We start from the raw sequence: 54,500 nt of genomic DNA, 5'->3' as shown, positions 1-54,500 counted from the left end.
ATGAACAAGACATCGTCGGTTATCGCCGACAGGAACCGCATGCCCGGAAATCGGGTTTTTCTACACCGTCGTTAGGCGCATCGTCTCCACTTCGTTCTTGGTGGACACATGGACACTTTCATCAAGCCTACCGCGGCGGCATAGTGCAGAGTCAAGGCGCAGATCGCGACTGCGTGGCGTAAGCGTTTGGGCAACCCATCTGTAAGTAGGGCAACTTACTGTCGGATCAGACCGATCATGATCCCTTCGATAGCTATTGATTGGCGGCGAATGTCCACCACGATAGGCTCGAAATCCGGATTTGCCGGGAGCAACTCAACAAAGTTGTCTTTACGCTGCAGGATCTTGACGGTGACTTCATCCTCAATGCGGGCTACCACGATCTGGCCATTTCGGGCATCGTTCGCTCGGTGTACCGCGATCAGGTCACCGTCGAGAATGCCAGCGTCGCGCATGCTCATGCCGTGCACCCGCAGCAGGTAGTCGGCATGAGACGAGAACAGCGACGGATCGAGCTGGAATCGTTTTTCGACATGCTCGGCGGCTAGAATCGGGCTACCGGCAGCGACCCGGCCAATGAGAGGTAGGCCAAGCGGTTCGGCAAGGCGGATGCCACGCGCACGACCTTCCTCAAGCATAATTGCACCCTTGGCCGCGAGTGACCGTAGGTGGGTTTCTGCGGCATTGGGTGAGCGGAAACCGAATGCGGTGCACACCTCTGCACGGGTGGGCGGACGGCCTTCGGTTTCCAGTGTTTGGCGAATGAAGTCGAGAATTTCCTGCTGGCGGGCAGTCAGATGTGCGCTGCGGGTGTTCATGACCCTCTCCTGATTTTGCTGTAATTTTAAACAGTTAATCTGTTGAGGCAAGCTCTATCAGCAAATGGTGAATGATGCGCTGCGTCTTGAGCCCGACGCTTGACTGGGCTATTGATGATAAAGGTGCATGTTCTCTCCACCGTGCCGTGCCGAAAATCATAAAGGAGCGCCCCATGTTCGTTGAGCCCCGACCACAGTCAGGTAGAGTTCGCGCCGCCTCTCCGTTAGAATCCGCCTCACGTCAGCGAGAATCCATGTTGCAGAGCGGAGACATCGCCCCCGCTTTTTCGTTGCCGGACGCGGATATGGAGAACTTCGATCTTCTTTCCACGCGCGGCAGGCAGCATGTAGTTCTCTATTTTTATCCGCGCGACAACACTCCAGGATGTACGCGGCAGGCAGCCGACTTCAGCGATCATGAGGACGAGTTTGCGCGCTGCGACTGCATCATCGTGGGTGTGAGTCCCGATGACTGTCTGACCCATGCCGACTTTCGCGATGAGCATGGCTTGTCTATCCGGCTACTGTCCGATACCGACACAGAGGTTGCCCGCCTCTACGACGTGTGGCTGGAAAGAGAAGTTGACGGGGTAAAAAAGATGGGCGTGGCGCGGACAACCTTCATCATCGACAAGCAGGGTGTCATTCGTCACGTGCTTCGTGATGTTACGCCCCGCGGCCATGCGGCCGCGGTTTTCAAACTGGTCAAGGAACTGGATACATAGCATGCAAACGGAAATTGCGAAGAACAGCGTCGTCACCCTGAAGTACACCGTGACGGACCCCGACGGTGCGGTGATCGACGATGGTCAGCATCCGCTGGTTTATCTTCACGGTGGCTACGATGGCATCTTCCCGATGCTGGAGGAGGCTCTCCATGGGAAGCAGCTTGGTGACACCTTCCAACTCAAGCTGCAGCCTGAAGACGCCTTCGGCGACTACGATGAGGAACTGGTGCTGGTCGAGGATGCAAAGCTGTTCCCGGACAATATCGAGGTCGGGATGTCGTTCGAGCGTGTCAGCGAGGACGGCGAAGAAGAGATCATTTACCGCATCACCGACATCGCCGAAGGCAAGGTGGTGGTCGACGGCAATCACCCGCTGGCCGGCGTAGCGCTCATTTTCGATGTGACAGTGGCAGAAGTGCGCGCTGCGACCACCGAGGAGATCACCCACGGGCACGTCCATGGCGAAGGCGGACATCATCATTGATCGCTGTACGGGCCGCGCAAGCGGCCTTTTTTTAGTCTGTTTCCCGACGGTGAGTGACGCATGGCCGGTTTAACCCGCGTGGAAGGGCTGCCGGACGGCAGTGAGCCGTTGCTTGACGTGAATACACTGAAAGTGGTGATCCGCGGCGCCGGATCAGAAGTGCGCCCGGTGGACGGCGTGAGCTTCTCGATCGCGGCGGGCGAAACCTTCGCGCTGCTGGGCGAGTCCGGTTGCGGGAAGTCGATGACTGCGCTTGCCCTCAACCGCCTTCTGCCTGATACGGCTCGTATCGAGGGGGGTGAGATCCGCTTGGGCGGTGAGGACCTGCTGCGATTACCCGAGTCCCGAATGCGCACAGTGCGTGGCGGGCGCATCGGAATGATCTTCCAGGAGCCTGCTACCAGCCTCAACCCGGTAATGACCGTCGGCGCACAGATTGGCGAAGCCCTGATGCTGCATCGTAACCTGCGTGGTGGAGCGGCACGCGGGGAAGCCCAACGTCTGCTGGAGGCGGTGGGAATTCCGGGCGCGGCACAGCGGCTCGACGATTACCCCTTCCAGTTTTCGGGCGGCATGAAGCAGAGGGTCATGATCGCGATGGCGTTGGCCGGTGGCCCCGAACTGCTGATCGCCGACGAGCCGACCACCGCACTCGATGTCACCATTCAGGCTCAGGTGCTCGATCTGCTGGTCCGCCTGCAGGCTGAGCGCAGCATGGCCATGCTACTGATTACGCACGATCTGGGCGTAGTCGCGCGCATGGCGCACCGGGTGGGGGTGATGTATGCCGGCGAGCTGGTCGAGACCGGGCCGCGACAGGCGTTCTTCCGCGCGCCCTTACACCCCTATGCACGCAAACTGTTTGCCGCACTGCCCGATGGCGCGCGTCGGGGAAGCCGGCTCGATGCCCCTGCCGGCAGCGTTCCCGCGCTGGATCAGACGTTTTCCGGTTGTCGTTTTGCCGACCGTTGTCCGCATGCCTTCGATCGGTGCGATGATGAGGCCCCGGGCTGGCATGGCATTGGCCCCCAGGCGGTGCGCTGCCATCTTTACGAAGGTGTGAGCGTGCCGCGTGCGCTCGAGCGCGCCGAGTTCGGCGAAGCCCCTGCCGATACCCGCCGAGCCGTGGCGTCGCTGCTCGAGGTTCACGATCTGGCGGTGCATTTCCCGGTGCGCAAGGGCTTGTTCCGCCGTGTGGTGGGACAGGTGCGTGCAGTCGATGGCGTGAGTCTGGCGCTGGTTCCCGGGCATACCCTGGCTTTGGTTGGCGAGTCCGGGTGCGGCAAGACCACGGTCGGAAAAGCTATCCTGCAATTGGTCGAGCCGACCGACGGTGTGATCCTGCTCGATGGAGAGGATCAGGCCGGCCTGTCGCACGGAGCCTTGCTCCCGCTGCGGCGAGCGGTGCAGATGGTATTCCAGGATCCATTCGCCTCACTCAATCCGCGGCTTCGGGTCGGCGAGATCATTGAGGAGGGAATGATCAGCCTCGGGCTGGACGGAGATGCAGCATCTCGTCGACGGACCGTGGATGCGCTGCTCGAGCGGATCGGGTTGTCGTCCGCGATGCGCTGGCGATATCCGCACGAATTCTCCGGTGGTCAGCGCCAGCGCATCGCGATCGCGCGTGCGCTCGCGGTGTCGCCGAAAGTGATAGTCTGCGATGAGCCGACCAGTGCGCTCGACGTGTCGGTGCAGGCTCAGTTGCTCAATCTGATGCGCGAGTTGCAGGATGAGCGCGGACTTGCCTACCTCTTCATCACCCACAATCTTGGCGTGGTCGAATATCTCGCCGATGAAGTGGCGGTGATGTATCTGGGGCGTATCGTCGAGCGGGGACCGGCGGAGCGGGTTCTCCGTGCCCCCGCGCATCCTTACACCCGTGCGTTGCTCGCGGCGGTGCCCAAGGTGACGGCGGGTTCGGATGAAGCCTTGCCGTCGATCTCTGCAGCAGTCGATTTGCCGTCGCCGCTCGACCCGCCTGCCGGCTGCCATTTCCATCCGCGTTGTGCTCAGGCGAGCGATATCTGTCGTGCCAGTTATCCGGTGGAACAGAGTATGGGCGGTGGGCAGACGGTGCGCTGCCATTGGGCGGGGGTGTCGGCCGCCGTGGCGGACCGCCGGGTTCGTTGAACGAGGTTTTCGAGCGTGCTCAGCGCTTGGGCTGTTCCGATTTCTTCGGCGGCTTCGCCGAGGGGGCGCTCGGCTTCGCGCTTGCCGCCGTAGTCGATGGGGCCTTCTTTGCTGCTGGCTTGCTCGGTACTTTCGCGGCAGATGCCTTGCTGATGTTTTTCTTCGACGGAGTTCTCTTCGCCGCCAGTTTGGCCGACACTTTTGCTTTTCCCTTCGCCGTCTTTTTTCCCTTCGCCGTCTTGATACCCGCCGTGTTGAGCTTGACCGTCCGACCACCGACGAGGCGATTGCCGCCCGGCAGCAGCTTGCTGACCAGCAGCGCACTGCTGGGGTCGATACCGTCGGGTACCAACAGCGTATAGCCCGGGCTGAGTCTGCTGCCGGCGGCGAGCCCATTGAGTTGCATCAGCTGCGCCAAGGTGAGTCCATGGCGACTGGCGACGGTTTCCAGTTTTTCGCCCGGGTCGAGTTCGTGCGTGCGCCAGCCTTTGCCCGAGAGCTGAAATTCGTTGAGTCGGGTCTCGAATCGCGTTGCGCGGTCGGCCGGCACCACCAGCGTCTGTCCCACGTTGGTGATCGCGGGTCGATTGAAGCCAGGGTTAAGGGCGAGGAACTCCTCGATGGTCATGTCGGCGAATTGTGCGGCCGTGCCCAGATCGATGCCAGTCGGTGCAGCGAGCGTCACGAAGTGCTGTTCGTTGGCGACATGAGGCAGTTCAAAGCGAAACAGTTCGGGTTCGGCGATGATGTTCTTGATCGCCTGCAGCTTGGGCACGTAGTAGCGGGTTTCGGTGGGCATTCTGAGATGGCTGTACTCGGCCGGCAGACCGGCTTCGCGGTTGCGTTGGAGTGCGCGACCGACCGAGCCTTCGCCCCAGTTGTACGAGGCCAGCGCAAGATGCCAGTCGCCGTGCATCTCGTAGATGGTTTGCAGGTAGTCGAGGGCGGCATTGGTGGAGGCGATGACGTCGCGCCGCTCGTCTACCCACGTGTCCTGGGTCAGGTTGTACTGGCGTCCGGTCGACGGGATGAACTGCCATAGCCCGGAGGCATGGGCACGCGAGTAGGCGAGGGGGTTGTAACTGCTTTCCACCATCGGCAGCAGGGCCAGCTCGGTGGGCATGCCGCGCCGCTCGAGTTCGTCGACGATGTAATAGAGGTAACGCCCACCGCGGGAAAAAACCTGCTTCAGGAAACCCGGGCGGTTCAGATAGAAGAGTTGCTGTTCGGCAACCAGCTCGCTGTCGAGGTCGGGCATGCCGTAGCCGCGCCGGATGCGGTCCCAGATGTCGCTGGCGTCGCGGGTCAGGTCCAGTGTCAGCACGCGCGCGGGAGGCGTGTCCGTCACGGCCGGAGCCGAGGTGTACAGTGACGATTCCGTGCCGGTGTCGTCCGCTCCCCATGCGTTCGGGAGGGGTAGGAGCAGGGCGAAGAAGAAAACGAGCGAGCGATGCTTCGCCATCGCGATCCGACCGACGAAAAGCCTAGGAGTCTAGCGACCGGTCACCGGTGCGTCAAATAAGCGTCACCTATGTCGAAAGGAGCAACAGACCGGGTTTCCCTTGGTACGATGGCGCCATTGGGCTCTCCCGCAAGCTTATCCGGGCACTATGAAAGTACTGGTCATCGAGGATACCGTCACCAGCGCCACGCTGGTGTGCCATCAGCTTACCAAGATGGGGCTCGCTGCAATGCATGCCCGTGACGGTGAGTGCGGGATCGACATGTTCAAGCGTGAACGTCCCGATCTCGTGCTGCTGGACATCATCATGCCGGGCATGGACGGCTTCGAGGTTGCACACCGGATTCGCCAGCTGGAGCAGGATGGTGACTGGACGCCGATCATCTTCCTGACTGCGCGTGCGAGTGAGAACGATCTGCAGCGCGCGATCGAAGTTGGGGGGGACGACTATCTGATCAAGCCCGCGTCGGAGGTGGTGCTGAAGGCCAAGGTGAGCGCAATGCAGCGCATTGCACAGATGCGGTCCGCACTGCTGGTGCTGACGCGCAAGCTCGATGACGCCAATCGCGAACTTACGCGGCTGTCTTCGGTTGACGGACTGACCGGTATCGCCAACCGTCGCCGCTTTGATGAAAGCCTGTTGCGTGAGTGGCGGCGGGCGTCGCGAACCGGTTCGCCGGTGTCTCTGCTGGTAGCTGACGTCGATTCATTCAAGCCGTTCAACGACAATTATGGACATCAGGTAGGTGACGAATGCCTGAAGGCGGTGGCGCGTACGCTGGAGCTGAAGCTGCGACGACCCACCGATCTGGTGGCGCGCTATGGGGGTGAGGAATTTGCCGCGGTGCTGCCGGAAACGGACCTCGACGGCGCGCTTGCGGTGGCCGGGGCGATGCGTGACGGAATCGAGTCGCTTGCGATCACGCACCGGTTTTCGGCGGCCGCCCCGGTGGTGACGATCAGTGTCGGCGTTGCGAGCGTGAGGCCTGAGCGCGGAGACGAAACCGGTTTTGTCGGCCTGATCAAGGCGGCGGACGATGCGCTTTTTCGTGCCAAGAGGCTCGGACGCAACCGGGTTGCCGCAGGGCTGACGAGCATCGAAGCCGAAGTCGGATAGTCGAAATGGCATCACACAAGAAGGTTCTCATCGTCGATGACAATGAGGCGATCCGGATTGCGCTGCGGGCAATACTTCGTCAGGCCGGCTTCAATGTCGTGGGCGAGGCCAGGGATGGCTTGAATGCGCTGGAGATGGTCGAGAGGCTGAGACCGGATCTGGTCTGCCTCGACGTGATGATGCCCGGGCGCAGCGGACTCGAGGTGCTCGTTGATCTGCGCGCACGATTCCCACGCGTGAAGGTATTGATGATCACGGGAAGGAACGACCGTGAGACCGTCAGTGAAATCGTGGACCACGGGGCGGCTGGCATGGTGCTGAAACCATTCAACGCAGCCAAGGTGATCGAGACCGTTTCACGGGCGTTGGGTCTGGGTTCCGCGGCCTGAGCACCGCTCCGGTTGGCGCGGTATCAGAAGGCGTCTTTCCAGGACCGCAGGGCGGTCAGGCAGTCCAGTGCTGTTGCCGGGCGCGCGCCGGTTCGGGTGGTGACACCGGCAATCACCCCCGGAGCCTCGGTGCGAAGGAAGGGGTTGATCCGTTTTTCCTGCGCGATCGTGGTCGGCAAGGTCGGCTTGCCTGCTGCGCGCAGTGCCTCACAGTGGGCGAGATAGCGATCGCGCTCGGGATTGTCCGGCTCGGCCACACGGGCAAAAGCAAGGTTCGAGAGCGTGTATTCGTGGGTGCAATAGACGCGGGTATCGCCACCGAGTGCCGCAAGACGCGTCAGCGCTACCTGAAGTTGCGCTGCCGTGCCTTCGAACAGCCGTCCACAGCCAGCGGAAAACAGCGTATCGCCGCAAAACAGCACGCCTGGCGCGAAATAGGCGATATGTCCTGCCGTGTGTGCCGGTACTTCGAGAACCTGAAAACTGAGCTCGAGTCCGGGGAGCGTGATCGTGTCGCCCTCGCCAACCGGATGACTGACGCCCACGATGGTTTCATGGATCGGCCCGAAAACAGGAACCTGACGGCGTTCGAGCAAGGATTGCAGGCCGCCCACGTGGTCGGGGTGGTGGTGAGTGACGAGTATGGCGCAGAGATCGAGCCCATGCCGTGCAAGGTGATCAAGCACCGGTCCGGCGTCGCCGGGATCGACGACAACCGCTTGCTGGCCGTCATGCACGAGCCAGATGTAGTTATCGCGAAAGGCTGGAAGAGGGATAATGTTCATCTTGCCAATTTTGAAGCGCTGACGGCCCGTGTCAATCCTCAGTTTGTCTGACTGGCTCGAAACTCCTCAGGGGCGCTATCTGCTCCAATGGGAGCAGGCCCGGATGGATGCGGTGGTCGCTGATATTTTCGGCTACAACGCACTTCAACTCGGCGTGCCCGAGGTGGCCTTGCTGCGCGCCAACCGCATGCCGTTCCGCTTTCATTGCAGCCGGCTTGGCGACGCCGCAGTGCTTGCGTGTGACGATGCATTGCCTTTTGCGACCGCGAGTCTGGACCTGGTGGTGCTGCCCCATGTGCTCGAGTTTGCCCGCCGCCCGCATCACGTGTTGCGTGAAGTGGAGCGGGTTCTGGTCCCGGAAGGAAGCGTGGTCATCAGCGGTTTCAATCCGTACAGCCTCTGGGGCATTCGTCGACTCATGGCGCGCAAGGCCGGTGCATTCCCATGGCGTGGGCAGTACCTCTCGGCGCCGCGGGTCCGGGATTGGCTGACGCTGCTCGGATTCGAGACTCAGGCCGGCGGTTTTGGCTGCTACGTGCCCGCAGTGAACACGCCCGGCTGGCTCGATCGTTGGCGCTTCATGGACAAGGCGGGCGCACGCTGGTGGCCGGTGTGCGGCGCGGCGTATGTGGTGCAGGGCATCAAGCGGGTACAGGGAACGCGCCTGATCATGCCCAACTGGCGTGAACAGCGCGCCAGTGCGAAGCGTCTGTCGGCAGTTGCCCAGCGCGATATTCATCCCGGAAACGCAAGGAAGACTTGAAAGACATGGAAGAAGTCGATATTTACACCGATGGTGCATGTAGCGGTAACCCCGGACCAGGCGGTTGGGGGGCGATCCTGCGCAGCGGCGGGCACGAGAAGGAAATCTGGGGCGGCGAGCCGCAGACTACCAACAACCGGATGGAGATGATGGCCGTGATCCGTGCGTTCGGCCTGCTCAAACGGCCGGTAACGGTGCGGGTTCATACCGACAGTCAGTACGTGCAGAAGGGAATCTCGGAGTGGATTCACGGCTGGAAGGCGCGTGGCTGGAAAACCGCGTCGAAGGAACCGGTCAAGAATGCCGACTTGTGGCGCGAACTGGACGAGGCCACCTCACGTCACCAAGTGAAATGGTTGTGGGTGAAGGGTCATGCCGGTCATCCGGAGAACGAGCGTGCCGACGAGCTGGCACGACGCGGGGTGGAACAGTGCCGCAAGGCGGGAACCGTGGTGCAGGGGTGAACAGGGGGAATTGCAGCGAATGAGACAAATTGTTCTGGATACCGAAACCACGGGCCTCGACTGGCGCAACGGCGATCGCGTGATCGAGATCGGCTGTGTCGAACTGGTCAATCGCAGTCTGACCGGGCGTCATTTCCACGTTTTCATCAACCCCGGGCGCGGCATCGATGCCGAAGCGGAAGCGGTGCATGGAATCTCCGTGGAGTTCCTCGCGGACAAGCCGAAGTTCGCTGCAATCGTCGAAGATTTCGAAGATTTCGTTCGCGATGCCGAACTGGTGATACACAACGCCAGTTTCGACGTCGGCTTTCTCAACTGCGAACTTGCACTGCTCGGCCGGACGTCGCTCGATGCGCTGTGTTGCGGCGTCGTCGATACCCTGAAGATGGCGAAGGAGCAGAACCCGGGCAAGAAGGCGTCGCTCGACGCGCTGTGTGACCGGTACGAGATCGATAACGGTCATCGTGCCCTGCATGGCGCACTGCTGGATGCCGAACTGCTCGCCGAAGTCTATCTGGCAATGACGCGCGGGCAGGAGAGCCTGATCATGACGCTCGAGGAGGCGCCGGCGTCGGCTCAGTACGATAGTGCGGGGGGCGTTTTCGAGCGTCCTCCGTTGTGCGTGCAGCACGCGTCGGTGAGCGAAGTCGAGGCCCACGACCGCGTGCTCGCCGAGATCGCCAAAGCGAACAAGGGTGCGTGCCTCTGGTTGCCGCCGGAGCCGGCCCCGGCCTGAACCTCGTGCCGGTCACCCTCGGGCGGGTTGCCGGCATGGAGGACTCATCCCCGGATGCGCGTTGTCTTGTGGCTTGTCCTCAATTTCTCGAGACCCATCAGGATCTCGCGGCGCGAAATCTGCCCGATCAGACGGTCGCCCTCAACCACAGGAAGGCACCGGTAAGTTCGGGTCAGAAACAGCTCGATCACGTCGATCAGGTTGCTGTCCGTGGTTACGGACGTCACATCCTTGATCATGTACTCGCGTACCAGTCCTGCCTGCTGCTCGAAGTAGGAGGCGTTGAGCGCCACCTTCAGGCAGTCCTTTTCCGACAGGAAGCCGATCAGGCGACCCGTATCGTCGGCTACCGGTGCCCCACTCAATCCGTGTTTGATAAGTGTATGAATGGCGTGGAGCACCTCGTCGTCGGGGTGAAAGGCAAGGTGGTCACCAATCATGTAGTCCTTCACGAACAGGGATTTCAGCATGGCTTCTCCGGGCGAGTGATCAGGATTGTTGTTCGGCTTGTGCCTTCATTTTTGCAAGCCGCTTGGGGCAGGGTTTTTCGCAGCCACCTTCGCACTCCAGACCGACCGCACCCAAGCCGCCGCAGCTTCCGGCGATCGGCTTGCGGCCGAAGATGACGCCAACGGCCATGGCCGCGATCACCACGGCGAATACGATCAAGGCTAGTAGAAAGGTACTCATGTCGGATCCTGTTTCAGTTATATCCAAGATGTCAGGTAGACAATACCGTGACCGGCTTGGTTGTTAAAGAATCAACGTCCCGCCGGGCAGATTTCCGGCCTGTTCCACGCGGGTGATGGTCGGTAGCAGATCGAGCCCGGTTTCGGTTTTCAGCGTCAGTGCGCGTGCGCGCAACTCGGACGCAGGTCGGGTCACGGTGTCGCCGGCCGCACCGAAAGCCACCACGTTGCCACTGTCGCAGGACGGGAACGCGATCGCGCGATCGTCGAAAGCGGTGAAGATGCGTTCGACGCTGGCCCGGTAGCCCTTCGACCGACCGAAGAGGTTGACGGCCATCAGCCCCTGGTCGGAGAGGCGCGAGCGCACTGTCTGATAAAAGGGGAGGGTGTCGAGTACCCCGGCGCGGGCGTTGCGATCATAGCCGTCGACCAGGATGTAGTCGAAGCGGGCATCCTTTTCCATCACGAAACTGGCGCCGCAGCCGAGCTGGATCGAGAACCGGGTGCCTTCGTCCGGAAGGCGGAAGAACTGACGTGCGGCGGCAACCACCGAGGGGGAGATTTCTACCACCTGGATCCGGCTCTGGGGGCAGTGGTGGTAGATGAACTTGGCCAGTGAGGCGGCACCGAGACCGATCAGCAGCACCTTGCGTGGCCAGTTGCCGGTATCGTCGGCCAATCCGTCGCGCAACAGCAGACCTGCCATCATCTCGCGGGTGTAGGCCAGCTCGAGGGCATTGGGCTTGCGGATGCGCATCGCGCCCTGCACCCATTCGGAACCGAAGTGCAGGTAGCGGACGCCCGCCTCTTCCGAAATATCGATCGGTGTGCTCATGTGCTCATCCGTTTCAGGGCATACAGCTGTTCGAGTGCTTCGCGCGGGCTGAGGTTGTCGGGTTCGATGTCCGCCAGCGCGGTGAGGACCGGATGCGACAGCGGTGCCGACGCCGGCTCGGGCAGGTCGGCGAACAGGTCCGCCTGCGGGCCGTTGCCGATCTCGCGATTCTCCAGTGTGCGCAAACGGCGCTTGGCCTCGCGAATCACGGTGCCGGGAATGCCGGCGAGTGCGGCCACCTCGATTCCGTAACTCTGACTCGCCGGGCCTTCTTCCAGTGCATGGAGGAAGACGATGCGATGGCCGTGCTCGACCGCATCGAGGTGCACGTTGGCGCACTCCGGATACTCGGTGTTGAGGCGGGTGAGCTCGAAGTAGTGAGTGGCGAACAGGGTCAGGCTGCGGTTCTTTTCCAGCAGGTGGCGGGCGATCGCAAAGGCCAGCGCGAGCCCGTCGAAGGTCGAGGTGCCACGTCCGATCTCGTCCATCAGCACCAGGCTGTGTTCTGTTGCGCCGTGCAGGATGGCCGAGGCCTCGGTCATCTCCACCATGAAGGTGGAGCGGCCTGACGCCAGGTCGTCAGAGGCGCCGATGCGGGTGAAGATTGCGTCCAGCGGACCCAGGGTGGCGGCCTGCGCGGGGACGAAACTGCCGACGTGCGCGAGCAGGCAGATCAGTGCGACCTGGCGCATGAAGGTCGATTTGCCGCCCATGTTGGGACCGGTGATCATCAGCATGCGTCGGGTCGGGGCGAGGCGGGCGTCGTTCTGGATGAAGTCCTCGACCTGACGTTCGACCACCGGATGACGGCCGCCGCCGATGGCGATGCCGGGCTGCTCGTTGAACACCGGGGCGACGTAGCCATGGCGCGCGGCGGCCTCGGCGAAGGCGGCGAGCCCGTCCAGCGTGGCGAGCGCGCGGGCGATGGTCTGCAGCGCGGGAATGTTGGGCGCGAGCGCGTCGAGGATTTCCTCGTACAGCAGCTTCTCGCGCGCCAGGGCACGCTCCTGCGCCGACAGGGCCTTGTCCTCGAAGGCCTTGAGCTCCGGGGTGATGTAGCGCTCGGCATTCTTCAGCGTCTGCCGGCGGCGATAGTCGTCGGGCACTTTCTCCGCATTGGCGCGGCTGACTTCGATGTAGAACCCGTGCACCTTGTTGAACTCGACCTTCAGGCCGGCGATGCCGCTGCGCTCGCGCTCGCGAGCTTCGAGCGCCATCAGGAACTCGCCGCAGTTGGTCTGGATATTACGCAACTCGTCCAGTTCGGCGTCGAAGCCGGGCGCGATCACGCCGCCGTCGCGCACCATGGCTGCGGGTTCACTCGCAATCGCGCAGTTCAGCAGTTCGAGCGCAGCGGGGGAGATGGCCAGCCCGGTGGCGATACCGGACAGCAAGTCGCTGCTGGCCGGCGCAAGCGCACTCGCCAGCGCGGGCAGGCGCGCCAGACTTTCGCGCAGCGCGGACAGGTCGCGTGGACGGGCACTGCGCAAGGCGATCCGGGCAGTGATCCGGTCAACGTCGGCGACGCCGCGCAGGGCCTCGCGCACCGTGCCGGATATCCGGCCGTCGCCTTCGCCGAGCAACTCGGCGACCGCCTGGTGACGGGCTGCAGGAATGGTGCGATCGCGCAAGGGATGGTGCAGCGCATGACGCAGCCAGCGCGAGCCCATGCTGGTGACGCAGGTGTCGAGCAGCGACAGCAGCGTGGGAGACGACTCACCGCGCAGGGTTTCGGTGAGCTCCAGGTTGCGCCGGGTGGCGGCGTCGAGGCGCAGGTACTCGGACTCGCGTTCGACGGTGAGGCCGGTGATATGGCTCAGGGTCTGGCGCTGAGTGGATTTTGCATAGTCGTATAGCGCCGCTGCCGCACCGAGCGCGACCGCCTGCTCTTCGACCCCGAAACCGGACAGGTCACGGGTGCCGAAATGGCCGGTGAGCAGGCGCACGCCGGTCTCGGTGTCGAACTGCCAGTCGGCCAGTCGGCGCAGCGTCGGCGCGAGGTTCTCGATCAGCGGCAGGGCGAGTCCGTCGGGAATCAGGACCTCGGCCGGGCGCAGACGCTCGAACTGAGCCTGCAGCGACTCGGCCGGACTCTGCATCAGGCGCAGGTCGCCGTTGGCGAGGTTGAGCCAGGCCAGGCCAAGCACTCCGCGATGCAGATTGGCCGCCAGCAGCAGCGCGTCGCGGCGGTCGTCGAGCAGCGCGGCGTCGGTCAGGGTGCCGGGGGTGACGATACGGCTCACCGCACGTTCCATTGGCCCCTTGGTCGCGCCGGGTTCGCCGACCTGCTCGGCGATCACCACCGATTCACCGAGCTTGACCAGCCGGGTGAGGTATTGCTCCACCGCATGGAAGGGGACGCCAGCCATCCTGATCGGCTGTCCGGCAGACTGTCCGCGGGTGGTCAGGGTGATGTCGAGCAGACGCGCGGCTTTCTCGGCATCCTCGAAAAACAGCTCGTAGAAATCTCCCATGCGATAGAACAGCAGCGTGTCGGGATGCTGCGCCTTGATCCGCAGGTACTGCTGCATCATCGGCGTGTGACCGGGAAAGTCGGCCGGTGGGGGTGGGATGTCTTGCCGGGTTTTCAAGTTGGAGTTCTTCCGCTAACGGGCCGGCCAGGACCGGAGGGTGACAGGCGCGGCATTTTACCGTATCGGTGACGGCAAGCCGGGTTGTGAACTCGGTGTCGATCCCGAAGTGCATTGCCCCGATACCTCGCGGCCGCTCGGCGTATAATGCCAAAGGCATTATTTGCGGTCCGGCCATGGAACTCGAGCCCTTGTTTCTCCCACTCGACGCGACGCAGCCCTGCGGTGTCGACATGTCGTTCTCGCCCGAATTCGACCGCATCCAGGAGGCCCGGCGCGCTGACGATCCGTTACTGAGCCAGGGCGAATGGGTCACCGAATTGAAGGAGGCGGATTGGCCCGCGGTGGTGTCCGGCTGTTCGATACTGCTTGCGACGCGTACCAAGGATTTGCGGGTGGCGGTGTGGCTGGCCGAAGGGCTGGCCAAAACCCGCGGTCTTGCCGGTCTTGCCGACGGCTATATCCTGATTGCCCGGCTGTGCGAGCAGTACTGGGAACATATCCATCCGCTGCCCGACGATGGCGATCTGTCGTTGCGGGCCGGCTGCCTCGGTTGGCTGCTTGCGCAGTCGCCACGAATCATTCGTGAATTGCCCCTGACCGATTCGGCGGAAGGCGTGCACTCGAGCATCGACCTCGATGCCGCGCGGGCACAGGCGCAGGCCGTCGACCGCAACCCCACCGAGACCGATGCCTTGTCGCGCGCTGGACGGGTGAGTCTGGGACGGTTCGACACCGCCCGGGCACAGACGCCGGACGCCTTCTATCACGACAGCCTGCAAGCGGCGAACGCCGTATTCGAGGCGTTGAATGTGCTCGAGCCGGTGGTCGACTCGCGCCTCGGCGATGAAGGGCCGAGGTTTGGTCCCGCCCGTACGGCGCTTGCAGCGATGATCGACCATCTGCGCCGACTTGCCGGCGCGGCAGCGGGGGACATTCCGCCTGTTTACCATGCTCAACCGAATCCGGTGACGGTGTCGTCCGCACCCGCCGCCACGATGGGCCAGTGCCATGCGCGGACCCTCCACAGTCGCCAGCAGGCGCTGGATCAATTGCGGCAGGTTGCCGAATTCTTCAGGCACACGGAGCCACACAGTCCGGTGGCCTATCTCGCCGACAAAGCGGCACATTGGGGCGAAATGCCACTACACGAGTGGTTGCGTGCCGTGGTCAGCGACGATGCAACGCTGTCCCGCGTCGAAGAACTGCTCGGCGTTGATCTCAACCGCTGATCCTGAATTCGATCCGGCGGTTTCTCGCTCGACCCTCCGCCGAGTCGTTCTCAGCGACCGGTCGATCGGGCCCGGCGCCGAGGGCGGTCATGCGTTGTGCGGGGATCCCCCGGGTCTGCAGATGGTCACGTACCGCGTTGGCCCGTTCAAGACTCAGGCCGATGTTGGCCAGTCGACTGCCGTGGCTGTCGGTATGGCCCACGATCTGGATCCGGCGGATGTCCAGACTGCCAATGCTTGCGGCCATCTCATCGAGAATGCGCACGCCATCGGCGGTCAGGGTGGCGGAGCCGCTCTCGAACTCTACGACGCGGTCGGCAAGGGTCTGGTCGAGCACGGCCTGGGCATCGTTGCTCACGGTCAGTGCATTGGTCACGATGTAGGCTGGGGTCAGTGCGTTCGCCGCAGTGCTCGCGATCTGCTGGCGCTGGGCCTCGTTGGCGACCTTGCCGTGGTAGCTGACCCGGGTTCCGGTAATCTGAAGCTGTCCTCGATGGATCTGCCGAATGCCGGGCTCGAGCAGGCGGGTGACAAGGGCCGTCCAGTTTGGCGGCGGAACCACGCCGCCGACCTCGAGGGCGTCGACAACCGGGGTGTCGCCATACACGGATTTCAGCTTGCCGAGGATGGCGGCGCGGGAGGCTTCGTCGGGCACGGTGCCGCTGATCACCACGGCCGCGCCGGTGTCCGAAGGTGGCGGGCTGGACCGGGCCGGTACCGGCAGGATGAAACCCCCAAGCGCCAGGGCAAGGACGGTGGTCAGTCGCGCGCGCATCTTCATTCTCCGAGGAAGACTTCACAGAAGGTGGTCAGGGCCGCCTGAACCGTGATCGCAGGTTGTGCGAGGTAGCTCGACAGTCGGGCCACGCCACGATCTGTCACGAGGTCCGGATGATGCTCGATCCATTCGGGATCATCGAGCACAATGACGCTTTCCTTCAGGGACATGGGTGCAAGCAATCCGAGCAGGGCGCGGGGCGAGGCGCCGTTGAAGCCGACGACCAGGCGCTCGTTGCCGTCGACTCTGCCGAGCAGCAGTTGCAGCTCGCAGCGCGTGTCGCGCAACAGTGCGGCGATCAGATAGAGCCAAAGCGCCGCTACCGTGCTGCGGTGACCAGCGTCTGTCGGCAGCGGCAGGCACAGACCCTTTTCGATCGACAGCTCGCCGCCGCCGAGCAATGGTCTCATCAGCAGTCCGATCGCCAGGATCTGGCGTCGAACGGAATGTATCGAGGTGGTCGGGCCGAGGGCAGCAGCCAGTTCGCCGAGGGTGGTCGTGCGCGCAAACTGGCCCAGCGGATCGCCGGCCAGGCGGTGTTCCACGGCGGCCTTGCAGTCGAGGGCGGCGAGTTCGCAGAGCACGATGTTTGGCATGTCGGTAGCGCAGGCCTGCCCCACGATGCGACGAAAGATATCCCACAGCGTGGAGAAGCCGATCGGGCCGCAGCGGAGTGGCAGCGGGGCGGGGAACTCGATCGATGCGGCGGCAAGAAAGGGAAAGCGGCGCCCGGAAGCGTCACGACTTGGTTTGAGATGGCCAATCACCGTCAGGTGGCTCTGCGCAGCCACGAATGCGAAGTCCAGTGCCGGCGCGCTGTCGAACAGGAGCTTCCAGCGCGGATTGTCGGCGAGTGCTTCCATGCAGCCGGACGTCCACTGGTCGAGCAGGCCAATGAGGCGGACCTGATGCCCACCCCTGACGAAATCGCCACGCGAGGGGAGTTTGCCGAAATAGCTGGCACCGGATGAGGTGGCCGGATTCATTGTGCTGCCACGGACGCGATTGCCGGACGCGCTGCGCGCGAATCTTCCGGGGCAGCTGCCTCGGCCCCCCCGGCAACCATTTGTGGCAGGCCGCTCCCGATGCCTTGGCGCGGCTCGCCGTCCTGTGAGGCCTGCGCCTGACTGCTGCTGATGATGCGTAGGCCGACGCTGACCGGGAGCCCGTCTGCATGCCAGGTGAGCACAAAGGAGCCGTCGGCGTTGCGGATGCGCTCGGCGGTGTTGATCAGCTTTTCCAGCCCGAACCGACCGGCAAAGTCCGCGATCTCGACCGTATTGCCATCGAAGCGGGTGGCGACGATGCGCGCACCTGCCGTCGCGCCCGGGTTGGGCCACACGAAGGTTGCCCATTGCGCTGCGCCGTTGCGGTACTGCAGACGCTGCCCGTCGATCTCGATCGTGTATTCGGTGGTGCCGGGAGCCGGATGCGGCATCAGCATGAAAGTGGTCTGCGGCGTTTCCTGTGCAGCCGACACCGCGGCGGCGCCCTCAAGCGGGCCCACCCAGCGGGCGAACCCGGCGATGAAGGCGGGCTGCAGGCGAAGCCCGAGATCGCCCCAGGTGCGTGGCGACAGCGTGTTGCCGCGGCGGACAACGAGGGTCCCCATGGAGGTGTCGACATAGTGCGCAATAGCTCCGTCCGGGCCGAAGATGTGGGCAATCTCCGCGGGCGTTGCCTCGATCCCCGCCTCTGGCGAAAAGGGATACTTGACGCCCAGCCTGCGGCTGAACGGCTCATAGACCTGAGCCAGCCAGATCCGGTTGAGTTCATGCTCGGCGGGCCGGACGATTGCCGCAAAGGTCTGTTGCAGGGGGCCGAGCAGCAACGGGCGGAGCATGCCGCGCTGCGCGTCGGGCATGCCGGCGAGCATCTGTTCATCGACAAACCGTAGCGTGTCGGCGAGTTCGGACTCGCCTCCGTCCATCGTCGCCTGCATCAGCCTGACCGCGCCGGGCCCGGGGTCTCCCTGGTTGGCGAGTTGGTTCAGACGTGAGCGGATGCCTGCAAGTTGCTGGAGGTAGCGCTCGCCGAGCGGGGCTCCATCGTCACGCGCAAGCAGAAGCTGGGCGATGCCCGAGAACACCTCGTCCACCGGGCCTGACTCCGGCTCCTGGATCGTGTGGTCGACAGGAGTACTGGCGTTCGCGCGCGCTGGTGCCACGCGCAGGACGGTGTGCCTGAACCAGGCGACGAAGCCCGTTGCGGCTTGATCTGCGTCTGCATTGCCGGCCATCGGGCGGTCCCAGGAGGCTTGGGCGTCGAGGGTGCGTAGCAGCATGCCGATCGGTGAGCGCTGCGGGTCGCCGAGACGGTCCATCGCCGCGACCGCTGCGGGAAAACTGTGGAAGGCGGTGACCACAAGGCCCTGCAGAAACCGCCGCCAGGCGTCGGCATAATCCTTCTGGTACATGGCGGTCAGCGCTTTCCGGATCTGCTCCGGGCTTCCCTGGAGGGTGAGGTCGTCCCGGGTCGCCTGCTTCAGCACCCAGTCGGTGGTTTGCAGTTCGCCGGTCGCCGCCTCGCGGATCGCATGTCGAACATAGGTGTGCCAGGCCTCAACCGTAAATGCGCCGGAGACCATATGGCTGCCGGCAATGAGTCTGTCGTTGTCCGGGCCGACCAGTGCAGCCACGGTGATCGGGGCAAATCGGGTCGATGCGCGGGCCTTGATCTCGCCGTACACGCGTTCGACAGCCGGTGTGCCGCGAGCGACCTCGCGCAATGTTTCGCGCGTCCGGTCGACCAGCGCCGGGTTGTTCTCGATCAGGGGCCAGTCGGGTCTGTCCGCATGGGCGATGTGGAACGAGAGGATTCGCCCGGCACGCTTGATCATTTCGTCGCGAGACATGGTGCCGCGATTGGCCTCCAGCCACGCGCGCCACATGCGGGCGAGCTGATCGGACAGATGCCCCGCCTCGAGATGCTCGCGGGTGGCCAGCATCAGGTAGGTCTTGAGGGCGTTGTAGGCGTCCTCCATCCTGGCGGGGCTGGCTGGCGCATAGAGCCGGCGGGCGCCCTGGTCCGTGGCAGCGGGTTTACGATCAGGCTGACCGAGTGTGCCGCCCTGGCTATTCACTTCGGCCAGAAAGGCTTCCAGATGCCGGCGTACCGGCTCGAGCATGACGTTGCGAATCCCGGTCTGGTATTCGTCGACCAGCTTGTTCATGAGGGCCTCACCCTGGTAGAGGCCGAGGCCGACCGACAGCGGCCGATCGGCTTCGAAGCGCTCCAGCTCCAGGATGCGATCCTGGAGTATCTCAAGGGCGGCAAGGCGCGACTGCAGATCCTCCCCGTTTTCCTGCAGACGGACGACATGTTCGAGGTCGGCGCGGACGTTTTCAGCCAGCGCACGGTTGTTCGCATGCGACCAGCTCCATCCGCCGAGCATCACGCCGAGCACGGCGACGGCGCCAACGACGGCGGTGCGGCGCAGACGGGTGCGGCCCTGGTGCGCGTACTGCCTGACGAGGTGCTTGTCGGCGAAGATCACTTTCGAGAACAGGTCGCGGAGGAAAAAGCCGTTCCGTGCGCCAACACGCGCGGCCATGGGCCCGTCACCAGTGAGCGCAAAGCGTTCTTCGATGCGCTCATTGGACGTGCTGCAGGCCTCGCCACACTGCATTGCGGAGGTGAAGTAGAACCCGCGGAAAATCGGCTCGAACTGAAACGGGTTGTCTTCAAACAGGGTGGCAATGAAGGTCCGCAGCGTGGGTTTGAGGGCGGCGAACTCGAGCGGAAATGCGAGCAGCCCGGGGCGCAGGCGGGCATCACCCTGGGCGCGGGACATATGCGCCACACCGAGCTCACGCAGCCCCTCATAAAGCTCGTCGAAATGACGGTCGAACAGCGCAGTGGCATCGGTACGCGTTCCGGTCGCGCAGGGCAGGGTGGCCCCCCAGGCCCGGTCGCGCTCGTTCCAGTCGATGTCCTCGAAGAACTCGTTGAAGCCCGCAACCAGATCGGTCTTGGTAAACATCACGTAGGCAGGCGCAAACACGCCCAGATGCTCGGTCAGTTCCTGGACCCGTTGGCGCAGATTCCTGGCCAGCGAGATCGCAAACTCGGGCGGACTGGCGGTCAGCTCGGCAAGGTTGGCGGTGACGATGATGCCGTTGATCGGCGCCAACGGGCGGTGCTTCTTGAGCTGCGACAGGAAAAACAGCCATTCGGAGCGGTCTTCCGCATGGATTGAGTAGCGCCCCGCGGTATCGAGCAGGATGCCCTCGGTGGTGAAGAACCAGTCGCAGTTGCGGGTCCCTCCGACCCCCTTGACGACGCTCCCTGCACCGTCCTCGAAAGGAAACTTGAGGCCTGAGCTGATGATTGCCGAGCTCTTGCCGGCCGCGGGGTTGCCGATGGTGATGTACCAGGGCAGTTCGTACAGCGCCGTCCGCCCGGAAACGTGGCCAAGCCGCGACGTTCTGATTGTGGTGACGGCTTCGTGCATGCGCCGGCGCAGGGCTTCGTTGTCGGCGTTCGACGCATCGCGTCTGGCGCATTGTTCGGCTGTTGTCGCTTGGTCGAGCATGCCGTTGAGGGCGTCGGCCGCCTGCTGCGCCTTGTGCCGCCGCCAGAGCAGGGTCAGGAGCCAGATCAGCAGGACGCTGGCGCTCGCGTATGCGGCCCAGCGCAGTGCGATCCCGAGGCTGTCCGCACCAAGGAGGAGGATGGCACTTACAGTGGCGACGCCGATCAAGGACAGGACGCGGGCGTCGCTGAGGCGGTGGAGGAAGCGTGGCATGGATCTCAGGTCCGGGGTTGTGCGCGAGTGGCGATCGTTGCAACTCGGTTTTGCGGCTGAATCGACGGGGGGTTCATCGGGTCTCCATCGACCGGCGGGTGGGCGAGATGCGGTCGTCGGTGATGAGGGCGGTTCATGACTGCGGTGGTCCCGGCTTGCCCGCGTGGCGCAACTCGACATGGCCGAAATCCCTCAGCGTCCATCGCCCGCCCCAGTGCAGGCCGGACGTTTCGGCGATCTGGCCGAGAAGTTCGTAACCCCGCATTGCCCATGGATCCTGCTCCGAGATCACCAGCCTGCCCTCGAGCAGGAAGGCGCAGTCGGCGGCAAGTCCGAACTGGTGGTAGCTCGTGTTTGCGGTTGCACGGGTCAGCCGAGTGCCCGGCGATGCCAGCATCGTTTGCCGTTCCGGACTCCGATAGCCTTCGATCAGCACCGTTTCGTATCCGTGCCGCTCGCGCATCAGCTCGAATACCGCGAGCAGGCGCTGGCGAAAATCGACGTCCAGCAGATCCCAATCGCGGTTGGCGCGCAGGATCGCTGGACGAATCGACTCGAGCTCGCGCGTGGCAAAGATGTCGGGTGGCAAGGTCGGCGGTGGCGCCAGCCATTCACCGACCAGTAAATCGGCAATCCGCTGGTCGGATGCCGGTTCGTTGTGGCCCACGTCGAACAGCGGTTGGCGGTGAAGGGTGTGTACGAGGAGCGGCGGAAGGCAGAGCAGGTCGAGGGCGAGCATCGCCAGCCCCGCATTCATGCGGAACCCGCCGAGCAACCTGAGCCGTAGGCCGGCCGCGCCGGTGAGCCTTGATCGGCCGACGACGCCCAGTCTTCTTGTGCGCTCGAATGCGCCGGCGTCTGTTTGCCCTTCGCGGCGGATCCGTGTCGGCCGGGGTGCCGTGCGTTCGAGGCGCCAGATCACACAGGCCAGACTGGCGAAGTAGATGAGTACGGTCAACGTGATCACGATCGGGCAAGGGCAATGAGACGAGGGAGGAAATTTTGCAGGGCCCGGAAAAACATTCCGCAGGGGGCTTACGGATCCGCATTTTAGGACATTAGAATGCCTGTATGGCATAAACAAGAGAAAAAAATGACATGCGAGTTGGGCGCGGAGCGAAGACCAAGCCTGTTTCGTGGCGATGCGAGGAGCCTTGATGGTGACCAGTTCAGCATTCTTGGCGGACTGTGCGCTCGACCTCGTGTCGACGAACCGCGTGCGCGCAGGCGGCGCGCCGCGCGGATTGCGTTGCCGGGCTTGGTGGTCGCGGTCGCGGCAGTGGTCGTGCTGATACACGGTATCGAACGCGAGACCGCAAGGCCGGGGCAGTCGGTCATGCGCACCGCGACCGGTCTGAACGCTGGGACCAGGTTGGACGACGACCGGCGCGAGGATGTTCAGGGTGCGAAAACGGTTGCGACGATCGTCAGCGCCTTGCCCGAGCCAGGTCAGGTTTCCGGACAAGTTGCCGCGGAGGGCGCCGGGCCTACATCCGCGGAAGGCATCCCGAGCGCGCAGTCGATGGTCGGTGCCGACCGGAAACAGGTGCGCAAGGACGCAGGCCGGAAGGCCGGTGGCGCCAGTTCGGCCGCCGGCATATCGGCAGAGCGGCGCAAGGCCGCGCGCGATCCGGACGTGGACATCATCACCGTCATCGTGGAAAACGCCAGGCCGGCACAGCCAAGGCGATAAAGCAGATGTCCCCGGGGCGCGTGAGCAGAGGCGGAGCACGACGAATCGGCGCCGATGCGGTGGTGTCCTCGATGTACTTCATGGCTGTCGGCCGGCCGCGCGGCCAGTGTCCGGTCGCACCGGGAACAGGCCTCAACCCGCCGCGATGTTACGCGCAAGCACCGCGCGCAGCCAGGTCTCGATGTCCTGCAACTCCTCGGCGCAGACCGAGTGCCCGGTCGCATATCCATGCCAGTCGACCCTGAAGCCCTGGCGCTGGAGAAATTCGTAGGACAGCCGGCCAAAATCGTAGGGAATCACCGGGTCCTCATGCCCATGAGCCATGAAGATGGGCACGTTCCGGCCGGCCTCATGTCCTTCATCGGCCAGTGTGTCGGCCAGGGGCAGATAGGACGACAGGGCAAGGATGCCGGCGAGCGGCCGGGGATGGCGGAGACCGGTATGCAGGGCGATGGCGCCGCCCTGGGAGAAGCCGGCGAGGACAATCTTGTCGTCGGCGATGCCGCGAACATTCTCTCGCGCAATGAGGGCCTCGATCTGCAGCGCCGACTCGAGTACGCCTTGCGGATCCTCCCGGCGTTGCGCAAAGTCGGACGACAGGATGTCGTACCACGAACGCATCACGTAGCCTCCGTTGATCGTCACTGCCCGCATTGGAGCGTGCGGGAAGACGAAGCGGATTGCGGGCAGGCCGTCGAGATCGAGGGCGCCGACCACGGGTTCGAAGTCATGCCCGTCCGCCCCCAGACCATGCAGCCAGATGACCGCAAATGCGGGCCCTGGTCCGGTTTCGATTTCGACCGCGGGCAGCAGTGCTGCGGGTGACTGTTTCGGGTCCATGTGATATCTCCGTTCGGGAAGAGGCGCTCGCCTCGGAGCCGGGTGACAGGATGCCGTGGCGGGAACACGGCCGGATGCGCGGCTAAATCCTCTGGCCAGTTCCACCGTGCCCACCGTGCTGCAGGCGCGAACCGCTGTCCACTCAGGCCGGGTCAGGGTTTGTGCGATTTCTTTCCAATGGCCGCGATTTTCTCCAGATGCAAACGTGCCTGTTTGCCCGCCCGCTCGGCGTGTTTCGCCACGGCCTTGTCGACAAGTATGGAAAAAGCGACCAGATCTTGCCGAGGATAGTGTTCCGCGACGCCACTATCCTGAAAGAACTCGGCGATCCAGCGCGCATCCAGTTCGAATTTGCCGGTTTCCTGTATGTACTCGGCTGCGGCGATTTCGACGTAGTCCGTTAGCTTGGGCACTTTGCTCATTGTCGATCCATTTACAGCGTCAGGGCAGGGCCCGCAAGGGTGACCGGCCGCTAGACCGTTTCGAATCCTGCATCCTCGACGGCCTGACGGATGTCACTTTCGGACACGAAGTTTCCGTGTTCCACGCTTGCGGCGCCGCTTTCCAGCGAGATCTCCAGCCAGCCGATACCCGGCAGGTCCTGAATCGCATTCATCACCAGGCGCAAGCAGTGTTCGTCCCGCATGCCCCGGATCCCGAATTCGCAGACATTCATAAGTTTGTTCCCGGAAGTTGCCGGTAAAGTTCCCGGATAGTGGCAAGATAGCAGGCCTGCGGAACCTGATCGAGATCACTGATTGACCAAGCACCTCCTGCCCGATCCGCGCCTGCCTGCCGCTTTCGCCGATGCAGAGACCATTGCCTGCTGGGAGGCCTGGTTCGATGGTGCGGCGCTGCCCAATCCGGGGAAGCTTGGTCTGGGCGTCGTACTGCAGTCTCCCGACGGGCAACGGGTCGAATATTCGACCCGCGGCGTGGGGACGGGATGCAGCAATGAGGCCGAATTGCAGGCGCTATGCGCTGCGCTGTCCTTTGCCCATGACGCCGGGGCGCGACGACTGGTCCTGAGCGGCGATAGCGACTTCGCGGTGCGTCATGGCACCGGGCGCGCGACGACCGAAATCGCGCGACTGGTCGTGCTGATCGAGCAGGTACGCGCCTGGGCGCTGCGGTTCGATCTGCTCGAACTGCGCTGGTTGCCAAGACATCGCAACGGTGATGCCGATCGGCTCTCCCGTCAGGCGCTGGGCTTGCCCCACAAGCCGGCACCTCATCCGGGAAAGCCTCAGCGTGGGCGGCGTCGCCAACCGCGATGATGGGCTGACGGCATGAACCGTGCCGTTTGCTATAGTTTCACCCTTTGTCGTCCTTCGACCTGCGTTCGATCCCGCCATCAGACCGGTGTTCGGGCCGAGCCATCCCTCGCCCGAGACATGATCGGCGGCAAACGAACATACGTGGTCGCGAAGTGTCGACTACTGAAATAGTCCCGCAGGAGAACGATTCATGCGCCATGCAGAGCGCGCCATTTTTGATTTGCGCCGTGGTTTTCCGGTAATGCTCCGGGGCGACCATGGCGACACCCTGATCGTTCCGCTGGAAGGGCTCGATGATCAGGCCCTGCAAGAGGCCTGTATGTTGACCGACGCCAGGCCGGTGCTGGTGTTGTCGCAGCATCGCCTTGCGAGTCTTGGGCTGACGGTGCCGAATCTGTCGGCCAGCGTTCATTTCGAGGAACTCCCCGATTGTGCACGGCTGCTTCGGCTGTCGCTCGCGCGCGCGGCGACGCTGTCGACGGAGGCACCCATCGAGCCACTGGCTTCGACCACGAATGAGCGTGCCGGGCTGCAGTTGATGCGGCGCGCCCAACTGATTCCGGCGGCCCTGGCATTTACCGTAGCGGCCGGACGGCACGAAGTGCTCGAACAGCGTATTGCCGACGGTTCCATCCTCGCGGTGACTACGACCGGGGTGATTGCGCTGTGCGACAGCGGGCCGGGTCGGCTGACCCAGGTCAGCGATGCACGCGTACCGCTGGCGGATCTCGGCGACGCCCGATTCGTCCTCTTTCGCGAGGAGGACGGCAATCGCGAGCATGTCGCCGTGCTGCTCGGCGACCGCGCACACTGGCCGGACGCGGTGCCGGTGCGGGTGCATTCTGCATGCCTGACCGGGGATCTGTTCGGCAGTCAGCGCTGCGACTGCGGCGCCCAGTTGCGCAATAGCCTGGCCATGATCAAGTTGCTGGGTGGCGGCATCGTGCTCTACCTCGCACAGGAAGGGCGGGGCATCGGTCTGGCCAACAAGCTGCGCGCCTACCGCCTGCAGGACGAGGGGCTGGACACGATCGATGCCGACCAGGTGATCGGCTTCGGGAAGGACGAGCGTGATTACCGGGTCGCGCACCAGATGCTCGACGCGCTCGAGGTGCAACGCATCGAACTGCTGACCAACAACCCGGAAAAGGTCCGTGCGCTGCGCCATGCCGGCATCGAGGTGGTCAGCCGGCGCGCGCTGTTCGGCCAGCTCAACGACCACAACCACCACTACCTGCGCACCAAGGCGGATCGTCACGGCCATCTGCTCGAAGAGCTGCTGACCCGTCCGGCGTAGACCTGCGCCGGTCTGCAGACCTCGCCCCCCGACCCCGGCGGGTGAGGTCTGCGCTCAGCCCTCGAGCCGGAAACGCCGGACCGTCTCGCGCAGTTGTCCGGACAGCTGCGCCAGTTGCTGCGTCGCCGTATCGACCGCCCGCGCCGATCCGCTGTTGCGCCCGCTCATCTCGGCAATATCGGCGATGCCGCGGGCGATCTCGCTGCTGGTGGCCGATTGTTCGGTGAGCGCGGACGACACCTCGGTGACGGTCGTCACCACCTTCTGCGACGCCGTGTTGATCTGCGCGATGGCGGCACCGGCTTCGGCGGCGAGACTGACGCTGGACTCGACGCTCCGCACCTGATCGTCCATCGCCCGCACCGCGGAATCAGTCCCCGACGTGATCAGGCCGACGATGCGGCCGATGTCCTCGGTCGACGCCGCGGTGCGTTCGGCCAGCTTGCGCACCTCGTCGGCGACGACCGCAAAGCCGCGGCCCTGCTCACCGGCGCGAGCGGCTTCGATCGCGGCATTGAGTGCCAGCAGATTGGTCTGGTCGGCGACCTCCTTGATCACCGTGACTACGGAGGCGATCTCCTTCGAGTGCTGACCGAGCGCGCGAATGGCGGTCGAGGACTGGTTGACTGACTGCGCGATGCACTCGATGTCGCTCACCACGCGCCGGATCACCTCCGCCCCCTTGTGCGAAGCGTCTCCCGACTCGCCGGCAATCACCCGTGCGTCGGCGGTGAACTCCGAGACGTGATTGATCGACACCGTCATCTGCTCGATTGCGCTCGCGATCGACTCGGCCGCGTCCGACTGCTGGGTCGTGGCCGAAGAGATGGCGCCGGTGCTGCTCGCCAGCGCCTGGCTGGCCGATGCCATCTGCTCGGCATTGCCCTGAATCAGCTGGACCATGGTGCGCAGCTCGTCCTGCATCTTGAGCAGGGCGCGGATCAGGCTGCCGATCTCGTCGTCGCGGCGAATCGTGATGCGCGTGCCCAGATTGCCGGCGGCAATATCGTTGGCGAAGCGTCGCGCGTCTTCGAGCGGCCGCATCAGGAAGTTGCGCACAAAGAAGTAACCGCCCACCCCCGACAACAGTCCGCCGATCACGATCAGCGCGAGCATGATCGCCACCGCCTGCTGGAACGCCGCCTGCTCCTGCTCGTAGTCGTGGCGGGCCTGCTCCAGTTGCGACTCGATCAACTCGCGGATGATCTTGGAGATCGGGTCGATGGTCGGGTAGAGCGAGCGCTCGGCAATGGCGTGGATCTCGCTGAGGGCGCCGAGCTTGAGGCGCTCTATCATCAGGTCGACGAGTTCGTTGCCCTTGGCCATCAGGGGCTCGGCGGTGGTGACCAGCTCCCGTTCCGTCGGCGACAGATTTGCACTGCGAAAGGCCTGCCATTTCTCGCTGATGAGCTTGCGCGCGTTCTCCATGGCGGCAGCGCCGTCCTCCGGCGTCAGCGTGCCGTCGCGGACCTTCTGGGTTGCATTGACCACGGCAACAGCGTATTCGTCGGAGATCACCTTCAGGTCGCGAAGCGGGATGACACGCTGGTTGTACATCGCATCCAGGCCATTGAGCGTCGAGTACATGCCCTTGACCCCGAGCAGTCCGAGGAACAGGGCGAGGGCGATCTGCATCGCGATGGCGAAGTACAGCAGGGTGCGTACGGCAAGGCTGCTACCCGTGGCGGTAGAGGGGGCTGTTCTCATGGGTCTCCCGGTGCGCCGTATTGGCGACGTGTTTATTGTGTTTGTCTTGCTAGTTGAACATTAAGTCGAATAGTTACCGCGCGTCCATCTACTTAGCGGCGCGCAATCCGGTTTCTTGAGGGTGTCGCGGGAAAAAAATTGCGTTCGCCAGCCGTCCGGCTCAAATGTGCGGCTGCAACAGCTGCCGGCACAGCTCCTGCAGCAGTTCGAGCATCGACTGCTGGGTACCCGTGGTCGGACGGCGGGCACTGACTGCAAGCGCCAGGCGGCTGCGCAGTTGCGGCTCGACGATGGGGCGCACGGTAAATCGTTCCGCCTTGCCCGATTTGACAACTGCATTCATCGACAGCACGGCGCAGCCGGCACCGTCGGCAACGAGATCGAGGATACCGGCGATGCCATCGACCTCCAGTCCGATCCGGGGGTGGAAGCCGATGCTGCCCAGTTCGGCCTCGACCAGCATCCGGATCGAATGGGGTCGTCCGGGAATGATGAGCGGCAGGGCGGCCAGTTCGCGTAGCTCGATCGGGCCGAGCTTGCTCTTCGGGTGTTTCTGCTCAACCAGAAACAGATCCTCCTCGAGTAACGGAATGGTGTCGATATCGGGGGAGGGCGGCGTGTTGTAGAGCAGCGCGATGTCGAGTCGGCCATTGGTCAGCGACTCCTGCATGGTTACCGACAAGCCTTCGCCGATCGACAGCGTGGCCTCGGGCATGCGCTCGCGGAATGCGCGCGCCAGCGGCACGGTGAGCACCTTGGACAGGCTCGGCGGCAGGCCGACCGCCACCCGACCGGCAAGCGCACCGCGAATACGCGACAACTCCTCCTTGGCGCGCTCGATCTGATGCAGCACACCGCGACTGTGTTCGAGCAGCAGCTTGCCGGCCTCGGTGGTGGTCACCCCGCGGCCATTGCGGATCAGCAGGTTCTGCCGGAGTTCCACCTCGAGCAGGCGGATCTGGCGACTGAGCGCCGGTTGGGCGATGTCGAGCGCGATCGAGGCACGGGTGAAACTGCCCAGTTCGGCGACGCGGACGAAGTACTCGAGCTGTTTGAGATCCATGAGGCGAGTCTAATAAACCGGAGAATATCTCGTCCACTGCTATCGCAAACTGAAATAGCTGTTAGAGCGGTGCGGACCTGTTGCAGGGCAGGGCGCCTCACCATAATGGACTTCATGCAGACACCCATCCCCTCCCTCTTCATGCGCGGCGGCACCTCGCGCGGTCCGTTCTTCAAGGAATGCGACCTGCCGGTGGATATCGCGACGCGCGATTCAGTCCTGCTCGCCGTGATGGGGTCGCCCGACCGGCGCCAGATCGACGGCATGGGCGGCGCCAACCCGCTGACCAGCAAGGTCGGCATCGTGCGTCCGGGCAGCAAGCCGGGCGTCGATCTCGACTTCCTGTTCGCCCAGCTGCAGCCGGAGAAGGACACCGTCGACACCACCCCCAACTGCGGCAACATGCTCGCCGCGGTGGTGCCGTTCGCGCTCGAAACCGGCATGCTCAAGGCCCAGGGCGAGGTGTCCACCTTCCGCGTGCTCACACTCAACACCGACATGCAGTGCGACATCACGGTGCAGACCCCGGGCGGGCAGGTGAGCTACGAGGGCGAGGCGCGCATCGACGGCGTGCCCGGCACCTCGGCGCCGATCAAGATCAACTTCCTCGATACCGCCGGCTCGGTGTGTTCCGGCCTGTTGCCCACCGGCCACGTGCGCGACGTCATCGACGGCATCGAGGTCACCTGCATCGACAACGGCATGCCGCTGGTGATCTTCAAGGCGGCCGACGTCGGTCGCACTGGCTACGAGAGCGTGGCCGAGCTGAACGCCGACACCGAACTCAAGGCCCGCATCGAGCGCCTGCGCATCGCCTGCGGCCACGCGATGGGGCTGGGCGATGTCAGCGCCAGGAACTACCCCAAGATGACTCTGATCGCGCCGCCGCGCGACGGTGGCAGCCTGACCACGCGCAGCTTCATCCCGCATGTGTGCCACGACGCGATCGGTGTGCTCGCCGCGGTCACCGTCGGCACCGCCTGCGTGCTCGAGGGCTCGGTGACCGCGGGCATCGCGGTGGTGCCTGAAGGCAACGCCAAGACAGTGTCGGTAGAACACCCCACCGGCGAGTTCTCGGTCGAGCTCGAACTCGACCCGGCCAACCCCCAGAACGTCACGCGGGCGGCGCTGCTGCGCACCGCGCGCCTCATCATGCGCGGCGAAGTCATGGTTCCCGCAGCGGTATGGAACAACTCAGGAGACACACAATGATCATCGATTGCCACGGCCATTACACCACCGCGCCCAAGGCGCTCGAAGAATGGCGCAATCGCCAGATCGCCGGGATCAAGGATCCGTCGGCAATGCCCAGGGTGTCGGACCTCAGGATCTCCGACGACGAACTGCGCGAGACGATCGAGTCCAACCAGCTGCGCCTGATGAAGGAGCGCGGTTCGGACCTCACCATCTTCTCGCCGCGCGCGAGCTTCATGGCCCACCACATCGGTGACTTCAACATCAGCTCGACTTGGGCCGCGATCTGCAACGAGCTGTGCCATCGCGTCGCCGGGCTGTTCCCGGACCACTTCATCGGCGCCGCGATGCTCCCGCAGTCGCCGGGCGTCGATCCCGCGACCTGCATTCCCGAACTGGAGAAGTGCGTCAAGGAGTACGGCTTCGTCGGCATCAACCTGAACCCGGATCCGTCCGGTGGCCACTGGACCAGCCCGCCGCTGTCCGACCGCCAGTGGTACCCGATCTACGAGAAGTTGGTCGAGTACGACATCCCGGCGATGGTACACGTGAGCACCAGCTGCAACGCCTGCTTCCACACCACCGGCGCGCACTACCTGAACGCGGACACCACCGCCTTCATGCAGTGCCTGACCTCCGACCTGTTCAAGGATTTCCCGACCCTGCGCTTCGTGATCCCGCACGGCGGCGGCGCGGTGCCCTACCACTGGGGGCGGTTCCGCGGCCTGGCGCAGGAAATGAAGAAGCCACTGCTGAAGGATCACCTGCTCAACAACATCTTCTTCGACACCTGCGTCTATCACCAGCCGGGCATCGACCTGCTGACCAAGGTGATCCCGGTCGAGAACGTCCTGTTCGCCTCCGAGATGATCGGCGCGGTGCGCGGCATCGACCCCGAGACCGGCCACTACTACGACGACACCAAGCGCTACATCGAGGCCGCCGCGATCAGCGCCGAAGACCGCTACAACATCTACGAAGGCAACGCCCGTCGCGTCTATCCGCGCCTGGATGCCGCACTGAAGGCCAAAGGCCTGTAACCGGAGACAAGAGCATGAGCCTGAACAACCTCGGCATCGTCAAGCGCACCATCGTCCGCACCGACCCCGACGTGGTCGCAAAGCTGGCGCAGTTCGGCGTCGCCACCATTCACGAAGCCTTCGGCCGTGCCGGCCTGATGAAGCCGTACATGCGCCCGATCTACAGCGGCGCCCACCTGTGCGGCACCGCGGTCACGGTGCTGCTGCAGCCGGGCGACAACTGGATGCTGCACGTCGCCGCCGAGCAGATCCAGCCCGGCGACGTGGTCGTAGCCGGGTGCACGGCCGACAGCACCGACGGCTTCTTCGGTGATCTGCTCGCCACCTCCTACAAATCCCGTGGTGCAAAGGGGCTGATCATCGACGGCGGCGTGCGTGACGTGAAGGACCTCACCGCGATGGGCTTTCCGGTGTTCAGCCGGGCGATCCACGCCAAGGGCTGCACCCGCGCCACGCTCGGCTCGGTGAACGTGCAGGTGGTGTGTGCCGGCGCGATCGTCAATCCGGGCGATGTGGTGGTGGCCGACGACGACGGCGTGGTGGTGGTGCCGCGCGAGGTCGCTGCCCGGGTGGCCGAGGCCGCGGCGGCGCGGGAAGCCAACGAAGCCGCCAAGCGCGAGCGTTTTGCCGCCGGCGAGCTGGGCCTGGACATGTACGCGCTGCGCGAACCGCTGGCCAAGGCCGGCCTGAAGTACATCGACTGAGAGCTTGTGAAGGAATCGTAGCGAGCGGGCCGAGTGCAAGGCCTCAGTTGGCAGATGAGCGATGCGAACGACGAGACATATCATGGATAGACGAGGAGTGAGCGAGTGAGCAACGCAGCAATCGGCCCGCGCAGTACAGTTATTCACAGGCTCTGAGATCATGAGCGCACCCGCCAACCCCCTCGAGTGGCATGTCGGCCTGGTCGGCTACGGCGAGGTCGGCCGCATCCTGGCCGAGGACCTGCGCACGCTCGGCATCGTGGTTGCAGCCTACGACCTCAAGCTCGGCAGCACGGCGCAGGAGCCACTTTGCGAACATGCGGCGCAGCATGGCGTGACGCTCGCCGCCTCGCATGCCGAACTCGCTGCCGGCGCCGACCTGGTCATCTCGGCGGTCACCGCCAGCCAGGCCGTCCCGGTCGCCGAGGCCTGTGCGCCCGGGATGCGGCAGGGGGCCTGTTTCCTCGATTTCAACTCGGCCTCGCCCAATGCCAAGATCCGCGCCGCGGGTTTCATCGATGGCGCAGGGGGGCGTTACGTCGAGGGGGCGGTGATGACCTCGGTGCCGCCTTACCGCATCCGCGTGCCGCTGTTGCTCGGGGGCGGAAACGCCGCCGACCTGCAGCCGGTGCTCGAGGCGCTCGGTTTCGCGGCCACGGTCGCATCGGACAAGCTCGGTGTCGCCTCGGCGACCAAGATGTGCCGCAGCGTGATGATCAAGGGGCTCGAGGCCATGGTCATCGAGAGTTTCACGGCGGCGCGCGCCTACGGCGTGGAGGATGCGGTAGTGGCCTCGCTGTACGAGACCTTTCCCGGCGTCGACTGGGAGAAGCAGGGCGCCTATTTCTTCCAGCGCGTGATCGAGCACGGCCGGCGCCGCGCCGAGGAAGTGCGCGAAGTGGCCGCGACCGTGCGCGACGCGGGCCTCACCCCGTGGTCCGCCGCCGGCACCGCCGAGCGCCAGGCTTGGATGGCCGACCAGGCCGACGCCGGGGTATTCGGCGAGCGTGCGGCCACCGGCTTCGCGCGCAGCGCAGACTGGCGCACCGAGGCCGACCGCATCCTCGCCCGCGTCAAACCGAACAACAAGGCGTGAGCCGACGAGCTCGCGCACTCTCCACACAACGAGGACAACGATGGAATTCACCAAGACCCCGGGCTGGCTCGACTGGTATGCCGGCCCCGCCAAACCCCGCTTCCAGGTACCGGCCGGCGCCGTCGACGCGCACTGCCACGTGTTCGGCCCCGGCGCCGAGTTCCCCTATGCGCCGGAACGCAAATACACCCCGTGCGACGCGAGCAAGCAGCAGCTCTACGCGTTGCGCGACCACCTCGGCTTTGCCCGCAACGTGGTGGTGCAGGCCACCTGCCACGGTGCCGACAATCGCGCGATGGTCGATGCGCTGATCCATTCCGGCGGCAAGGCGCGCGGCGTTGCCACCGTGCGCCGCACCATTACCGACCAGGAGCTGCACGACCTGCACGCGGCCGGCGTGCGCGGCGTGCGCTTCAACTTCGTCAAGCGCCTGGTCGACTTCACCCCCAAGGACGAGTTGCTCGAGATCGCCACCCGCATCGCGCCGCTGGGCTGGCATGTGGTGATCTACTTCGAGGCGGTGGATCTGCCCGAACTGTGGGACTTCTTCACCGCGCTGCCGACCACGGTGGTGGTGGACCACATGGGGCGCCCGGATGTCTCCAAGCCGATCGACGGGCCCGAGTTCGAGCTGTTCGTGAAGTTCATGCGCGACAACCCCAATGTGTGGTCCAAGGTCAGCTGCCCCGAGCGCCTGTCGGTGACCGGTCCCAAGGCACTGAACGGCGAGCAGAATGCCTACCGCGACGTGGTGCCGTTCGCCCGCCGCATCGTCGAGGAATTCCCCGACCGCGTGCTGTGGGGCACCGACTGGCCGCACCCCAACCTCAAGGACCACATGCCCGACGACGGCCTGCTGGTCGATTTCATCCCGCACATCGCGGTAACGGCCGAGTTGCGGAAGAAGCTGCTGGTGGACAACCCGATGCGGCTGTACTGGCCGGAGGAATGCTGACATGGCACTGAACAAACCCTACCAGGACATCCCCGGCACGATCATTTTCGATGCCGAGCAGTCGCGCAAGGGCTACTGGCTCAACCAGTTCTGCATGTCGCTGATGAAGGCCGAGAACCGCGCCCGGTTCAAGGCCGACGAGCGCGCCTACCTCGACGAGTGGGCGATGACCGAGGAGCAGAAGCAGGCGGTGCTGGCACGCGACCTCAACTGGTGCATGCGCACCGGCGGCAACATCTACTTTCTGGCCAAGATCGGCGCCACCGATGGCCTGAGCTTCCAGCAGATGGCCGGCTCCATGACCGGCATGACCGAAGCCGAGTACCGCGACATGATGATCAAGGGCGGCCGTTCGCCCGCAGGCAACCGCTATCTCGGCGAGGATGGCGATGCGCAACCGCAGCACCAGCCGCAAGGCGCCGCCGGCAAGAACAAGGAGCGCTGACATGGCCAGGATTTCCGCATCCGTATACACCTCGCACGTCCCCGCCATCGGCGCCGCGATCGACCTGAAGAAGACCGGCGAAGCCTACTGGCAGCCGCTGTTCGCCGGCTACGAGTACTCCAAGCAGTGGCTGAAGGACAACACGCCCGACGTGATCTTCCTCGTCTTCAACGACCATGCCACCGCCTTCAGCCTGGACATGATCCCCACCTTCGCGATCGGTACCGCGGCCGAGTTCACCCCGGCCGACGAGGGCTGGGGCCCGCGCCCGGTACCCAAGGTGATCGGCCACCCGGAACTCGCCTCGCATATCGCGCAGAGCGTGATCCAGGACGACTTCGACCTCACCATCGTCAACAAGATGGACGTCGATCACGGCCTCACCGTGCCGCTGTCGCTGATGTGCGGCGAGCCCCAGGCGTGGCCGTGCCCGGTGATCCCGTTCGCGGTCAACGTGGTGCAGTACCCCGTGCCGTCCGGCCGCCGCTGCTTCCAGCTCGGCCAGGCGATCCGCCGCGCGGTCGAATCCTTCGACCAGGACCTCAAGGTGCAGATCTGGGGTACCGGCGGCATGAGCCACCAGTTGCAGGGGGCGCGCGCCGGGCTGATCAACCGCGAGTGGGACAACGCCTTCCTCGACCGCCTGATCGCCGATCCGGCCGGGCAGGCTGCCGTGCCGCACATCGACTACGTGCGCGAGGCCGGCTCGGAAGGCATCGAGCTGGTGATGTGGCTGATCGCCCGCGGCGCCATGAGCGACATCGCCGGCGGCCCCGCCCCGACGGTCAAGCACCGCTTCTACCACGTCCCCGCGTCCAACACCGCGGTGGGCCATCTGATTCTGGAGAACAACTGATGAGCAAGACGATCAAGGTCGCGCTGGTGGGTGCCGGCGCATTCGGCATCAAGCACCTGGACGGCATCCGCAATATCGACGGGGTCGAAGTGGTCTCGGTCATCGGGCGTGAGCTGGAAAAGACCCGGGAAGTGGCGAAGCAGTATGGCATCGCCCACGTCGGCACCGACCTCGCCGAGAGCCTGGCGCTGCCGGAGATCGACGCGGTGATCCTGTGCACCCCGACCCAGATGCACGCCGACCAGTCGATCGCCTGCCTCAAGGCGGGCAAGCACGTGCAGGTCGAGATCCCGCTCGCCGACACCCTCAAGGGGGCCGAGGAAGTGGCCGCGCTGCAGAAAGCGACCGGCCTGGTCGCGATGGTCGGCCACACCCGCCGCTTCAACCCCAGCCACCAGTGGGTGCACAACAAGATCAGCGCGGGTGAGTTCAACATCCAGCAGATGGATGTACAGACCTATTTCTTCCGCCGCACCAACATGAACGCGCTCGGCCAGCCGCGCAGCTGGACCGACCACCTGCTGTGGCACCACGCCGCGCACACCGTCGACCTGTTCGCCTACCAGGCCGGCAGCCCGATCGTACAGGCCAATGCGATCCAGGGACCGATCCATCCGAACCTGGGCATCGCGATGGACATGAGCATCCAGCTCAGGGCGGCCAACGGCGCGATCTGCACGCTGTCGCTGTCGTTCAACAACGACGGCCCGCTCGGCACCTTCTTCCGCTACATCGGCGACACCGGGACCTACATCGCCCGCTACGACGACCTGTTCAATGGCAAGGAAGAGAAGATCGATGTCAGTCAGGTCGCGGTGTCGATGAACGGCATCGAGCTGCAGGACCGCGAATTCTTCGCCGCCATCCGCGAAGGCCGCGAGCCGAACTCCAGCGTGACCAAGGTGCTGCCGTGCTACCAGGTGCTGCACCAGCTCGAGCAGCAACTAAACGCCGCCTGACCCTGTCAGATACGCTGCACCGGCTCCATCCTGACGGCTGGAGCCGTTTCCTTTTCCGGAGTCCTGCATGCAACAACGCAATCTCGGTCCCTTCCAGGTCGGCGCAATCGGCCTGGGCTGCATGAATCTCAGCCACGCCTATGGCGTGCCGCCGTCCACCGAAGTGATGGAGTCGGTGTTGCTGCGCGCGCTCGATCTTGGCATCACCCATTTCGACACTGCCGCGCTGTACGGCTTCGGTGCCAACGAGACCCTGGTCGGGCGGGTGCTGTCGCGCTACCGGTCGCGCTTCACCCTCGCGAGCAAGTGCGGCATGACCGGCGTCGGTGGCAAGCGGGTCATCGACGGTCGCCCGGAAACCCTCAAGCGTACCTGCGAGGAGGCGCTGCAACGGCTCCAGACCGATGTCATCGACCTCTATTACCTGCACCGCTGGGACAAACAGGTGCCGATCGAGGACAGCGTCGGGGCGCTCGCCGAGCTCGTGCACGCGGGCAAGATCCGCAGGATCGGACTGTCGGAGGTCTCCGCCGACACCCTGCGCCGTGCCCACGCGGTGCACCCGATCGCCGCGCTGCAGACCGAGTATTCATTGTGGACGCGCAATCCCGAGATCGCGGTACTCGAGGCCTGCCGCCAACTGGGCGTCAGCTTCGTCGCCTTCAGCCCGCTCGGGCGCGGCTTCCTGAGCGGGGCGCTGAGTGATCCGGCCGATGTCGCCGCGTTCGACGCCAGGGACATCCGCCGTGCGATGCCGCGTTTCCAGGGTGACAACTTCGCCGCCAACCTGCGCCTGCTCGACGGCTACCGGGCGCTGGCGGTCGACGCCGGGTGCACGCCGGCGCAGCTTGCGCTGGCCTGGCTGTTGGGCAAGGGCGAGCACGTCCTGCCGATTCCGGGCACCACCAGCGTCACCCACCTGGAGCAGAATGTCGCTGCGGCACACGTGGTCCTGAGCGCCGAGCTCGTCGCCAGGATGGAGGCACTGATCAACCAGCACACGGTCGCGGGCCCGCGCTACAACGCTGCGACCCAGACCGAGATCGATACCGAGGAGTTCGCACCAAGGTGAATGCGAAGACCGATCGTCCCGGCCGGTGGGGAGCGCGGCGCATTGTGGCCGTCGCCGTGCTCGCCTTCCTGCTGCCGCTGGGCGGGTCGGTCGCGAACTACTACGCCGGCGAGGCCCAGGCCGCCGACTGGCGTACCGCCCGCCGCGACAGCAGCGGCCTCGCGCCCGATCCGGCGCTGACCCGCGAGGCGGTCATCCAGGTCTATGCCGCGCGCGCGGTACGCTGGCGTGGCATTTTCGGGGTACACACCTGGATCGCGGCCAAGGCGCGCGACGCCGAGCACTACACCCGTTTCGAGGTGATGGGCTTTGGTGTGTCCCGCGGTCGCCAGGCGGTCCGGATCCACGAAGGCATACCCGACGGCTACTGGTTCGGCAGCGCGCCGACCCTGTTGCGCGACGTACGCGGCGGCGCGGAGGTGGACGGTCTGATCGCGCGCCTGCACGAGGCCGCCGGACGCTATCCGCACCCCGACGAATATCGCATCTGGCCCGGCCCCAACAGCAACACCTTCGTCGCCTACCTCGCGCGCGAGGTGCCCGAATTGCGGCTCGACCTGCCGGCGAACGCGATCGGCAAGGACTACCTGCCCGCTGGCGCCGCGTTCGGCACCGCCCCCAGCGGCTCGGGCGTGCAGGTCTCCCTGTTCGGCGTGCTCGGCTTCACCGTCGCGGCGGAGGAGGGGCTGGAGCTGAACCTGCTCGGGCTCAGCCTCGGCGTGGATGCCTGGCCGCCGGCGCTCAAGCTGCCGGGCATCGGCCGGGTCGGCATGCCGCAGCACGCGGCGGACAGCGAGCTTTGGGGAGTCTTGCGGCTGGAGCCCTGAGCGGTATGCCACGCCCTGCCGGCCGTGTGCCCGTCAGGGCTTGCGCCTGCAGGGGGCGGCGCAGCGTATCGTTGCGGCGGCCTTGGGGACCGCAGTGGTCCCGGCTTAGAACTTGTGCCGCACGCCCATGTTCACCGCTCGATCCGCACCGGCAACGAGTGCCGCATTCTGGCCATTGCCAAGACTGAAGTTCGCCCCGTTGCGATTGTCGAGGTGGGCATAGGCCGCATAAAGGTCGGTGCGCTTCGACAGGGCGTGGATGTAGCCGACGGCCCACATCGCCGCATCCATGTCGGCCGCGTCGCGGTCGTTCTCGCGGATGTAGGAGACCAGCGCCTTGCCGCTGGTGCCGACCGGAGCGCTCAGGCCGAGCAGGTACTGGGTCGATTTCGCCCCGCGGGTGGGAATGGATCCATCGACATCGCGGTCGGATTGCACCATGGCGTAGAGCCTGGCCGCGCCGAAGTCGTAGCTGGTGCCCAACTGGTATTTCCGCCCGGTCGCCGTGTCGGCTATGTTGCGCATCTGCTCGAAGGACAGGCCGGCCGCGAACGGTCCGCTGCCGTATTCGAGCGCGCCGGCGAGGTAGCGGCCGGCGTCCTGGTTTCCGGCCACTTCGCCGAAGCCGTAGACCAGGGTCCCGGTGAAACCGGCCATCTGCGGCGAGACGTACTTCACCGAGTTGTTCGCCCGGATGGCGATCGCCTTCATCAGGTTGCCGGCATTCCCGGCCATGCCATGCTCGAACGGATCGAAGCGGGCGTTGACGCCGTCCTCCGGCGCGTACTGGCGGCCCAGGCTCAGGGTGCCGAAGCCGCCGCTCAGGCCAAGAAAACTCTGCCGGCCCCAGAGGTTGTCCGGGTGCTGCGGCTTGCCGGTGTCGATCAGGATGCCGGTCTCGATCACCCACAGTGCCTTCAGGCCATTGCCCAGGTCTTCGCTGCCGCGAAAGCCGAGCCGGCTCGAACTCAGCATGCCGCTCTGGATCGCACGCACGCTGTCGCCGGTGCTGCTGTTGCGCTCGTAGGCAAAGCCGGCATCGACCATGCCGTAGACGGTGACATTGGACTGGGCGAGGGCGGTGCCGGAGGCGAAGGCGGCGAAGCCGGCGACGGCGGCGGTGAGGGGGTATTTCATCAGTAAAGCTCCTTTGGTGTGGCTTTCGATCGTTGTTTTGCGGGGCCTGGCCCCGGTAGCGCGTGTTGTGTATGGATGGTCGGTGTCGGCGTTCTCCTTGGTCGCAGCAGGACCGCTGGGGGTTTGGGCAAGGGGAGCCCCTCCGGCCGCGAGAACCGGAATTGCGGGGGGCTTGCACGGAAGGACTCGCTAGCGACTGCCGGGGGTGTGCGGCGGCCGGTGGGGGGACGCCAGCACGCCTTCCGGCGCGCCGAATGCCAGCCAGCCGCCGTCGGCGTTGACCGTGGTGCCGGTGACGAAACTGGCACGTGGCGAGGCGAGGAAGGCAATCACCTCGGCGATCTCCTCCGGCCGGGCCATGCGTCCCATCGGTGTGCGCGCGACGATCGCGGGCGCGTCGAGCGTGCCCTGGCGTTCGAGCTCGTCGACCAGCGCGGTGCGCACATAGCCCGGTGCAACCGCATTCACCCGCACGCCGCCAGCGGCCCATTCGCACGCCATCGAGCGCGTCATCGCCGCGATGCCGGCCTTGGCCGCGCCGTAGGCGTTGCGCTCCGGGATGCCGGCGAGGCCCGCGATCGAGGCGATATTGATGATGCTGCCGCTACCGCGGGTGAGCATTTCCCGGCCGACTTCGCGGCTGGCCAGGAAGGTGCCGCGCAGATGCACGCCGAGCACCCGGTCGAAGGACTCGACCGACTGCTCGATGGTCGGTACCGAGTTCTCGGCGACACCGGCGTTGTTCACCAGGATGTCGATGCGCCCATGGCGTGCGATCACCGCTTCGACCATCGCCACCACCGCGGCTTCGTCGGCAACATTGGCGGCGCAGCTCCAGTGCGCGTCGCCGAGTTCGGCGGCACGGGCGGCCGCGGCCTCGGTGCGCAGGTCGGCCACGACCACGTGATCTACCTCGAGTGCCAGCCGGCGCGCCGTCGCCCAGCCGATGCCATCGGCGCCGCCGGTGACGATGGCGACGGTGCCCACGCTGGAGCGGGATGCTGTGCGTTGCATTTCCATGGCTTCAGCGTCCCTGCATGGCCGGCATGTCCACCGCCCGGATCAGGCGTGTTTCCTGGGCCACGATCAGGTGCTCCGAGGCGGCCAGATAGGCGGGGAAGTCGGGGTGGCGGTCGCGTGCCTGGCAGCGGCGTTCGTAGTCGGCGAGATCGTCGTAGGCCCACAGGTGCACGAACTGGTTCAGCGGCCCGACCTGGCTCACGAAGAAGCCCACCGGGTTGCCCAGGGTGTCGAGCAGGATGGGCATCGCCAGGCGGTCGAAGACCTCGACGAACTCGTTCATCTTGCGCAAGCGGATCGTGTAGATGCGATGGTCGATCAGCGGCTTAGGCGACATGGCGGAGCTCCCCGGGGGCGACATCGACCGGCATGGGTGCCGCCCGGTCCACCCCGGCGATGTGGCGTGCGGTGATGTAACCGAAGGTCATGATCGGGCCGAGGGTGATGCCGGCGCCGGGGTAGTTGCCGCCCATGATGCTGGCGCGGTCGTTGCCCGCCGCGTACAGACCGGCGATCGGTGAGCCGTTGTCCGCGATGACCTGGCCGACGACGTTGGTGCGGATGCCGTCGAAGGTACCGAGGTCGCCCATGACGATCTTCACCGCGTAGTACGGCCCCTGGCCGATCGGCGCCACGCAGGGGTTGGGTTTGTGCTCGGGGTCGGCAAGGTAGCGGTTGAAGGCGGTGCGGCCGCGGCCGAACTGCCTGTCTTCGCCAAGCGCGGCGCCGAGGTTGTATTCGCGCACCGTGCGCTCGAGTTCGGCACCGTCGATGCCGGCCTTGCGTGCGAGTTCGGCGAGGGTCTCGCCCTTGATCAGGTAGCCGTTCTTCAGGAATTTGCCGACCGGCATCGGCGACGGTTTGACGAAGCCGAGGCCATATTTCGACAGTGTCGCCTGGTCGCAGAGCAGCCACATCGCGGTTTCGCGTTCGTTCGCGCAAGCCCGGATCATCGCCGCGCCGACGTCGTGGTAGGACTCCGATTCGTTGCAGAAGCGGCGACCGCTGCGGGTGACGCCGATGATGCCGGGTTTGTAGCGGTCGAGCAGATGAGGGAAGGCGCCGAAGCTGCCGTCGCCGCGCGGCACTTTCGAGACCGGCATCCACGCCGCACTGTCGCGATAGCGGATCTCGACCGTGCTGCCGACGGCTTCGGCCATGCTTGCGCCATCGCCGGTGTTGCCGGCCGGTACCGGCGAGAAATGCTCGCCGCCGCGCTGCAAGTGCGGGTAGGCCTTGCGGATGCGGGCGACATCGTGCGAGAAGCCGCCGCATGCCAGCACCACGCCGCGGCGGGCGCGGATGCGGATGTCGCCGCCGGCACCCCGGGCGATGGCGCCGGTGACCTGGCCGGCTTCGACCAGCAGTTCCTTCGCGCCGGTGCCGGTGTGGATCGGAATGCCGAGATCGAAGCAGGATTTCCCCAGTCGCGCGGCGAGCGCGTTGCCGCTGGTGACCTGGATGCCGCGGCGGTACAGCACCAGTTCCTTGATGTGGGTCGCCAGCCGCCTGGCCACATAGACGAAGGACTTCAACGAGCGGGTGGCGTTGAAGAAGTGCTTGAGGTCGGCATTGGACGAATTGAACATCATGCCGATGAAGGTGATGGTCTGCAGCGGCGGGCGCAGGCGCGCCATGTTGTCGCCGAGCCGGCGAATGTCGAACGGGGCGGCGAGGATGGAGCGCCCGACATCGACCCCGCCCGGCACTGCCGGGTGATAGTCGGGGTAGAGGGTGGGGATGAATTTGACCTCGGTCTCGCGCTCGAAGAACTCGACCATTTCCGGACCGCGGTCGAGAAAGGCGGCGACGGCCGCCTCGTCGTAGAACGGACCGGTCTCGTTCTTCATATACTCGACGACGGCCTCGCGGCGGTCGACCACGCCATTGGTGCGTGCGTGCGGGTTACCGGGAATCCACAGCACGCCGCCGGAGAATGCGGTGGTGCCGCCGAACTGTGCTTCCTTTTCGATCACGATTACGTTCAGGCCCAGCTTGGTAGCGGTAATCGCGGTGGAGAGGCCGCCGGCGCCAGAGCCGATGACGAGCAGATCGCATTCGAGCGATTGCGGGGTGATTCGGGTGTCCATGGTCATTCCTTTCTGGTTCGAGGGTGCCGGTCGCGGGGACGCCGTTCAGGCGCCCGGGCGGGCGCTCTGGTCGTTGAAGCCGGGGCGGGGCACGAGGTCCATCAACATGCAGTTCATGCCGCCGTCGACCACGATCTCGGCGCCGTTCACATAGGCACTGCGCGTGCTGGCGAGAAAGGCGGCCACGTTGGCGATGTCGTCCGGCTCGCCGATGCGGCGGCTGGCGGTGACCGCTGCGCGCTGCTGTTCGAAGCCGGGCTGTTGGTAGAACCGGGCCGACAGCGCGGTGCGGATCATCCCCGGGCAGATCGCATTGCTGCGGATGCCGCTCGGACCCCATTCGGCCGCCATCTGGCGCGACAGCAGCAGCACCCCGGCCTTGCTCGCGCTGTAGGCGCCGCTGTGGGTCTGCGGGTGCAGCGCAGCGATCGAGGCCACATGCACCAGGCTGCCGTGGCCGCACTCCCGCATCTGTCGGGCAAAGGCGCGGGCGCACAGCAGGTAGCCGGTGAGGTTGACCGCGAGCACGCCATTCCACTCGGCGACCGATACCGTATCCAGTGCCGCGGCGCGCAGCAGGCCGGCGTTGTTCACCAGCGCCGCGCATGGCCCCAGTTCATCCCTGACCCGCTCGGCGGCGGTGGCGACCGCGCCTTCACTCGAGGTGTCGCACTCGATCGCGATCGCCTCGCCGCCGGCCTCGACCAGTGCTCTGGTCACGCGCTCGCAGCCGACCCCGTCCCGGTCCATCAGTGCGAGTCGGGCGCCGGCCAACATCAGTGTTTCCGCCACGGCCGTGCCGATGCCGCTGGCCGCTCCGGTCACCACGCAAACCTGTCCTTCCAGCCCCAGCCACGTCTCCTTGCTCACTATCCTGTCTCCTGTTTTCCGTGTGAAGCCATGGTAGGGGCGCAGGCGCAGGTGCAGAATCGACAAAAGCATCGATGAACAGGATAATTCGTGCATTCATGGCGAAGGAGGGAGCTCGATGACCACGCTGCCCCGGTACGATCTCTACGGCTCCGAGGCCAAGCCCTCCTGGCTGGATTCCTTCAACTTCGAGTGGATTCCGCAACGTTCGCGCCCCTTCAACTGGGAGATCGAACCGCACATCCACGAGGGCCTGATCCAGATCCTCTATGTCTGCAGCGGGGGCGGCGAGGTCTTCATCGACGGCGTCAAATGGGCGATCGAACCGCCCTGCCTGATCGTGATTCCGGCGCGCGCCGTGCATGGCTTTCATTTTTCGCCCGAGGTCGACGGTCCGGTCGTCACGGCGCCGCAGCGTCCGCTCGAGGCGCTTGCCGGCGTCGCGCGCCCCGAACTGTTGTCTCTCATCCGCCGCCCGGCGGTGTTGCCGGTGACGGCCGGATCGCGTCGCGACGAAGGGCTGATGCCGCTGTTCCTGGCGCTGGAGCGCGAGGCGCGGGGTTACGAGCCGGGCCAGATCGCAGCCGGTTCGGCACTGCTGCTGGCAGTGTTCGTCCAGGTGGAGCGGATCGGACTGACGCGCCAGGCCACCCGGGTGGTGGAGCGCTCGCGCCAGACCGCAAAGGTCGAGCGTTTCCGCGCGCTGGTCGAACAGCACTACAAGGCGCATCTGCCGATGGAGCGCTACGCAGGCGAGCTCGGGGTGTCATCGGGTCAGCTTGCGCGACTGTGCCGCGAGGCGCTCGGGATGTCGCCGCTGGATGTGATCAATGCGCGGCTGATCCACGAGGCCCAGCGCGAGCTGGTGTACTCCCAGCTCAGCGTCAAGCAGATCGCCGCCGCGCTGGGCTTCGACGACGAGGCTTACTTCGGACGCTTCTTCAAAAAGAACGTCGGTTCGCCACCGCTGGCCTTTCGCGACATGGCGCGTGCGCAACTGGCGCGCGAGGCGGATTCAGGGGGGTGAAGGCCGTATGGCGGCCCGGAAGTGGGGCTATTAACCTGGCAATCAATTAGGCGATACCGAGCGAATTTCGGCGCGGCGACTCCCTCCCCTTCAAGGGGGCGGAGCAGGGAATTCGGCGAGCATCGCTCGCTGCCTGCGGAGCGGCGTAGCGCAGCGGAGACTCCCGGGCTGGGGTGGGGATGGGTTTAACAGCCGCCGCAGTAACCCATCCCCCTCCTGACCGGTAGTCTCGGCGATGCCTCACCGCTACGCCGGCAGCGAGCAGTGCTCGCTGAAACCCCGGTTATGCCCCCCTTGAAGGGGGAGGGATAAGGTGCCGACACTGGCTTAACGTCATCAACTGCCGGGTTAATAATGTCCGCCCTTGGCAGCCTTCATTCCTGGGGCCGCCTTCCGGGTATTCCCGGCGTCAGCGCGTGTACTGCTTCACCAGCGCGGTCGCCGCGGCGTGGAGCTTCCTGCCGTCGTGGCCGGCGGCGTTCATCTCCTCGATCCATTCGTCGGCAATCGGCTGCGTTGCGCTCTGCCAGCGTGCAACTTCGGCGGCCGGGAGCACATAGACGGCGTTGCCGTTGGCGATGGTCGCGTCGCGACCGACCCGCGCTTCGCGGTCGAGCGCAGCGGCAGCCTGGGCGGAGAACTCGCGGCCGCTGTTGTCGTCGATGATCTTCCTGAGATCGGCGGGCAGGCTGTCGTACTTCTTCTGGTTCATCGCGATCAGCGTGGTGGCCGCCGACATGCGGTACGCGGCATTGGCATCGAAGCTGAAGTGGGACAATTCGTGCAGCTTGGCCGAGGGGACCGACTCCCATGGGTAGAGCGCACCGTCGATCACGCCCTTGGCGATGCCTTCGGACATCTGCGGTGCGGGCATGCCTACCGGGGTGGCGCCGAGCGCAGCGAGCAGCTTGTTGCCCAGACGTGAAGGGGTGCGCACCTTCTGGCCTTTGAGATCCTCGAGGGTCTTCACCTCCTTCCTGCTCATGTGGAAAGCGTAGGCGCCCGGGGTCCAGGTGGCGAGCGGCTTCATGCCGGCAAACTCGCGCATGGCGTGCTGCTGGGTGAAGTCCCACAGGGCACGCGCGGTCGCCTCCGGCGTGGTGGTGAAGAAGGGAAGCTCGAACACCTCGGTGATCGGGAAGCGGCCGCTGTTGTAGCCGGGCATGGTCCAGATGATGTCGGCCACGCCGTCGCGCACCTGGTTGAGCAGTTGCGGCGCGGTGCCGCCGAGCTGGTTGGCGGGGTAGATCTGGCACTTCATCCGCCCCGCCGACTGGGCGGCGATGCGCTCGCACCAGGGCACGATGACATGGACGTGATAGGGGTTGGTCGGCGGCATGAAGTGGGCGAATTTCAGCACCACCGCCTGGGCATGGGCGAGGCCGGGGACGAGGCTGGCGCCGAGCAGTGCGCTGCCGAGGAGGGCGGATGCGAGTTTGCGGGTTTTCAATTGTGTCTCCTCCAACGGGGTCAGGGGCGGGCCGGGGTCGAGTAGTGCAGGACCAGTGCAGCCGCTTCGTCGTGCAGCTTGCGGCCATCGACGCCTTTGGCCGAGATTTCCTTGATCCACTCCTCGGCGACGCTGCGGCTGGCGCGCTGCCAGCGTTCGGTCTCGGCCGCCGCGATCGGGTACACCGTATTGCCGCGCGCCACCGTCAGTTCGCGCCCGACCTTGCCGGCCGCATCGAGCTGGGCAGCGGCAAAGCCCGAGACTTCGCGGCCGCGGTTGTTGTCGATCACCTTTTTGAGGTCGGCCGGCAGGCTGTCGTACTTTTTCCGGTTCATCACGAAGATCGTGGTTGCGGTGCTGAGCGCGTACTGGCCGCCCGATTCGGCATGGAAGGCAGTCAGCTCGTGGGTCTTGGTCGGCGGAACCGCTTCCCACGGCAACAGCGCGCCGTCGATCACGCCCTTGGACAGGCCTTCGGCCATCTGCGGCGCGGGCATGCCCACCGGGGTCGCGCCGAGCGCGGCGAGCAGCTTGTTGCCCAGGCGCGACGGCGTGCGCACCTTCAGGCCCTTGATGTCTTCCAGGGTCCGCACCTGCTTGCCGCGAAAGTGCAGCGCGTAGGGGCCGGCGGTCCAGGTCGCGATCGGCAGCAGGCCGGCGAATTCGCTCGCTGCGCTGTGCTCGACGAAGTCCCACAGCGCGCGCGAGGACGCTTCATAGCTGGTGGTGAAGAAGGGCAGCTCGAACACCTCGGTCAGCGGAAAACGCCCCGGGGTATAGCCGGGCAGCGTCCACACGATGTCGGCCACGCCGTCGCGAACCTGGTTGAGTAACTGCGGGGGCGTGCCGCCAAGCTGGTTGGCCGGGTAGATCTGGCATTTCATCCGGCCCTGCGACTCGGCCGCGATCCGGTCGCACCACGGTGCGATGAACCGGGTATGGGCGGGCGTGGTCGGGGTCAGGAAATGGGCGACCTTGAGCACGACCTCGTCGGCCAGCGCGAGGGAAGGAAGGAGGGCTGCGGTGGCAACGGCCAGCGCAAGAGGGCGGACTTTCATTCTTCGTCTCCGTGTATGAATCGAGCCGTTCCGGTACGGGTCGGGAGCCCGTTCTGAGGCCGGATCGGCAGCCGTCGAAGTGTTCGCGGCCTGCGATGCATGGTACGGAGAGGAGGCGTTTCACTGAATCGACAAATCGTTCAGTGAGCAGGATAAAACGTGCATTGTTCTCAACGGTGCCCGGGGCGATGCGGCAACCGGCGCTGCCCCGGGGCGACGTCAGGTCAACAGCGAGGCGAGCTTGAACTCGGGGTCGGCGGCCTGTTCGGCGCTCGGACCGAGGCCGCGCTCGAGCAGCTTGCGCCCGGCCATGTGGTCCTGCGGCTGGTTGATCGAGTCGATCGCGATCAGCCGGTCGGCACGGAAATAGCACACCGAGAACTGCCGTGTGCCGCTGTCGCCGCGGGTCACGACCCGGTCGTAGCCGGTGGACAGGCCCACCATCTGCAGCTTGACGTCGTACTGGTCGGACCAGAACCACGGCGCGGCGGCAAACGGGCGCTCCCTGCCCAGCAGTGCGGCGGCGGCCGATTTGCCCTGTTCGACCGCGTTCTGCACCGACTCCAGGCGCAGCAGGCTGCCGTCGGCCAGGCGGCGGGCGGTGCAGTCGCCGCTGGCGACGATGCGCGGGTCGGCGGTACGCGAAGAGGCGTCGACCACGATGCCACGCTCGCATTCCAGGCCGGCGGCCTCGGCCAGTTCGGTATTGGGCAGGATGCCGATGCCGACGACGATCAGGTCGGCATCGAAGCGGCGCCCGTCGGCGATGCGCACCGCGCTCACCCGTCCATCCGTGCCTGCGAGTTCGGCGACCTGGGCGCCGAGTTCGATCGCGACGCCATGGCTGCGATGCAGCCCGGCATAGAAATCCGACACCGGCGGCGCGACCACGCGCGCCATCAGGCGCTCGGCCGCTTCGAGCACGGTGACCTGCTTGCCCTGCTTGGCCGCCACGGCGGCGAACTCGAGGCCGATGAAGCCGCCGCCGATGACGACTACCCGACGGGCCTCGGCCAGCGCGGCGGCGATGCGGCGGGTGTCGTCGAGGGTGCGCAGCGGGAAGATGCCGGCAAGTTCGTCGGCACCCGGCAGCGGCAGCGCGCGGGCGCGCGATCCGGTAGCCAGTGCGAGCCCGGCGTAGGCGAGCCGGCGGCCGTCGGAAAGCTCGACGACTTGCGCCGCACGATCGATCGCCACCACGCTCACGCCATTGAGCAGGTCGATCTGCTTCTTCGCCAGCGCCTCGGGCGCGCGGATGGTCAGCTGGGCCTCGCTCGCCTCGCCGGCGAGATAGGCCTTGGACAGCGGCGGGCGATGGTAGGGCGGGCAGGGCTCGCTGCCGATCATCAGGATCGGCCCGGTGTAGCCCTCGCTGCGCAGCGACTCGGCCACCTGCAGTCCGGACTGTCCGGCGCCGACGATGATGACCGGGCCGCCCGCGGCGGCCGGGGAGAGCGGCGTGCTCATGTCAGCTCTGCGCTTCGGGCAGACGGACGACGATGCCGTCGAGCTCGGCGGTGGCCTTGATCTGGCAGCTCAGGCGGCTGGTCGGGCGCCGTTCGGCGACCACATTGTCGAGCATCGCCAGCTCGTTCTCGGCGGCGGCCGGGACGCGCTCGGCCCAGGCCTCGTCCACGTAGCAGTGGCAGGTGGCGCAGGCACAGGAGCCGCCGCACTCGGCCTCGATGCCGTCGACACCGTTCGACATTGCCGCCTGCATCAGGCTCCAGCCTTCGGTCACGTCGATCTGCTGTTCGCTGCCGTTCGGTTCGATGTAGGTAACCATGACCATGTTCGTCTCCTCGGGGGGTATGAATCTGTGTGGGTCTGTGCCGTGCGGCGACGGCGAGGCCGCCGCACGGTGAAGCGTAGGAACTCAGATGCGCGCCAGGTCCAGGCGCAGCGGGCTGCGGAAGGTCGAGGACGGCATCCACGGCAGGTGCTCCTGCACCCGCTGGTAGTCGGGGACGACCTGGTGGAAGGCTTCCATCGCCGCCTTGACCGAAATCCGCGCGATCGTGGTGCCGAGACAGGCATGCACCGCACCGCCGAAGCCGAGGTGGCCCTTGGGTTTGCGCGTGATGTCGTAGACATCCGGATCGGGGAACTGGCGCTCGTCGCGGTTGCCCGAGCCGTAGGCGAGGCAGACGAAATCGCCCTCGCGCATGGTCTGGCCGTGCAGCGTGTGGTCGCGCGTCAGGCAGCGGCGGAAGCGTTGCGCCGAGGTGTTGAAGCGCAGCGACTCCTCGATCGCGTCGACCAGCAGGGCCGGATTGGCCACGCACTGGCGGCGCGCATCCGGATGGTCCGCCATGTTGAGCGCGAACATGCCCATGAAGCCGCCGAGCGATTCGATGCCGGCCATGATCAGCGTGGTCGTGGTCAGCAGCACTTCGCGCTCGTCCAGGCGGTCGCCGTCGATCTCGGCCATCGAGAAGTGCGAGATCAGGTCGTCCTTCGGATTGGCGCGGCGCTCGGCGATGACCTTGCTGGCGTAGTCCTGCATCCAGTTGTAGGCGGCGATGTGCTCGGGCCCCTTCTGCCGTGTCGTGGCGTCGGACTGGACCATGGTCACCGCCTTCTCGCGCACCTGCGCCTCGTCACCCAGCGGCAGGCCGAGCGCGGCGAACAGCACGCGCACGGTGAACTTCGACGAGAAGTCCTCGATGAAGTCGAACTGACGCAGGTCCGCGAGCGGTTCGGCGGTTTCGCGGGCGATCTGCTTGATCGGTTCGACCAGGCTCTCGAGGTTGCGCTTCATGAACGCATGCTGGACCAGGCCGCGCAGGCGGTCGTGGCGCGGGGGATCGGTGGTGCCCAGGGTGGCACCGGCGCGGTTGGGCAGCTCGGTCATCAGGTTGCCCCTGGCCGACGAGAAGGTCTGCCAGTCGTTGAGCGCGGTGACGATGTCGGCATAGCGCGAAAGCACCCACATATTGGCTTCCTTGCTCCAGAAGCAGGGATGCTCGTCGCGTAGCGTCTTGTAATAAGGGAATGGATCTGCATCCACTGCCGGTGAGTAAGGATCGAAACTGAACATCGCTTGTCTCCGTTCGTTCTTGGTTTGTACCACGTTGAATCATCGTGTTGCGGCGTTCACGCAATTACACTATAGGCCAGCATGGTTATTCGGGTCAGTGCAATAAAGCAGGCCGTGCTTGCACTTTTCGATCAAAGTTTGTCCTCTTCATCACGGTGCGCCGCAGCATGAAAAACCGAAATTCCCCTGTCGCGGGCCGTGCCGGTCCGAACGCGCGCAGCCAGGAAATCCCGGCCTTTGCGCTCTATGGCGAGACCGGGCTTCCGGCGCTGGAGATGCTGCACATCGAGGAGATCGAGTCGCGCAGCAGCCTGTACCAGTGGGAGATCGAGCCCCACGTCCACCGCGGGCTGTACCAGATCGTGTGGGTGGGGCGGGGCAGTGCCCGGGTGGCGCTCGACGAGTGGCGGGAAGAGGCCGTCGGCCCGGCCGCGGTCGTGATCCCACCCGGCGTGGTGCACGGTTTCCAGTTCGCGCCCGGTACCCAGGGCATGGTGCTGACCCTGAATGCACGCTTTCTCGTCGAGGGCGAATTGCAGGCGATCGGCGAATCGCTGCGCGAGCTCTTCGCCGGGCCGCGGCTGGTCGGCTTCGACGCCGACGAGCCCGCCGCAGCGCGGCTGGAGGGCCTGCTGCGCCAGCTCGGCGAGGAGTTCGCCAGCCTCGACGCGGCCGATGCGCCAGTGGTGCGCTGGCTCGCCCAGGCGGCCGTGTGGCGTCTGGCCCAAAGCTGCGCGCGCGATGTGCGGATCGGCAGCGGCAAGCGCGAGCGCCATCACCAGGCGCTGTTCACGCGCTTCGTGCTGCTGGTGGAGGAGAACTTCCTCGAGCACTGGCCGATCTCGCGCTATGCCGCTCAGCTCGGTCTCAGCACGCCCAGCCTCAACCGCCTCAGCCGCAGTGCGAGCGGACGCGCCGCCCTCGAGTTCATCCACGACCGCGTGACCCGCGAAGCCTGCCGGCGGCTGGTGTATATCGCAGCGCCGGTGGCGGTGATCGGTGCCGAGCTCGGCTTCGAGGATCCGGCCTACTTCTGCCGCTTTTTCAAACGCCGGATGGGGCTGAGTCCGTCAGCCTACCGCGAACGCCACGGCGGTTGAAGCCGCGGCGAGGCCGGATTCAGTCCGTGCCGGCCACGCCGGGTCCGGCGAGCGCCTCGGGCATGATCGCCTCGAGTTCGCTGCGCAGCCACGCATGCACCGGATCGTGGCGGTGGCGCAAATGCCAGATCATGTACATCGGCAGGCGCGGACTGTCGAAGGGCGGGGCGCAACTGGCGAGATCCTGCAGCATCGCGCTGCGCAGGCGGCCGGGCAGCGTAGCCAGCAGGGTGGAGCCGCGGATGAAGCCCGGGATGCCGGCGAAGCCCGGCACCAGCGCGACGAAGCGGCGATGGATGCCGCGTGCGGCGAGTTCCTGGTCCACGTCGAGCTTGCGCCGTGGGACGTAGAGCACGGTGACATGGTCGGCCGCGAGGTAGTCCTCCATGGTGGTCGGAGCAGGACGTCGGGCCGCATCGTAGAACACCCGGTAGTCGTCCTCGAACAGGCGCTTGTGCAGGATGTCGCTGGCGTCGGGCGGGCGCGGCGAGATCACCAGTTGGCAGCGCTCCTCGCGCAGCATGTCGGCATCCGGGATGTCCGACGGGATCACCCGCAACGCCACGCCCGGGGCCTGGCGGCGCAGGCGTCCGAGCAGGCGCGGCAGCAGCAGGTCGCGCTGGAAATCGTTGGCGGCGATGGTGAAGGTGGTGTTCAGGCTGGCGACGTCGAACTCGGCCGAACTGGCGAAGCGACGCATCGCCTCGAGCAGCACGCGGGCGTCGCGGGCCAGGGTTTCGGCGCGCGCGGTGGCGACGATGCCGCGTCCGGATTTCACGAACAGCGGGTCGCCGACGATGGCGCGCAGCTTGTCGAGCAGGTGCGACACCGCGGACTGGGTCACGCCGAGGCGCTCCGCGGCGCGGGTGATCGAGCCCTCTTCAACGACCGTGATCAGCAGTTGCAGCAGGCGCCCGTCGAGATGGGAATGATCGAAATGGCTCATGGATTTGATGAGTATTCTTGCATTTATCTTTTGAATCTGCTTGGCAATACTGCAATCTCCAGAACAACAGCAGAACGGAGATTCGTATGAGTAGTACCACACAGAAGCGCGAAATCCCCGGTACGCGGGTTTTCGACGGCGACTTGGCGCAGAAGGGCTATGCGCTGAACAAGATGTGCTTTTCCTTCAACAGCGCCGATAACCGCGCGGCATTTTGCGCCGACGAGACGGCCTACTGTACGAAGTACGGCCTGAACGAGGAGCAGTTCGAGGCGATCCGCACGCGCAACGTGCTCGGCCTGCTCGCCGCGGGCGGCAATGTCTACTACCTGGCCAAGTTCGCGGGGATACTCGGACTCGATGTGCAGGACCTGGGCGCCGCCCAGACCGGCATGACCAAGGAAGCATTCAAGGCCATGCTCGTGGCCGCGGGGAAATAAACCATGGCAAAGATCGTAGGCGGCATCACCACTTCCCATGTCCCGGCCATTGGCCGCGCCATCGCCGGCAAGCTGCAGGACGACCCGTACTGGAAGCCCTTCTTCGACGGTTTTCCACCGGTGCACGACTGGCTGCAGAAGGTCAAACCCGATGTGGCCGTGGTCATCTACAACGACCATGGGCTGAACTTCTTCCTCGACAAGATGCCGACCTTCGCCGTCGGCGCCGCGCCCGAGTACCAGAACGCCGACGAAGGCTGGGGCATTCCCACCTTGCCGCCATACCAGGGCGATCCGGCGCTGTCGTGGCACATCATCAACGAGCTGGTCGGCAAGGAGTTCGATCTCACCACCTGTCAGGAGATGCTGGTCGACCATGCCTTCTCGCTGCCGCTGAAGCTGCTGTGGCCGAACGACGAACGCTGCCCGGTGCCCACCGTGCCGGTGTGCATCAACACCGTGCAGTATCCGCTGCCCTCGGCCCGGCGCTGCTACAAGCTGGGCAAGGCGCTGGGCGAGGCGATCGCGTCGTGGGACGACGAGCTGCGCGTGGTCATCATCGGTACCGGCGGACTGTCGCATCAGCTCGACGGCGAACGTGCCGGCTTCGTGAACAAGGACTTCGACCTCGCCTTCATGGAGAGCCTGATCGGTGATCCGGAGTGGGTGACCCAGTTCTCGATGGAGGAGATCGTCGAGAAGACCGGCACCCAGGGCGTCGAGCTGCTGATGTGGCTTGCGACCCGGGCGGCGCTGCCGGGCAAGGTGCGCAAGGTGCATGCGAACTATCACATCCCGATCTCGAACACCGCTGCCGGGCTGATGGTAATGGAGCCCATCGTCTGATCGTTTCGCGTTCCTGAACGGCTTCCGGGCCGGTACTCCGCCAAGTGCGGAGTACCGGCCCGTTTGCTTGATGAGGCGACTTCGCCGGGGGTGAGATAGCAAAACGATATATCTGCTAGTGTGATGTAAGACTTCCGAATGGATGTGCATGGCTTCAGACTTGTAAAAAACACAGAAGACAGATCTATCAAGCCGACAGCGCGATCGGCCACCATCGTTTTTTCAAGAGGAGACTTTCATGCAGATTCGTCGTCTGGCTTTCGGCATCGCTGCCGCCGCCCTGATCCCGGCCAGCGCGTCGGCGCAGGAAATCGTGCTCAAGGTGGCGCATTTCCTGCCGCCGGTTTCGCCGGCGCACACCAAGTTCATTACCCCGTGGTGCGACAAGATCGCTGCCGAATCGCAGGGCAAGATGAAGTGCCAGATCTACCCGGCGATGCAGCTGGGCGGCACTCCGCCGCAACTGCTCAATCAGGTGCGCGACGGCGTGGCCGATATCGTGTGGACCCTGCCGGGCTACACCCCGGGCCGCTTCCCCACTTCCGAAGTGTTCGAACTGCCCTTCATCACCACCACGCATGAACCGTCCTCGCGCGCGATGTGGGATTTCGTGCAGGCCCACTCGATGAAGGAGTTCGCCGGCATGAAGCCGATCGCGACCTGGGTGAACGGCCCCAACGTGCTTCACTTCCGCGACAAGCAGGTCACGACCCTCGACGACATCAAGGGCATGAAGGTGCGTGCGCCCTCGCGTCTGGGCAACAAGCTGCTGGCCTCGCTCGGCGCCACGCCGGTGGGCATGCCGGTGCCGCAGATGGCCGAGAGCCTGTCCAAGGGCGTGATCGACGGTGCGCTGATCCCGTGGGAGGTCGTGCCGGCCACCAAGACGCATGAACTGACGAAGTTCCATGCCGAAGCCGGCGGCCAGTATGCGATGACCACCGCCACCATGATCTTCGTGATGAACCAGAAGAAATACGACAGCCTGCCGGCCGAGTTGAAGAAGGTGATCGACGATAACAGCGGTCGCGATACCTCGGCGTGGGTGTCGGCCCAGTTCAAGGGGGCGGATGCCGGCGGTCGCGAGGCGACGGTGGCGCGCGGCAATACGGTCTACCAGCTTCCGGCCGAAGAGATGGCAAAGTGGCAGGCAGCGACCCAGCCGGTCACCGACGAGTGGATCAAGGAGATCTCGGCCAAGGGTGTGGACGGCAAGAAGCTCCACGACGATGCGGTTGCACTGGTCAAGCAGTACTCCAAGTAATAATGTCCCGTTCCAGGGCGTGGCGAGGTCGCCGCGGCATGGAACGGGATTTTTCATCCTGACGGGAGAGCTTCATGGCAGAGTCCATGGACATACCGGTTGATGCCCCGAGCGGGCCGATCGGCAAGGTCATCGCGGTCGCGTGTGCATTTCTGGCCATCCTCGGCGGCGTGTTTTTCCTCGCCGAAGCGCTGATGTCGGTGACCAGCGTGATCGGCCGCGCACTGTTCAACCTGCCGGTGCCGGGCGACTACGAGCTGGTGCAGATGCTGTCGGCGATGGGCATCGCGATGTGCCTGCCCTATTGCCAGTTGAAGCGCGGCCACGTGTTCGTCGACTTCTTCACCCTGTGGGCACCACCCGCGCTCAAGCGCGTGCTCGACGCGATCGCCTCGCTGCTGCTCGCGGGCGCGTCCTTTCTGCTCGCGTGGCGGAT

At 65.2% G+C, this 54,500-nt stretch carries 55 protein-coding genes; 28 read left to right on the top strand and 27 right to left on the bottom strand.

Annotation, left to right across the window (positions count from 1 at the left end; translation table 11 throughout):
* Window positions 1-215 precede the first annotated feature (215 nt).
* On the bottom strand, window positions 216-818 hold the full coding sequence (gene lexA / locus AC3A35_RS26350; protein WP_487439517.1) for a transcriptional repressor LexA: 603 nt from the start codon (window positions 816-818) through the stop codon (window positions 216-218).
* 254 nt (window positions 819-1,072) lie between these two features.
* Between lexA and AC3A35_RS26345 the strand changes: the two genes are divergently transcribed.
* From AC3A35_RS26345 to AC3A35_RS26335, 3 genes are read left to right on the top strand one after another with little or no spacing between them, the layout of a single operon-like run.
* Entirely contained in the window at window positions 1,073-1,543 is a 471-nt protein-coding gene (locus AC3A35_RS26345; RefSeq protein WP_487439516.1) for a peroxiredoxin, read from the top strand.
* A gap of 1 nt (window position 1,544) precedes the next feature.
* The gene (locus AC3A35_RS26340) at window positions 1,545-2,030 is read left to right on the top strand and encodes an FKBP-type peptidyl-prolyl cis-trans isomerase (protein WP_487439515.1); all 486 of its coding nucleotides are present in this window, start codon (window positions 1,545-1,547) and stop codon (window positions 2,028-2,030) included.
* A 60-nt stretch (window positions 2,031-2,090) separates the two neighbouring features.
* Window positions 2,091-4,163, top strand: a complete 2,073-nt coding sequence (locus AC3A35_RS26335) for an ABC transporter ATP-binding protein (protein WP_487439514.1) — start codon at window positions 2,091-2,093, stop codon at window positions 4,161-4,163.
* 19 nt (window positions 4,164-4,182) lie between these two features.
* Here AC3A35_RS26335 and AC3A35_RS26330 read toward each other — a convergent pair whose 3' ends face one another.
* Window positions 4,183-5,625 (bottom strand): transglycosylase SLT domain-containing protein, encoded by a 1,443-nt coding sequence (locus tag AC3A35_RS26330; protein WP_487439513.1) that lies wholly within the window; start codon window positions 5,623-5,625, stop codon window positions 4,183-4,185.
* Window positions 5,626-5,773: 148 nt separating this feature from the next.
* On the opposite strand from AC3A35_RS26330, the gene AC3A35_RS26325 reads away from it, so the two are divergent.
* Both AC3A35_RS26325 and AC3A35_RS26320 read left to right on the top strand, forming a co-directional pair.
* Complete coding sequence (locus tag AC3A35_RS26325; protein WP_487439512.1) at window positions 5,774-6,742, top strand: diguanylate cyclase; 969 nt, start codon at window positions 5,774-5,776, stop codon at window positions 6,740-6,742.
* 5 nt (window positions 6,743-6,747) lie between these two features.
* On the top strand, window positions 6,748-7,131 hold the full coding sequence (locus tag AC3A35_RS26320; protein ID WP_487439511.1) for a response regulator transcription factor: 384 nt from the start codon (window positions 6,748-6,750) through the stop codon (window positions 7,129-7,131).
* Between the two features lie 23 nt (window positions 7,132-7,154).
* Here AC3A35_RS26320 and gloB read toward each other — a convergent pair whose 3' ends face one another.
* Window positions 7,155-7,916, bottom strand: a complete 762-nt coding sequence (gloB, locus tag AC3A35_RS26315) for a hydroxyacylglutathione hydrolase (RefSeq protein ID WP_487439510.1) — start codon at window positions 7,914-7,916, stop codon at window positions 7,155-7,157.
* A gap of 28 nt (window positions 7,917-7,944) precedes the next feature.
* On the opposite strand from gloB, the gene AC3A35_RS26310 reads away from it, so the two are divergent.
* The 3 genes from AC3A35_RS26310 to dnaQ are packed head-to-tail and all read left to right on the top strand — an operon-like array spanning window position 7,945 to window position 9,879.
* Entirely contained in the window at window positions 7,945-8,679 is a 735-nt protein-coding gene (locus AC3A35_RS26310) for a class I SAM-dependent methyltransferase (protein ID WP_487439509.1), read from the top strand.
* A 5-nt stretch (window positions 8,680-8,684) separates the two neighbouring features.
* Window positions 8,685-9,143: a ribonuclease HI gene (rnhA, locus tag AC3A35_RS26305; RefSeq protein ID WP_487439508.1), complete on the top strand. Its 459-nt coding sequence runs from the start codon at window positions 8,685-8,687 to the stop codon at window positions 9,141-9,143.
* Window positions 9,144-9,162: 19 nt separating this feature from the next.
* On the top strand, window positions 9,163-9,879 hold the full coding sequence (gene dnaQ / locus AC3A35_RS26300) for a DNA polymerase III subunit epsilon (RefSeq protein ID WP_487439507.1): 717 nt from the start codon (window positions 9,163-9,165) through the stop codon (window positions 9,877-9,879).
* A 44-nt stretch (window positions 9,880-9,923) separates the two neighbouring features.
* Here dnaQ and AC3A35_RS26295 read toward each other — a convergent pair whose 3' ends face one another.
* The 4 genes from AC3A35_RS26295 to mutS form a co-directional block, all read right to left on the bottom strand.
* Window positions 9,924-10,349 carry a CBS domain-containing protein gene (locus AC3A35_RS26295; protein ID WP_487439506.1) on the bottom strand — a complete coding sequence of 142 codons (426 nt, stop codon included), beginning with the start codon at window positions 10,347-10,349 and terminating at the stop codon, window positions 9,924-9,926.
* 19 nt (window positions 10,350-10,368) lie between these two features.
* On the bottom strand, window positions 10,369-10,569 hold the full coding sequence (gene nqrM / locus AC3A35_RS26290; RefSeq protein WP_487439505.1) for a (Na+)-NQR maturation NqrM: 201 nt from the start codon (window positions 10,567-10,569) through the stop codon (window positions 10,369-10,371).
* Window positions 10,570-10,632: 63 nt separating this feature from the next.
* Window positions 10,633-11,403: a spermine/spermidine synthase domain-containing protein gene (locus AC3A35_RS26285; RefSeq protein WP_487439504.1), complete on the bottom strand. Its 771-nt coding sequence runs from the start codon at window positions 11,401-11,403 to the stop codon at window positions 10,633-10,635.
* Window positions 11,400-13,934: a DNA mismatch repair protein MutS gene (mutS, locus tag AC3A35_RS26280; RefSeq protein ID WP_487439518.1), complete on the bottom strand. Its 2,535-nt coding sequence runs from the start codon at window positions 13,932-13,934 to the stop codon at window positions 11,400-11,402. The genes AC3A35_RS26285 and mutS overlap by 4 nt, the downstream gene beginning before the upstream one ends.
* A gap of 128 nt (window positions 13,935-14,062) precedes the next feature.
* On the opposite strand from mutS, the gene tssA reads away from it, so the two are divergent.
* Window positions 14,063-15,226: a type VI secretion system protein TssA gene (tssA, locus tag AC3A35_RS26275; RefSeq protein ID WP_487439503.1), complete on the top strand. Its 1,164-nt coding sequence runs from the start codon at window positions 14,063-14,065 to the stop codon at window positions 15,224-15,226.
* Here tssA and AC3A35_RS26270 read toward each other — a convergent pair.
* The 4 genes from AC3A35_RS26270 to AC3A35_RS26255 form a co-directional block, all read right to left on the bottom strand.
* Window positions 15,216-16,001, bottom strand: a complete 786-nt coding sequence (locus tag AC3A35_RS26270; RefSeq protein ID WP_487439502.1) for an OmpA family protein — start codon at window positions 15,999-16,001, stop codon at window positions 15,216-15,218. The genes tssA and AC3A35_RS26270 overlap by 11 nt on opposite strands.
* Window positions 16,002-16,003: 2 nt before the next feature.
* Window positions 16,004-16,990 (bottom strand): type VI secretion system-associated protein TagF, encoded by a 987-nt coding sequence (gene tagF, locus AC3A35_RS26265; protein WP_487439501.1) that lies wholly within the window; start codon window positions 16,988-16,990, stop codon window positions 16,004-16,006.
* Window positions 16,987-20,751 (bottom strand): type VI secretion system membrane subunit TssM, encoded by a 3,765-nt coding sequence (gene tssM, locus AC3A35_RS26260; RefSeq protein ID WP_487439500.1) that lies wholly within the window; start codon window positions 20,749-20,751, stop codon window positions 16,987-16,989. Before tssM ends, tagF begins: the two co-directional genes overlap by 4 nt.
* Before the next feature lie 133 nt (window positions 20,752-20,884).
* Window positions 20,885-21,709 carry a M15 family metallopeptidase gene (locus AC3A35_RS26255; protein WP_487439499.1) on the bottom strand — a complete coding sequence of 275 codons (825 nt, stop codon included), beginning with the start codon at window positions 21,707-21,709 and terminating at the stop codon, window positions 20,885-20,887.
* Between the two features lie 105 nt (window positions 21,710-21,814).
* On the opposite strand from AC3A35_RS26255, the gene AC3A35_RS26250 reads away from it, so the two are divergent.
* Window positions 21,815-22,444 (top strand): hypothetical protein, encoded by a 630-nt coding sequence (locus tag AC3A35_RS26250; protein ID WP_487439498.1) that lies wholly within the window; start codon window positions 21,815-21,817, stop codon window positions 22,442-22,444.
* Window positions 22,445-22,576: 132 nt separating this feature from the next.
* Here the strand turns inward: AC3A35_RS26250 and AC3A35_RS26245 are convergent, their stop codons facing one another.
* From AC3A35_RS26245 to AC3A35_RS26235, 3 genes are all read right to left on the bottom strand, one after another.
* Window positions 22,577-23,284 (bottom strand): alpha/beta hydrolase, encoded by a 708-nt coding sequence (locus AC3A35_RS26245; RefSeq protein ID WP_487439497.1) that lies wholly within the window; start codon window positions 23,282-23,284, stop codon window positions 22,577-22,579.
* Between the two features lie 152 nt (window positions 23,285-23,436).
* Window positions 23,437-23,706, bottom strand: coding sequence for a hypothetical protein (locus tag AC3A35_RS26240; RefSeq protein ID WP_487439496.1), 270 nt, complete (start codon window positions 23,704-23,706; stop codon window positions 23,437-23,439).
* A 50-nt stretch (window positions 23,707-23,756) separates the two neighbouring features.
* Window positions 23,757-23,960: a heavy-metal-associated domain-containing protein gene (locus tag AC3A35_RS26235; protein WP_487439495.1), complete on the bottom strand. Its 204-nt coding sequence runs from the start codon at window positions 23,958-23,960 to the stop codon at window positions 23,757-23,759.
* Between the two features lie 82 nt (window positions 23,961-24,042).
* Between AC3A35_RS26235 and AC3A35_RS26230 the strand changes: the two genes are divergently transcribed.
* On the top strand, window positions 24,043-24,561 hold the full coding sequence (locus tag AC3A35_RS26230) for a ribonuclease HI family protein (protein WP_487439494.1): 519 nt from the start codon (window positions 24,043-24,045) through the stop codon (window positions 24,559-24,561).
* Window positions 24,562-24,751: 190 nt separating this feature from the next.
* Complete coding sequence (ribA, locus tag AC3A35_RS26225) at window positions 24,752-25,858, top strand: GTP cyclohydrolase II (RefSeq protein WP_487439493.1); 1,107 nt, start codon at window positions 24,752-24,754, stop codon at window positions 25,856-25,858.
* A 54-nt stretch (window positions 25,859-25,912) separates the two neighbouring features.
* Here the strand turns inward: ribA and AC3A35_RS26220 are convergent, their stop codons facing one another.
* The gene (locus AC3A35_RS26220) at window positions 25,913-27,565 is read right to left on the bottom strand and encodes a methyl-accepting chemotaxis protein (protein WP_487439492.1); all 1,653 of its coding nucleotides are present in this window, start codon (window positions 27,563-27,565) and stop codon (window positions 25,913-25,915) included.
* A 160-nt stretch (window positions 27,566-27,725) separates the two neighbouring features.
* Window positions 27,726-28,628 carry a LysR substrate-binding domain-containing protein gene (locus AC3A35_RS26215; protein WP_487439491.1) on the bottom strand — a complete coding sequence of 301 codons (903 nt, stop codon included), beginning with the start codon at window positions 28,626-28,628 and terminating at the stop codon, window positions 27,726-27,728.
* Window positions 28,629-28,742: 114 nt separating this feature from the next.
* Between AC3A35_RS26215 and AC3A35_RS26210 the strand changes: the two genes are divergently transcribed.
* The 10 genes from AC3A35_RS26210 (at window position 28,743) to AC3A35_RS26165 (ending at window position 37,776) form a co-directional block, all read left to right on the top strand.
* Window positions 28,743-29,840, top strand: a complete 1,098-nt coding sequence (locus AC3A35_RS26210) for a 4-oxalomesaconate tautomerase (protein WP_487439490.1) — start codon at window positions 28,743-28,745, stop codon at window positions 29,838-29,840.
* Window positions 29,837-30,862: an amidohydrolase family protein gene (locus tag AC3A35_RS26205; protein ID WP_487439489.1), complete on the top strand. Its 1,026-nt coding sequence runs from the start codon at window positions 29,837-29,839 to the stop codon at window positions 30,860-30,862. The genes AC3A35_RS26210 and AC3A35_RS26205 overlap by 4 nt, the downstream gene beginning before the upstream one ends.
* Before the next feature lie 14 nt (window positions 30,863-30,876).
* The gene (gene ligK, locus AC3A35_RS26200) at window positions 30,877-31,566 is read left to right on the top strand and encodes a 4-carboxy-4-hydroxy-2-oxoadipate aldolase/oxaloacetate decarboxylase (RefSeq protein WP_487439488.1); all 690 of its coding nucleotides are present in this window, start codon (window positions 30,877-30,879) and stop codon (window positions 31,564-31,566) included.
* 160 nt (window positions 31,567-31,726) lie between these two features.
* Complete coding sequence (locus tag AC3A35_RS26195; RefSeq protein WP_487439487.1) at window positions 31,727-32,662, top strand: NAD(P)-dependent oxidoreductase; 936 nt, start codon at window positions 31,727-31,729, stop codon at window positions 32,660-32,662.
* 40 nt (window positions 32,663-32,702) lie between these two features.
* Entirely contained in the window at window positions 32,703-33,617 is a 915-nt protein-coding gene (locus tag AC3A35_RS26190; protein ID WP_487439486.1) for an amidohydrolase family protein, read from the top strand.
* 1 nt (window position 33,618) lies between these two features.
* Window positions 33,619-34,062, top strand: a complete 444-nt coding sequence (gene ligA, locus AC3A35_RS26185; protein ID WP_487439485.1) for a protocatechuate 4,5-dioxygenase subunit alpha — start codon at window positions 33,619-33,621, stop codon at window positions 34,060-34,062.
* A gap of 1 nt (window position 34,063) precedes the next feature.
* The gene (locus tag AC3A35_RS26180; RefSeq protein ID WP_487439484.1) at window positions 34,064-34,918 is read left to right on the top strand and encodes a class III extradiol dioxygenase subunit beta; all 855 of its coding nucleotides are present in this window, start codon (window positions 34,064-34,066) and stop codon (window positions 34,916-34,918) included.
* A complete protein-coding gene (locus AC3A35_RS26175) occupies window positions 34,918-35,877 on the top strand; it encodes a Gfo/Idh/MocA family oxidoreductase (protein WP_487439483.1) in 960 nt (319 codons plus the stop codon). Before AC3A35_RS26180 ends, AC3A35_RS26175 begins: the two co-directional genes overlap by 1 nt.
* Before the next feature lie 67 nt (window positions 35,878-35,944).
* A complete protein-coding gene (locus tag AC3A35_RS26170) occupies window positions 35,945-36,949 on the top strand; it encodes an aldo/keto reductase (protein ID WP_487439482.1) in 1,005 nt (334 codons plus the stop codon).
* Complete coding sequence (locus AC3A35_RS26165) at window positions 36,946-37,776, top strand: DUF3750 domain-containing protein (protein ID WP_487439481.1); 831 nt, start codon at window positions 36,946-36,948, stop codon at window positions 37,774-37,776. The genes AC3A35_RS26170 and AC3A35_RS26165 overlap by 4 nt, the downstream gene beginning before the upstream one ends.
* A 105-nt stretch (window positions 37,777-37,881) precedes the next feature.
* Here the strand turns inward: AC3A35_RS26165 and AC3A35_RS26160 are convergent, their stop codons facing one another.
* The 5 genes from AC3A35_RS26160 to AC3A35_RS26140 form a co-directional block, all read right to left on the bottom strand.
* Window positions 37,882-38,913, bottom strand: coding sequence for a porin (locus AC3A35_RS26160; RefSeq protein WP_487439480.1), 1,032 nt, complete (start codon window positions 38,911-38,913; stop codon window positions 37,882-37,884).
* 189 nt (window positions 38,914-39,102) lie between these two features.
* On the bottom strand, window positions 39,103-39,933 hold the full coding sequence (locus AC3A35_RS26155; protein ID WP_487439479.1) for an SDR family NAD(P)-dependent oxidoreductase: 831 nt from the start codon (window positions 39,931-39,933) through the stop codon (window positions 39,103-39,105).
* Between the two features lie 4 nt (window positions 39,934-39,937).
* A complete protein-coding gene (locus AC3A35_RS26150) occupies window positions 39,938-40,270 on the bottom strand; it encodes an NIPSNAP family protein (RefSeq protein WP_487439478.1) in 333 nt (110 codons plus the stop codon).
* Window positions 40,260-42,023, bottom strand: coding sequence for an FAD-dependent oxidoreductase (locus AC3A35_RS26145; RefSeq protein ID WP_487439477.1), 1,764 nt, complete (start codon window positions 42,021-42,023; stop codon window positions 40,260-40,262). The genes AC3A35_RS26150 and AC3A35_RS26145 overlap by 11 nt, the downstream gene beginning before the upstream one ends.
* Window positions 42,024-42,068: 45 nt before the next feature.
* Window positions 42,069-42,893, bottom strand: coding sequence for an SDR family NAD(P)-dependent oxidoreductase (locus tag AC3A35_RS26140; RefSeq protein ID WP_487439476.1), 825 nt, complete (start codon window positions 42,891-42,893; stop codon window positions 42,069-42,071).
* A gap of 118 nt (window positions 42,894-43,011) precedes the next feature.
* On the opposite strand from AC3A35_RS26140, the gene AC3A35_RS26135 reads away from it, so the two are divergent.
* Window positions 43,012-43,920: a helix-turn-helix domain-containing protein gene (locus AC3A35_RS26135; protein ID WP_487439475.1), complete on the top strand. Its 909-nt coding sequence runs from the start codon at window positions 43,012-43,014 to the stop codon at window positions 43,918-43,920.
* 409 nt (window positions 43,921-44,329) lie between these two features.
* Here AC3A35_RS26135 and AC3A35_RS26130 read toward each other — a convergent pair whose 3' ends face one another.
* The 5 genes from AC3A35_RS26130 to AC3A35_RS26110 form a co-directional block, all read right to left on the bottom strand.
* Entirely contained in the window at window positions 44,330-45,370 is a 1,041-nt protein-coding gene (locus AC3A35_RS26130; RefSeq protein WP_487439474.1) for a TRAP transporter substrate-binding protein, read from the bottom strand.
* Between the two features lie 20 nt (window positions 45,371-45,390).
* The gene (locus AC3A35_RS26125) at window positions 45,391-46,428 is read right to left on the bottom strand and encodes a TRAP transporter substrate-binding protein (RefSeq protein WP_487439473.1); all 1,038 of its coding nucleotides are present in this window, start codon (window positions 46,426-46,428) and stop codon (window positions 45,391-45,393) included.
* Window positions 46,429-46,647: 219 nt separating this feature from the next.
* Window positions 46,648-47,895: an NAD(P)/FAD-dependent oxidoreductase gene (locus AC3A35_RS26120; protein WP_487439472.1), complete on the bottom strand. Its 1,248-nt coding sequence runs from the start codon at window positions 47,893-47,895 to the stop codon at window positions 46,648-46,650.
* Window position 47,896: 1 nt separating this feature from the next.
* On the bottom strand, window positions 47,897-48,220 hold the full coding sequence (locus tag AC3A35_RS26115; protein WP_487439471.1) for a 2Fe-2S iron-sulfur cluster-binding protein: 324 nt from the start codon (window positions 48,218-48,220) through the stop codon (window positions 47,897-47,899).
* A gap of 84 nt (window positions 48,221-48,304) precedes the next feature.
* Window positions 48,305-49,468 (bottom strand): cytochrome P450, encoded by a 1,164-nt coding sequence (locus tag AC3A35_RS26110; RefSeq protein WP_487439470.1) that lies wholly within the window; start codon window positions 49,466-49,468, stop codon window positions 48,305-48,307.
* 167 nt (window positions 49,469-49,635) lie between these two features.
* On the opposite strand from AC3A35_RS26110, the gene AC3A35_RS26105 reads away from it, so the two are divergent.
* Window positions 49,636-50,568, top strand: coding sequence for a helix-turn-helix domain-containing protein (locus AC3A35_RS26105; RefSeq protein WP_487439469.1), 933 nt, complete (start codon window positions 49,636-49,638; stop codon window positions 50,566-50,568).
* Window positions 50,569-50,587: 19 nt separating this feature from the next.
* On the opposite strand, the gene AC3A35_RS26100 is transcribed toward AC3A35_RS26105, so the two are convergent.
* Complete coding sequence (locus AC3A35_RS26100) at window positions 50,588-51,514, bottom strand: LysR family transcriptional regulator (RefSeq protein ID WP_487439468.1); 927 nt, start codon at window positions 51,512-51,514, stop codon at window positions 50,588-50,590.
* Window positions 51,515-51,600: 86 nt separating this feature from the next.
* Here AC3A35_RS26100 and AC3A35_RS26095 point away from each other — a divergent pair, with 86 nt between their 5' ends.
* The 4 genes from AC3A35_RS26095 to AC3A35_RS26080 form a co-directional block, all read left to right on the top strand.
* A complete protein-coding gene (locus tag AC3A35_RS26095; RefSeq protein ID WP_487439467.1) occupies window positions 51,601-51,954 on the top strand; it encodes a protocatechuate 4,5-dioxygenase subunit alpha in 354 nt (117 codons plus the stop codon).
* Window positions 51,955-51,957: 3 nt separating this feature from the next.
* On the top strand, window positions 51,958-52,800 hold the full coding sequence (locus AC3A35_RS26090) for a class III extradiol dioxygenase family protein (RefSeq protein WP_487439466.1): 843 nt from the start codon (window positions 51,958-51,960) through the stop codon (window positions 52,798-52,800).
* 238 nt (window positions 52,801-53,038) lie between these two features.
* Window positions 53,039-54,064 carry a TRAP transporter substrate-binding protein gene (locus AC3A35_RS26085; RefSeq protein WP_487439465.1) on the top strand — a complete coding sequence of 342 codons (1,026 nt, stop codon included), beginning with the start codon at window positions 53,039-53,041 and terminating at the stop codon, window positions 54,062-54,064.
* A gap of 86 nt (window positions 54,065-54,150) precedes the next feature.
* Window positions 54,151-54,500: TRAP transporter small permease (locus tag AC3A35_RS26080; RefSeq protein ID WP_487439464.1), on the top strand; the 350-nt coding region annotated here is incomplete at its 3' end.

The sequence above is a fragment of the Azoarcus sp. Soil_N_20 genome, from assembly GCF_057656155.1.
The sequence above is the reverse complement of the archived record's forward strand: the minus strand, read 5'-3'. Positions and strand labels throughout refer to the sequence as shown.

Coding starts and splice junctions, on each gene's coding strand:
- lexA (WP_487439517.1), bottom strand. CDS start 818: ATGAACACCCGCAGCGCACATCTGACTGCCCGCCAGCAGGAAATTCTC.
- AC3A35_RS26345 (WP_487439516.1), top strand. CDS start 1,073: ATGTTGCAGAGCGGAGACATCGCCCCCGCTTTTTCGTTGCCGGACGCG.
- AC3A35_RS26340 (WP_487439515.1), top strand. CDS start 1,545: ATGCAAACGGAAATTGCGAAGAACAGCGTCGTCACCCTGAAGTACACC.
- AC3A35_RS26335 (WP_487439514.1), top strand. CDS start 2,091: ATGGCCGGTTTAACCCGCGTGGAAGGGCTGCCGGACGGCAGTGAGCCG.
- AC3A35_RS26330 (WP_487439513.1), bottom strand. CDS start 5,625: ATGGCGAAGCATCGCTCGCTCGTTTTCTTCTTCGCCCTGCTCCTACCC.
- AC3A35_RS26325 (WP_487439512.1), top strand. CDS start 5,774: ATGAAAGTACTGGTCATCGAGGATACCGTCACCAGCGCCACGCTGGTG.
- AC3A35_RS26320 (WP_487439511.1), top strand. CDS start 6,748: ATGGCATCACACAAGAAGGTTCTCATCGTCGATGACAATGAGGCGATC.
- gloB (WP_487439510.1), bottom strand. CDS start 7,916: ATGAACATTATCCCTCTTCCAGCCTTTCGCGATAACTACATCTGGCTC.
- rnhA (WP_487439508.1), top strand. CDS start 8,685: ATGGAAGAAGTCGATATTTACACCGATGGTGCATGTAGCGGTAACCCC.
- dnaQ (WP_487439507.1), top strand. CDS start 9,163: ATGAGACAAATTGTTCTGGATACCGAAACCACGGGCCTCGACTGGCGC.
- AC3A35_RS26295 (WP_487439506.1), bottom strand. CDS start 10,349: ATGCTGAAATCCCTGTTCGTGAAGGACTACATGATTGGTGACCACCTT.
- nqrM (WP_487439505.1), bottom strand. CDS start 10,569: ATGAGTACCTTTCTACTAGCCTTGATCGTATTCGCCGTGGTGATCGCG.
- AC3A35_RS26285 (WP_487439504.1), bottom strand. CDS start 11,403: ATGAGCACACCGATCGATATTTCGGAAGAGGCGGGCGTCCGCTACCTG.
- mutS (WP_487439518.1), bottom strand. CDS start 13,934: ATGCAGCAGTACCTGCGGATCAAGGCGCAGCATCCCGACACGCTGCTG.
- AC3A35_RS26270 (WP_487439502.1), bottom strand. CDS start 16,001: ATGCGCGCGCGACTGACCACCGTCCTTGCCCTGGCGCTTGGGGGTTTC.
- tagF (WP_487439501.1), bottom strand. CDS start 16,990: ATGAATCCGGCCACCTCATCCGGTGCCAGCTATTTCGGCAAACTCCCC.
- tssM (WP_487439500.1), bottom strand. CDS start 20,751: ATGCCACGCTTCCTCCACCGCCTCAGCGACGCCCGCGTCCTGTCCTTG.
- AC3A35_RS26250 (WP_487439498.1), top strand. CDS start 21,815: ATGCCTGTATGGCATAAACAAGAGAAAAAAATGACATGCGAGTTGGGC.
- AC3A35_RS26245 (WP_487439497.1), bottom strand. CDS start 23,284: ATGGACCCGAAACAGTCACCCGCAGCACTGCTGCCCGCGGTCGAAATC.
- AC3A35_RS26240 (WP_487439496.1), bottom strand. CDS start 23,706: ATGAGCAAAGTGCCCAAGCTAACGGACTACGTCGAAATCGCCGCAGCC.
- AC3A35_RS26235 (WP_487439495.1), bottom strand. CDS start 23,960: ATGAATGTCTGCGAATTCGGGATCCGGGGCATGCGGGACGAACACTGC.
- ribA (WP_487439493.1), top strand. CDS start 24,752: ATGCGCCATGCAGAGCGCGCCATTTTTGATTTGCGCCGTGGTTTTCCG.
- AC3A35_RS26220 (WP_487439492.1), bottom strand. CDS start 27,565: ATGAGAACAGCCCCCTCTACCGCCACGGGTAGCAGCCTTGCCGTACGC.
- AC3A35_RS26215 (WP_487439491.1), bottom strand. CDS start 28,628: ATGGATCTCAAACAGCTCGAGTACTTCGTCCGCGTCGCCGAACTGGGC.
- AC3A35_RS26210 (WP_487439490.1), top strand. CDS start 28,743: ATGCAGACACCCATCCCCTCCCTCTTCATGCGCGGCGGCACCTCGCGC.
- AC3A35_RS26205 (WP_487439489.1), top strand. CDS start 29,837: ATGATCATCGATTGCCACGGCCATTACACCACCGCGCCCAAGGCGCTC.
- ligK (WP_487439488.1), top strand. CDS start 30,877: ATGAGCCTGAACAACCTCGGCATCGTCAAGCGCACCATCGTCCGCACC.
- AC3A35_RS26195 (WP_487439487.1), top strand. CDS start 31,727: ATGAGCGCACCCGCCAACCCCCTCGAGTGGCATGTCGGCCTGGTCGGC.
- AC3A35_RS26190 (WP_487439486.1), top strand. CDS start 32,703: ATGGAATTCACCAAGACCCCGGGCTGGCTCGACTGGTATGCCGGCCCC.
- ligA (WP_487439485.1), top strand. CDS start 33,619: ATGGCACTGAACAAACCCTACCAGGACATCCCCGGCACGATCATTTTC.
- AC3A35_RS26180 (WP_487439484.1), top strand. CDS start 34,064: ATGGCCAGGATTTCCGCATCCGTATACACCTCGCACGTCCCCGCCATC.
- AC3A35_RS26175 (WP_487439483.1), top strand. CDS start 34,918: ATGAGCAAGACGATCAAGGTCGCGCTGGTGGGTGCCGGCGCATTCGGC.
- AC3A35_RS26170 (WP_487439482.1), top strand. CDS start 35,945: ATGCAACAACGCAATCTCGGTCCCTTCCAGGTCGGCGCAATCGGCCTG.
- AC3A35_RS26160 (WP_487439480.1), bottom strand. CDS start 38,913: ATGAAATACCCCCTCACCGCCGCCGTCGCCGGCTTCGCCGCCTTCGCC.
- AC3A35_RS26155 (WP_487439479.1), bottom strand. CDS start 39,933: ATGGAAATGCAACGCACAGCATCCCGCTCCAGCGTGGGCACCGTCGCC.
- AC3A35_RS26150 (WP_487439478.1), bottom strand. CDS start 40,270: ATGTCGCCTAAGCCGCTGATCGACCATCGCATCTACACGATCCGCTTG.
- AC3A35_RS26145 (WP_487439477.1), bottom strand. CDS start 42,023: ATGGACACCCGAATCACCCCGCAATCGCTCGAATGCGATCTGCTCGTC.
- AC3A35_RS26135 (WP_487439475.1), top strand. CDS start 43,012: ATGACCACGCTGCCCCGGTACGATCTCTACGGCTCCGAGGCCAAGCCC.
- AC3A35_RS26125 (WP_487439473.1), bottom strand. CDS start 46,428: ATGAAAGTCCGCCCTCTTGCGCTGGCCGTTGCCACCGCAGCCCTCCTT.
- AC3A35_RS26120 (WP_487439472.1), bottom strand. CDS start 47,895: ATGAGCACGCCGCTCTCCCCGGCCGCCGCGGGCGGCCCGGTCATCATC.
- AC3A35_RS26115 (WP_487439471.1), bottom strand. CDS start 48,220: ATGGTCATGGTTACCTACATCGAACCGAACGGCAGCGAACAGCAGATC.
- AC3A35_RS26110 (WP_487439470.1), bottom strand. CDS start 49,468: ATGTTCAGTTTCGATCCTTACTCACCGGCAGTGGATGCAGATCCATTC.
- AC3A35_RS26105 (WP_487439469.1), top strand. CDS start 49,636: ATGAAAAACCGAAATTCCCCTGTCGCGGGCCGTGCCGGTCCGAACGCG.
- AC3A35_RS26100 (WP_487439468.1), bottom strand. CDS start 51,514: ATGAGCCATTTCGATCATTCCCATCTCGACGGGCGCCTGCTGCAACTG.
- AC3A35_RS26095 (WP_487439467.1), top strand. CDS start 51,601: ATGAGTAGTACCACACAGAAGCGCGAAATCCCCGGTACGCGGGTTTTC.
- AC3A35_RS26090 (WP_487439466.1), top strand. CDS start 51,958: ATGGCAAAGATCGTAGGCGGCATCACCACTTCCCATGTCCCGGCCATT.
- AC3A35_RS26085 (WP_487439465.1), top strand. CDS start 53,039: ATGCAGATTCGTCGTCTGGCTTTCGGCATCGCTGCCGCCGCCCTGATC.